Raw genomic sequence first — 57,671 nt, 5'->3', positions numbered from 1 at the left:
TCCCACGCGTTGGTGTTCTGTTTAGTGCACTTCACGATTAGACCGTTAGTGGAGTCGAAGTTGGTAGAGAAACCAAAATCTGTCTTATCCGATGTCCAGCCGACACTCTGGTTTTTAGTAAAGTCCTTGCTGGCTACAACGGTATAAGTCTCTTCGGATGTTGGGTCCGGCTTGTCGCCAATCAACTTGAGTAACCAAGCTTTGGGCTGCTGTGAATGCCAAGCGAGGGTGTGACCATAGACGCTGAGTCCCGCCTCGGTGGCAGCCTGGACATATTTCTTCACGGTTTCGAAATTCATGTTGCCATTGCCATCCACACAACTGGCCATTTTCATGGCGTTACCAGCAACAGTCTCGCTGAAGTTCTTATTGATTAGGTTTTTAAACGTGGAGTTGTTAAGATAGTCGTTGACGGTTGTGCCTGCTCCGAGTTTGAAATTGGGGTATTTTGAATAGTCGATGTAATCTTTAAGTGCCTGGTACTGATCCAAGTAACGATAATTGTCGTCGCCGGGTTTTCCTGTCTCAAATTTCTCTTGTGCCATAGTCGAAGCCGAAAGGCTGGCTACAAGCATACACATTAATAGTTTCTTCATTGTAATTTAAAGTTGATTAATTCATTAGTTATTTTCTTACGATGCTGCAAAATTACTAAAAGTTTTTTAATATCATGTGCAAAACAAAGAAAAAAAGAGGCGAAACATCATGTTTCGCCTCTTTACTATAGAGTGGAATAGGAGATTATTCTGCCCAATCCTCTTTTGACTTACGAATGTAGGTTTTGTAACGCAGCTGAGCCATCTTCTGTGCTTCAGCGAACAGCTCCTCGGCCTCGTTAGGATATGCCTTCTTAACTGACAGGTAACGAACCTCACCGAGCAGGAAGTCGTGGAAGTTCTCCCAGTTAGGCTCCTTAGAGTCGAGTGAGAATGGGTTCTTGCCTTCCTCAGCCAGAGCAGGGTTGTAGCGCCACAGGTGCCAGTAACCGCACTCAACAGCCTTCTTCTCCTCGGCCTGGCTCTTACCCATACCGCCCTTGGCCTTCAGACCGTGGTTGATACATGGAGCGTAAGCGATGATGATAGAAGGTCCGTGCCAAGCCTCAGCCTCGCGGATAGCCTTGAGGGTCTGTGCGTGGTCGGCGCCCATAGCAATCTGAGCTACGTATACATAACCGTAAGTGGTAGCAATCATACCCAGATCCTTCTTGCGGATGCGCTTACCCTGAGCAGCGAACTGAGCGATAGCACCAAGAGGAGTAGCCTTAGAAGCCTGACCACCGGTGTTAGAGTAAACCTCAGTATCGAGCACGAGGATATTAACGTCCTCACCAGAAGCAATCACATGGTCGAGACCGCCGTAACCGATGTCGTAAGAAGCACCGTCACCACCGATGATCCACTGTGAACGCTTAACCAGGTAGTGATCCAAAGTCTTCAACTCAGTGCAAACTGGGCAACCAGCGGCAGCACCAGCAGCGATCTGCTCGCGAAGCTTAGGAGCAATCTCCTTAGTCTTCTCAGCATCGTCCTTGTTGGCAATCCACTCCTGAGCCAGTTCCTTATACTCAGCGCTAGTCTTGTCGCTCTCGATCATCTCGCCGAGCAACTTAGCTACGCGCTCCTTCATCTTCTTGTTACCAAGTGCCATACCCAGACCGAACTCGCAGAAGTCCTCGAACAGAGAGTTGTTGAATACAGGACCCTGACCCTTCTCGTTCTTAGTATAAGGTGTAGAAGGAATAGAAGCTGAGTAGATTGAAGAACAACCAGTAGCGTTGGCAATCATCTGACGATCACCGAACAGCTGAGAAATCAGCTTAACGTATGGAGTCTCACCGCAACCAGAGCAAGCGCCTGAGAACTCGAACAGAGGCTGAGCGAACTGTGAGTTCTTAACATTGCTCTTGATGTCAACGAGGTTCTGCTTAGACTTAACGTTCTTAACCAGGTACTCCCAGTTCTTAGCCTCCTGAACCATATCGGCAGCATCAGGATTGAATGGAGCCATGGTAAGAGCCTTACCAGTCTTAGGATTGCCTGGGCAGATATCAGCACAGTTACCGCAACCCAGACAGTCGAGTACTGAAGTCTCGATACGGAAGTGCATGCCCTTCATAGCGGCAGGAGCCTTCATCTCGAGAGTGTCAGCAGCTGCTGCGAAGCCCTTGATCTCCTCGTCGTCGAGAACGAATGGACGGATAGCAGCGTGAGGACAGATGTAAGCACACTGGTTACACTGGATACAGTTATCCTTGTTCCATACAGGAACGAAAGCCTCTACACCGCGCTTCTCGTAAGCGGCTGTACCAACCTCCCAAGAACCGTCAACGGTGTTGTGCTTAACGAAGTCAGAAACCTTCAGCAGGTCGCCGGCCTGAGCGTTGATAGGACGAACCAGCTCCTTAACGAATGCAGGTGCATCGTCTACCTTCTCAGCATCGTCAGCCAGGTTAGCCCACTCAGGCTTAACGGTCAGCTGAACGTACTCACCACCACGATCGATAGCGGCATAGTTCTTATCAACAACGTCCTGACCCTTAGCGCCGTAAGACTTCAGGGCAGCAGCCTTCATCTTCTCAACAGCGAGCTCAACGGGGATAACGCCGGTGATACGGAAGAATGCACTCTGCAGGATAGTGTTGGTACGGTTACCCAGACCAATCTCCTGTGCAATCTTAGTAGCGTTGATAGTATAAACAGTAATGTTGTTCTGTGCGAAGAAACGCTTTACCTTGTTAGGCATGAACTTCTCGAGCTCGTCGGCATCGAAGATAGTGTTCAGCAGGAACTGACCGTTCTTCTGCAGACCACGTGTAACGTCGTACATGTGCAGGTAAGCCTGAACGTGGCAAGCTACGAAGTTAGGTGTAGTTACCAGGTAGGTAGAGCGGATAGGCGTATCACCGAAACGCAGGTGAGAGCAGGTGAAACCTCCTGACTTCTTTGAGTCATAAGAGAAGTAAGCCTGGCAGTACTTGTCGGTGTTGTCACCAATGATCTTAACTGAGTTCTTGTTAGCACCAACGGTACCATCAGCACCCAGACCGTAGAACTTAGCCTGGAACATGCCAGCGCCACCGAGAGCAATCTCCTCAACCTCAGGCAGAGAGGTGAAGGTAACATCGTCTACGATACCAACAGTGAAGTGGTTCTTTGGCTCGGGCATAGCGAGGTTGTTGAATACGCTGATGATCTGAGCCGGTGTGGTGTCGCGGCTACCAAGACCGTAGCGACCGCCAACGATAACAGGACGGTTCTCTACATCGAAGAATGCATCCTTAACGTCGAGGTACAGAGGCTCGCCGTTAGCGCCTGGCTCCTTAGTGCGGTCCAGAACGGCAATCTTCTTAACAGTCTTAGGAACAGCAGCCAACAGGTGCTTAACTGAGAATGGACGATACAGGTGAACTGAGATCATACCAACCTTCTGACCGTTAGCGTTCAGGTAGTCGATAGCCTCGCGAGCTGCGTCGGTAGCAGAACCCATGAGGATGATCATGCGGTCAGCATCCTCGGCTCCGTAGTATGAGAACAGGTGATACTCGCGGCCTGTGATCTTAGAGATCTCGCCGAGGTACTTTTCAACTACTTCGGGTACTGAATCGTAGTATGGGTTACAAGCCTCACGGTGTGTGAAGAATGTCTCAGGGTTCTCGGCAGTACCACGAGTGATAGGACGCTCAGGGCTCATAGCACGATCGCGGAAACGCTTTACGAACTCCTCCTTAACCAAAGGACGGATATCCTCCTGATCCATCAGCTCGATCTTGTGATACTCGTGAGAGGTACGGAAACCATCGAAGAAGTTAACGAATGGAACCATAGTCTCGAGAGTGGCAAGATGAGGAACTGCTGTAAGGTCCATCACCTCCTGTACAGAACCAGAGCAGAACATTGCGAAACCTGTCTGGCGGCATGCCATCACGTCCTGATGGTCACCAAAGATACAGAGTGAGTGAGAAGCCAGCGTACGGGCAGATACGTCGAATACGCAAGGAATCAGCTCACCGGCAATCTTATACATGTTAGGAATCATCAGGAGAAGACCCTGTGAAGCAGTGAAGGTGGTGGTAAGAGCACCAGCCTGCAGAGAACCGTGAACGGCACCGGCAGCACCAGCCTCAGACTGCATTTCCTGTACAGAGACGTTCTGGCCCCAGAGGTTCTTACGACCACGGGCAGCCCACTCGTCTACGTGCTCCGCCATAGGCGAAGACGGGGTGATGGGGTAGATAGCAGCTACCTCAGAGAACATGTAGCTCACATGAGCAGCAGCCTCATTACCATCACAAGTGATAAATTTCTTTTCTTTAGCCATTTTGTAACTGATAAGATAAAATGAATTACTAACTTTTTATTTGTTTAATTATAACTTAATAGACATTATTATTAATATAGGAAGCCTAACAACCATAGTGGTATCTGCTTGCCCTTTCCGATTTCCGAGTTGTAACGGACGTAATAGACGTCGGGTGAAATGCGCAGCTTTCCTTGGAATTTGGCATCCAGAATGCGGAACTTCAACTTCTCGTCGACCACGAAACTGCAATCGCGAGCGCCAGTGTTCACTTTATGGTCTTTCCACATTGAGTTAACGAAAAAGGTCTCCATTGCTTCCTGCTTGTCAACCTGTATGGGATAGATGGCATACATGAGGTTGGAGTTGTGAAGCATAATCTTCGCAGGCTTCTTAGGGAATTCCTGACCAATGGGGTATATGATGTTCAGCAAGCGCGCGTCGGCAAGATATTTAATATAGTTCATCACCGTGGCGCGACTTGTTTCAACATCCTGAGCCAACTTGCTGATGTTGGGCGCCTTGCTGGCACCATCTTCAGCAATCTGGTAGAATAGTTTCTTAATCTTCGTCAGATACTTCAGCTCAATCTGTTTAATGAGCAGGATATCTACCTCGGTCATCATGTTCATGGTCTTCAGAAGATTCTCGCTATAGTTGCGATGCTCTTGAAAGAAGGGGTAGAAACCATGATGAATATAATCCTGGAAATAGCGGTTGGGGGAAACTTTGGGTAGAATCTGACGTGCAATCTGCTCGTGATTGTGAATAATCTCGTCGAGCGTATAGGGCTGGAAATTGTTGTGAGTAAACAGGTTGATGAACTCGCGGAAACTGAAACCACGCAGGTTGTATGATTTCACGATACCGTTAAGTTCAGGATTCTCATCCTTCAGACGCATCACGCTACTACCGGTAAAGACAATCTTCAGGTTGGGGTAGTTGTCATAGCATTTGCGGAGTTCAGAACTCCAGTTTGGCTGCTTGAATACCTGGTCGATAAGTAGTACACGGCCACCACGCTTGTAGAAGCTGTCTGCAAACTCAGCAATGCCATGTCCTTGAAAATAAAAGTTGTTCATGTTGATATAGAGACACTGTTTGTCTTCTATATCGAAATGTTCTTTAGCATATTGCAGTAAGAAGGTTGTCTTTCCAACACCACGTGTTCCTTTAATACCAATCATGCGGTCACTCCAGTCGATCTCATCCATAAGGGTGCGACGAACGGGTGCATTCGTATGCTCTATGAGGTATCTGTAAGTCCTGAAAAATGCTTCCATCCCTAGCGATTTGTTTTAAAACAGCTGCAAAGGTAATACATTTCTTGCAATTTGCAAAGTCTAAATAGCAAAATCTTACTAAAATGTATATTTTTTCTTTTTTTATATCATAATTAACCGAATAATCTTGCCTGTAACTCAAATTTTTAGGTAACTTTGTGCCCGATTTATGAAGTTACATGTTTTTAATCCGGAACACGATCTCGCTCTGGCTGCTAATCTTAGCAACTTCACTGCGCCTCATGCCGGGCGTAAACTGAGAGCTGATTTAGGTTGTCTGCCTGCACTCTGGGCAGACGAAGATGATGTTGTGCTTGTAGAGAATATTGAACAGGCCAAAAAGACATATGCTCGTCTGAGGGCTAGAGTTGGCGGGAAGCAATGTCATTTCGTAGATAAGAACCTGCTTTCTAAACTCGATATCCGTGAGGTTGAACCTTGGGGATGGGATCTGGCACTCCGCAGCTCCCTGTTGCGTTATGGGGTGAATGCGGTTCCGTCGGAAGAGAATATAGAAACTATCAGGGAGTTGTCGCATCGCCGACATGCGATGTCGCTTCTTCTGAAACTGCAGACGATACCAGGAACTATAGGCACTTCGTATCTGGCTGAGTCTGTTGAAGATGTTCTTTCATATATGAAAGACTATCCGCGTATGGTTGTGAAAGCCCCTTGGAGCAGTAGTGGTCGTGGCGTGCGGTTTGTTGGTGCCTCGCTGAATGACTATCAGGAACGTTGGATCAGTAACGTGATAGATAAACAGGGATGCGTTATGGTAGAACCCCATTATAATAAGGTAAGAGACTTTGGAATGGAGTTTGAGAGCGATGGAATGGGCAATATCAAATATTTGGGTCTGTCGCTTTTCCAGACTAAGAACGGCGCTTATACAGGGAATATTATAGCTGACGAATCGGAAAAGAGAGACATCTTAAGCCGTTATATATCAATTGATTTGATAGGTTCTGTTAAACTGGAAATAGAGAACGCGCTAAGTGAGATGTATAAAGGCCGGTATAAGGGGCCTTTTGGGGTTGATATGATGCTTGTGGCAACCGATGAAAAGGATGGTTTTCTGCTTCACCCGTGTGTAGAGATTAACCTCCGTCGTACGATGGGACATGTAGCGCTTTCCGTCCCTCTGTTTGCTGATGGATATGCTCGTGTGATGCAGATCGTATTGGCAGACAAGTACCGGATAAGGGTTCGGAAAGCATAAGACTATCTTCATTAAGACAAAACAACTTGTTTTGTTCTCAAAGAAACTATCTTAACAGATGTAAGAGATAGTCTAAACGAGTACAAAACAAGTTGTTTTGTTATGACGAGGGTTATATTAATACTCTAATAGACGTACTTCAGAGTTCAAGCCACTTGGCATTGGCTCCCATGAGTCATAGGTTGTACGTTTGTAATTGATGTCTACGACGTTTATTTCCTCCATTTTGCGCCACTTAATGCCTCGGCGGTCATAGTCGGCAATACGGTTTGCTGGCAGATTTGTTACCTCTATCCGTACTTCGTTGTTGCCAACTTTCAGTGTGTTCTTACAGTCGAGGATGAATGGTACAGACCATGCACAACCGATGAAATGGCCATTGATGTAGACGCGAGCCGATTCACGGACATCACCCAGATCTATCTTCCAGTGTTTATTAGCCTCTGCTTTCGTGAGTTTGAAACGGGTTGTATAAACACCCGTTCCCATGGTCACCTTCACGCTGTCATCATCGAGAGTCTCCCAGGTCTGAGGCTTTGTGAGGGAAAAGGTCTTCTTCACCTTAGGTGCTTCTTCGGTAAAGGTTAGCGTCCATGGACCTTTTATAACCATACTGTCAGTGATACTTCCTGCGGTTGCCTTATTGTTTTTGTCATTCAAGGGCATTGCCTCGTTGTACGTTTGCAGAATCATCGATTCTCCGCTTTTGAGAGAGATATCAATGCTGTCGCCTGAGATACGCGCATGTGTTATTTCTCCATTAAGCGGGTTAAACCACGCGGCGTCTTTAAAGCTAATGGCCAACGGTAAACAGTCGTGGATGTCGTTGGGCGATAGGTTGGCTATGAAATAATGATAGCCGGTGTCGTTCTTTCTGCGGATGGCTTTCAGACCACAATCAGCCTTAATGGCTTCAGGTTTTGCCGCTTTCATCAGGTCGGCTGTTTGTGTACCATATATAATATGCGCACCCTGAGCCTTCAGTTCCTCAATGTGTGCTTTGACGTTTCCAGGCATATTGCCGCTACCAGGAATGATAAGAGCCTTATAGCGGGTTCCTGTTGCTGTTTCTAACATCCCATCCTTATAGTTTGTTGTCAGGATATATCTTTCCGAGATGTAATCGCAGTCAAAACCGGCATGGTCTATGTCAAGGATACTCTGAATGAACTCTGGAGCCAATTTGCCCATGGCGTGAATAGAGAACTGCATGAGCAGTTTCTGAGGATTCTTCTGCCACATGTCGCGAACGGGCAGATAGACTAAGAAATCGTTATCCGGTTGTCCCATCTGTAAGAAACTCTGGCAACGCTCCACATACTGCATGAAGTAGGGCGCATCGCGCCAGATGCTGTTGGTTGGCGACATATCGATGCTGGCATAGAACTTCCACCCTGGCCACGGATCGTCTTTAGGGGAATAGCAGGTTCCATGAAAGAACATGTGGTTGACGCCGGCACAGAACATCAGATCGATATCGGGTTTCAGTTGTGATAGCGATGTACGGAAATGTTCTGTCAGCCATGTAAATGTTTCGCTCGACGTATAGGGCTTGCCACAGATATGGGCGGCTGATGGCGCATATTTCAGCATGGAGAAGTCGGAGTCGTTCTTACGTGTCTTGCCAGAATCCTTTCGTAGTCCCTTGATGCCGAACTCGGACAGACCGAAGCCTTCTATCTCGGGAATATCCACAGCAGCATAACAGTCTATGAGATTAGCCGGGGAGCCGTGAGCCTGATTACGAGTGATGGCTCCATGCTTGTGTGCCCAAGTCGTCCATTGCTGTGTGAAGTTCTCCAACAAAAGATCGCCAAGCGTCTCGCGATAGTCGGACAGGATCTTCGTGTCACCATTCAGTAATTGGCGTAGGTAATGCTCCAACTTATAGCCTCTGCGCTTCTCAAACTCTTCAAAGAGCGTGGGCGTCCAAGTGGCTGCTTCCACTTCGTATGAATCGTTGAAGAAAGTATGAGGATAGGGTGTATGAGTGTGTTCAAAGGCACCTTCAATATGTTGCAGATAGTTACTTACCGCCTTTTTATCGAAGTGGTCAACTACTAGTCCCATTCCACCAGGAGCGGCACGTTTCACATTCATCACGCCATAGCGGCAGTAGAGGGCTATAACCTGCCAATGGGCGCTCTTCATATCCTTGAGTTTCTGCTTAAGGATTTTCTTCTGTGTTTTGTTTGTGGAAGAATTGATTTTGGTTTTTAACAGATCTGCCGGTTTCCAGGTGAGTTTGCCGTTTCTTACGTATTCAGTTACGTCGTAAGGCTCTCCTTGCCAATAGGCCATTGCTCTGTTGAGCCTGCAATACTTGGCCTCTTTCTCTAGTACGGATAAATCAAGTCCGTCGACGGCATCACCTACAAAGGTGGTATCAATGAAAACGGCCTTGCAGGCACTCTCTTCCAATGGAACCCACGGACCGCCAAAAGGCCATCCTGTACCTGTTGCCATATCAACCTCGATGCCCAGCTCCTTTCCGTTTTTCTGCACTTCGCGTAGCATCTCCATCCAACGATCAGAGAGGTAGGGGATATTATTGGCGTCGTTGCCTTGTACACCATAGATAGGAGTGATCTCCAGTGCGCCAATGCCATGATTGGCATATTCCTGCATGGTCCACTTCAGGTTCTCCTTGTCAACGGCAGAACCGAGCCACCACCAACGGGCACCAGCTTTGGCTTCGGGCCTTACTTCAGGCCACTGCTGACCAAGTGCTGTCAGAGTGATTGTTGCTAAAACTGCAGTGAAGATTGTTTTCTTTATCATTTGTTTATAGTATTTTTGTCTTAGTAGTTTGAAAAAAGAGAGAATGGGTATTGGGTCCATTCTCTCTTTATCGCATCGTGTGATAGTTTTACTCAATAACAATAAGAGCGTCATCTTCCATCACACTCTCACCAATCTTCACACAAACAGCCGTTACCTTACCGTCTTTCTCAGCGGTCAGGTTGTTTGCCATCTTCATGGCCTCAAGTACAACGACTGTATCACCAGCCTTTACCTCATCGCCTTCAGCAACTAAGATGTCTGTGATGACACCGGGCAGAGGAGCCTTAACGGCATTGGCCTTGTTGACAGCTGCTTTGTTTGCAACGGGAGCGTCGTTGTTGGCGGCAGGAGTAGCGGCCTTGATAACAGGCTTTTTCTTCTCAGGTTCAGGCTGCTTCTCGAGTTCTACCTTATATTCCTCGCCGTTGACGGTTAAGGTGGCAATGTTATCAGTAATATCTCCGACAACTACCTCATATTTATTACCGTTGATAGTATACTTATATTCTTTCATTATCGATTGGTTTTATTAGGGACGTTGTGTGAATGTCTGTGCATAACCGTTCCACTGTGTAGAATGGGCATTAATGGTAATAATGCCTGGCTCTGCATCGTGGACGTTGTTGCCTAAGTGCTCATGGAGCGCAAGGGCAATTGCTGCATATACTTCGTTATTCTTCATATACAAATCAATTACATTGGAATATTACCATGCTTCTTGGCGGGCAGGGCAACACGCTTGGTGGCAAGCTGAGCCAGACCGCGGCAAATGCGGAAACGAGTGTTGCGTGGTTCAATCACATCATCGATGTAGCCATACTTGGCTGCCTGATAAGGATTAGCGAAGAGCTCGTTGTACTCGTCCTCCTTCTCAGCGATGAAGGCCTTAACATCCTCACCAGCTTCCTTCTTTGCCTTAGCTTCCTTAGCATAGAGCACAGCAGCGGCACCAGAAGCACCCATTACTGCAATCTCAGCTGAAGGCCATGCATAGTTAAGGTCGGTGTGGAGTTGCTTAGAACCCATTACGATGTGTGAACCGCCGTATGACTTACGCAGAGTAACGGTAATCTTGGGCACTGTTGCCTCACCGTAAGCATAGAGCAACTGGGCTCCGTGCAGAATAACTGCATTGTACTCCTGACCTGTACCAGGCAAGAAACCGGGAACGTCAACGAGTGATACGATAGGAATATTGAAGGCGTCGCAGAAACGAACGAAACGGGCACCCTTACGAGAAGCGTTTACGTCGAGCACACCAGCATAGCAGTTTGGCTGGTTGGCAACGATACCTACACTCTGGCCGTTGAAGCGGGCAAAACCGACAATGATATTCTTTGCAAACTTTGGCTGAACCTCGAAGAATTCACCATCGTCAACTACGGCACCGATAACCTTATACATGTCGTATGCCTCGTTGGGGTTCTCTGGAATAATTTCATTCAGAGAATCCTCCATACGGTTGATGGGATCTTCTGTTGCCTTGAAAGGAGCTGTCTCCATATTGTTTGAAGGAATATAGCTCAACAGGGTTTTAATCATCTGCAAACCTTCCTCCTCAGTTGCTGCGGTGAAATGGGTTACACCAGACTTGGTTGCGTGAACGCTGGCACCACCCAGATGTTCCTGATCAATATCCTCACCGGTAACAGTCTTAACAACCTTCGGACCAGTAAGGAACATATATGAAGTACCTTCCATCATCAAGGTGAAGTCGGTGAGTGCTGGGCTGTAAACAGAACCACCGGCGCAGGGACCGAAAATTCCAGAAATCTGCGGAATAACACCTGAGGCAAGAATGTTGCGCTCGAAAATCTCGGCAAAACCTGCCAGTGAGTTGATACCCTCCTGAATACGAGCACCACCAGAGTCGTTAATGCCGATAACGGGAGCTCCCATCTTCATGGCCATATCCATAACTTTGCAGATCTTCTGACTCATGGTCTCTGAAAGAGAGCCTGCATGAACAGTAAAGTCTTGTGCGAATACGAATACCAGACGGCCATCGATAGTACCACTACCTGCTACAACACCATCGCCGAGGAACTGCTTTTTCTCCATACCGAAGTTATGGCAGCGGTGCTCTTTGAACATGTCATACTCCTCGAACGAACCCTCGTCGAGGAGCATTTCAATACGCTCACGGGCTGTATACTTACCACGGTCGTGCTGTTTCTGAATAGCTTTTTCACCACCACCGAGACGTGCCTGTTCGCGCTTCTCGATGAGTTGCTTGATTTTTTCTAATTGTTTGCTCATTGTTTTATTTAAGTGTTTGAGAATGTTCGTTATTTCTGTTTATTCAGGGTGTTCACATAGTTCTGTGAGAATTCCACATGTTGACTTCGGGTGCAGGAAAGCAATGTTCAGTCCTTCGGCACCTTTGCGTGGTTTCTCGTCAATCAGACGTACGCCTTTCTCGGATACTTCTGCAAGACCCTTGGCGACACCGTCTTCTACGCAGAAGGCTACATGGTGTACGCCCTTATTACCCTTATCGAGCCACTTCTGGATTGTACTCTCGGGTGATGTGGGCTCCAGCAGTTCCAACTTAACTTCGCCGCAGCGAAGGAAAGCGGTCTTTACTTTCTGGTCTTCAACGACCTCTGTTGCATAACACTCTAAGCCCAGCACGTCAGTGAAATACGGCAGGCTCTCCTCGATGCTCTGGACGGCAATGCCCAGGTGCTCAATGTGGGAAATCTTCATATCTTTTAATGTTAGAGAATTGATAATTTTATCAAATTACGTGCAAAGGTACAAAAGATATATGACATTCCCTTCTTTATTTTGCTTTTTTTAATTAAAAAAAGAGATTGCTACTAAATCCTGGTGATAATCTCTCATTTTAATACTTTATTAGAATTCAACTGTAAGTCTTCCGTTAATTTGTCTACCTGTCAGATAGTTAGGTACCGCCCACTGGCGATTTGTAACGTCGGTTACCCAATAATAACTGTTAACATTGGATATACCGAATAGATTCAGGCAGTCTATGCCTATCCATAAATTTCTGATACCATATTCATCTTTAACAGCTCTGTAACTCATTCCAATGTCTGCTCGCTTGTAGGCTGGTGCACGGAACTGCTGTTGCTCCAAACCTCTATGTGGGGCTCCAAAAGGAAGACCATCGGCAAATGCCATACGAAGTGTCATTCTCCATCGCTCAGTACCGGGGAAATAGTCGGTGAAATGGAGGTTTACTGACCATCTTTGATCTGTTGGCATAGGAATCCAATTGTTACCAAACTTCTGTCGGGTACTCATCAGTGAGAAAGTTAACCATGAGTCTGTGCCTGGTACGAATTCACCATATATTTTTAAGTCTATTCCTGCAGCATATCCCTTGCAGATATTATTGCCATAATATGTAATCTTAAGATTCTGAATGTTATATGGTATCAGGTTCGATAATGCTTTATAATATGCCTCAGCGGATAACTTAAACTTTCGATTGAGCATTTTAAATCTATAGTCCACTCCTCCAATGAATTGAATGGATTTCTGACTCTTGATTTTTTCGTTTAAAATTGCTGTGGTTATACCGTTTTGCATCAGTGTATCTCGGATCTCCTTGTAGAAGGGCGCTTGATAGTATATGCCAGTAGCTAAACGGAATGTCACATCTTGATTAAAGGCTGGTATTATCGCTAACGAGGCTCTTGGCGATATGATGGTTTCTTTATTGAACGACCAATTGGCTAATCTGATACCATAGTTAAATGTATAATATGTGTCGCCCTTTGAGAATCGGTAGGTGTCTTGTATGTAGGCTTCCGTTCGATAGTTCTTCACATTATTCTTCGCTGAAAGTGTATAGATCATGTCAAGCCTTTCTGAGGAGTGGGGGATGGAATATCCGGTGGAATCGCGCATTTCGTACTCCTTTGACTGCTCTTTGATGTGCTCCTGTTTATAGGTGATACCTGCTTCGATATCATGATGCCCAGCACGATGATTTCCTGTCAGTTTTATATTGATGACATCTGCGGTAAGATAGTTGCGTGCATGTTCCATGTACGTTCCAACCCCCAGATTCTCTTGAGTCAGCGTATTGTCGAGCCAATACTGTCCCATGATGTCATATTGCTCACTTTCTTTTGTGTGGAATGCTGACATAAGGATTTTAAGTTTGGTGTAATCCCCAAAATGCCGGGTAATGCCAATTGTACCGAAAAGAGTGCGGAACAAGTCTTTTTCTTGTCCGTCGAAGTATACCTTAAAGGCCTTGACATCGGCCAAGGTGCCAAAACTGGTTTCTCTGTCTTCTGGAATGAAGTTATAATGATTCTCAGAGACATATCCCATCACGTCGATATTCCATCTCTTATTCGGATTGTATGTTATATATGTCTGATAATCAAGAAAATTAGGCTTGTATTCTCCAGTAGTTTCTAGAGACCCTAACAGATAACGGTTAGTCTTGTATCTGATACCATGACTCATCGAGAATTTTCCGTTCCCATACCCCAGGTAGCCACTTGCGTCAAGAAGCGATGCTGTTGCAGAAGCCTTAAAGCCTTTAGGCTGACAATAAGTAATATCCAGAGTCGATGACATCTTGTCGCCATATTTTGCCTCAAATCCGCCAGTAGAGAAACCAATCTTTTCTACCATATCAGGATTAATGACAGAGAGTCCTTCTTGTTGACCGCTGCTGATGAGTAATGGGCGATATACCTCTACGCCATTGATATAGACAGAGTTTTCATCAAACGAGCCACCTCTTACATTATATTGCGATGACAGCTCGTTATGGGTTGATACGCCTGCTTGCTGCTGTATCATTTCTTCTACAGCATTGCCGGTTGTTGCAGGCCCTTGTCGAACGTCTTTTATGTTAAGCTGTTGTGTCTGTGATGTCTGTCTTCGCTTTTCAGTGATAACGATTTCCTGCAGAGCCTCCATCGGTCGCATCACAATCTGTACATTAATCTTGCCTTTGGGGTGGCGGAATATACGTTTTCTAGCGCTATAGCCAACCATCGTGAATCTGACTTCAACAGAATCGGCCGAATGTAAATCGAGAGAAAATTCGCCTTTTAAGTTGGTCATTGTCATTTTACCTTGTGCTAAGCATGATACAGTTACCAATTCCAAGGCGTGTTCCTCTTCATCAACAACCTTGCCTTTGAGTGTGAAACCATCGGCATGGGCCATGATGCTCATCATCAGGCATATGAGTATAATTGCGAGTCTGACATTTCTTCTTACCATACTCTTTAATAACGTAAAAAGTCATATTTTATTTGGACGTATCATAGTTTTTTCGTACCTTTGACCCCAAAAGAAATAATATCAACCAATATACGAATAGAATTTTATGATAGATTACATTTCGCAACATGTGTGGCAATTATGGGTGGTGATAGCCGTCGTTTGCCTTATTCTTGAATTAATGGCTGGCGATTTCTTCATTATTTGCTTTGCTATTGGTGCAGTCTTCGCAGCTATAGTATCTGCCTTTGATGGTGGAATCTGGCTCCAGTTATCCGCCTTTGCCGTCTTCACTCTCATCAGTCTTTTCTGGGTTCGTCCCTTTGCTCAACGCTATCTGCATAAAGGTGAGGATAGTCGTGTCAGTAATGCCGATGCTTTGTTGGGGCGTCAAGGTAAAGTTGTAGAAACCGTCAAAGCGGGAGGTTATGGCCGAGTGCAAATTGATGGTGATATATGGAAAGCTGTAACCCTTGGTGAGGTCGATATTCCCGAAGGCTCCAACGTCACCGTTATCGATCGCGCATCAACTATCATTACTGTAGAAATATTATAAACCCAAAACATTAATACGAATTATGGATATTATGACATCTATTCTGATAGCCGTCATCATTCTGGTGGTTATCTTTGCCAAAATGGCACTCGTGATTATTCCGCAGTCAGAGACAAAGATTATTGAACGTTTGGGACGTTACTATGCTACGCTTCAGCCTGGTATCAATATCATTATTCCGTTTATCGACCGCGCTAAATCTATCGTTGTTCTGAGTCACGGACGATATATGTACTCTACAACTATTGATTTGCGTGAGCAAGTGTACGACTTCCCCAAACAGAATGTGATCACAAAGGATAATGTGCAGACGGAAATTAATGCATTGCTGTATTTCCAGATTGTAGACCCTTTCAAGGCTACATACGAGATTAACAATCTGCCCAATGCCATTGAGAAACTTACGCAGACCACTCTACGTAATATTATCGGTGAACTGGAACTTGACGAGACATTGACATCGCGCGATACTATTAATAAGAAACTCTCTGCCGTGCTCGACGATGCTACGGATAAGTGGGGTGTTAAGGTGAACCGTGTAGAATTGCAGGATATCACGCCTCCTGATTCTGTGCTTACAGCCATGGAGAAGCAGATGCAGGCAGAACGTAACAAACGTGCGCAGATTCTTACTTCCGAAGGACAGAAGGCTGCAGAGATTCTGGCCTCAGAAGGTGAGAAGACGGCGGTTATTAACAAGGCTCAGGCTGCTAAGGAACAGGCGATTCTTGAGGCTGAAGGTGAAGCTCAGGCTCGTATCCGTAAAGCGGAGGCTGAAGCAAAAGCCATTGAACTGATTACCCAGGCTGTTGGTAAGAGTACCAATCCCGCCAACTATCTGCTGGCTCAGAAATATATTCAGATGATGCAGGAACTGGCTGAAGGTGACAAGACCAAAACCGTATATCTGCCCTATGAGGCAACCAACCTTCTTGGATCGATAGGAGGTATAAAAGACTTATTCAAAGCAGAATAACACAAAAAATGAAAAAATCGCAGCAATTTGCTGCGATTTTCATTTTTAATGTGTATCTTTGCAGCCGAAAAGATTAGACTATATGGTACACAATATTTTCAAGGGCTTGGGCATTGCGCTCATCACCCCTTTCAAGGAAGATGGCTCGGTAGACTATGAATCGCTGATGCGCCTGGTGGAGTATCAGCTTAACAATGGAGCAGATTTTCTCTGTATTCTCGCTACAACGGGTGAAACACCTACACTTACTGCAGAGGAAAAATCCAAGATTAAGAACATGATTGTTGATAGGGTACAAGGTAAAGTGCCTATTCTGATGGGGTGTGGTGGTAATAATACCGCAGCTGTAGTAGAGGAGTTGAAGACTGGTGATTTCAAGGGTATTGACGGCGTACTCAGCGTATGTCCTTACTATAACAAGCCCTCTCAGGAAGGTCTCTACCAACACTTCAAAGCCATCGCAGCCGCCACCTCTCTGCCTGTAGTATTATATAATGTTCCCGGGCGCACGGGCGTGAATCTGCAGGCTGCAACAACGGTTCGATTAGCTCGTGATTGCAAGAATATTGTTGCAATTAAAGAAGCAAGTGGTAATCTCGAACAAGTGAATGAAATCATAAAGAACAAGCCTAACGACTTTGATGTTATCAGTGGCGATGATGCTCTCACTTTCCCAATGGTAAGTTGTGGCGCAGTAGGTGTTATTTCTGTTATCGGCAATGCTCTGCCTAAGGAGTTCTCAAGAATGATTCGTTTGCAGATGCGTGGTGAATACGATCCTGCCCGTACTATACATCATCGTTTTACAGATCTTTTTTCTTTGCTCTTCGTTGATGGAAACCCTGCGGGCGTTAAAGCGATGCTGTCTGAGATGGGATTTATCCAGAACGTGCTCCGTTTGCCGCTTGTACCTATGCGTATTAACAATATGCATCGTATGTCTGAAATCTTGAAAGAGCTTAAAATCTGATGGACTCAAAGGTTATTCATGAGATTACCCCTTTGATGGGTAAGGATGTGCTTTATATAGCAGACCGTCGCAAGAAAGAGTTTACCTATCCGATACATAACCATGAGGTTTATGAACTTAACTTCGTGGAGCATGCTAAAGGTGTGCGTCGTATTGTTGGTGATTCTAACGAGATTATCGGCGATTATGATCTGGTGCTTATCACCAGTCCGGATCTTGAACATGTATGGGAACAAGGCGACTGCCAGAGTGATGATATTCGTGAGATAACTATCCAGTTTGATATCGATTTCAGTGATAGCGGCATTTTTGCACGTAATCCCTTCAACTCTATGAAGAAGATGATGCTTGAGGCCCAGAAAGGACTTAGTTTCCCCTTGGATGCCATCATGCGCGTTTATCAGCAACTTGATACACTCAGTTCTGTGAAAGATGGTTTTTATGCCTTTATGCAGTTTCTTACCATTCTCTACGAACTGTCCAAGTGTGATGGGGCCCGCACGCTTGCTTCAAGCAGTTTTGCCAAGGTTGAGGTATCGAGCGATAGCCGTAGGGTGCAGAAAGTCAAGAGTTATATCGACCAACATTATAAAGAGGAGATCCGCCTTACTAAGGTGGCTGATATTGCAGGCATGAGTCCTTCGGCCTTCAGTAGATTCTTCAAACTCCACACGGGGCGAAATCTGAGTGAGTATATTATTGATCAGAGATTAGGGTATGCCAGCCGTATGTTGGTTGACAGTACACATTCCATCGCCGAAATAGGTTTCGGTTGTGGCTTTAACAATCTGAGTAATTTTAATCGTATATTCAAAAAACGTAAGGGTTGTAGCCCTTCAGAATTCCGCGAAAACTACCATAAGACACGGATTATCGTGTAAAAACGAACTTTTTTCGAAAAAAGACTCCAAAAATTTGGCTGTTCCAAAAAAAGTGTGTACCTTTGCACCCGCAAATCGGAAATGGTTCCGTAGCTCAACTGAATAGAGCATCTGACTACGGATCAGAAGGTTGTGGGTTTGAATCCCGCCGGAATCACAAAAACGGTTGCAAAAATAAGGAACAATGGGGTTCCGTAGCTCAACTGAATAGAGCATCTGACTACGGATCAGAAGGTTGTGGGTTTGAATCCCGCCGGAATCACAAAAACAATGAAAATCCCACTTGAATGATTACATTCAGTGGGATTTTTTCTTTTCTCTTTTTTCTTTGTCTATTCAAAATAATATTGTATCTTTGCACCAAAAGATAAGATATATGGAAGATTCTGTATTAAATAGGTATTTAGATGAGATAGGTAAGGAAGTGCTGCTTTCTGACCAGGAAGAGAAAGAACTATCAGACCGTATACAGAGTGGTGACTCTAGGGCGCTGTCGAAGCTTGTGGAAGCCAATCTGAGGTTTGTTGTTACTATTGCCCGTCAATATAAGGGCAAAGGGGTATCGATGGAAGATCTCGTGAGCGAAGGAAATATCGGTCTGATGAAGGCCGCAAGCAAGTTTGATGCTTCGCGAGGCATTCGTTTTGTGAACTTTGCCGTTGTTTATGTTCGCCAGGCCATCGAAAAAGCCATAGACCAGCAAGGAGGCCTTTATCAGGTACCTAAGGATGTGAAAGACGAGTTTGCCCGTCAGCAGAGTATGCCTTTGTCGGTTGATGCTCCTTTGGGGCATCGTGCTAATATGAATCTGTTATCAGTATTGGTAAATAAAGATGCACCGCTTGCCGACGAGCGTGTACATTCAGAGGCCATCGAGGAAGCTGTAGAGTTCGCCTTAGGTACGCTTGATAAGCGTGAGTCGCAGGTCATCAATTCCTATTATGGCATTAACCAGGAACATGAAACAATGGCCGAGATAGCTGAAGATATGGAACTGAAGCGTGAACGTATTCGCCAGATACGTGACAAAGCTGTTCGCAAACTTCGTAAAGCATATAAGAACCGTCTTCGCGAATTACACAGATAAAAAAAGCTCCTCACATCGAGGAGCTTTTTTATTGATATAACGGAGAGAAGTCTCTCATTACTTAATCAGATCCACTGAACGCTTCAGGAACTTATCAAGGGCCTCGCCCTTAAGCATACCATTCTGAAGCAGTGCCAGGTCGATGAGCTGATGAACAATGCTGTTATCTTTTGCATAGTCGGCAATCACAGCTTGCTTCTTGTCCTTCTGCTCCTGTACGGCTTTCTCAGCTTCAGCCTTCTGGTCCTTATCCTCCTGAGTCAGTTCGTCGTACTTCTTCTTGTCTTGAGCGGCTCGTATGGCAGCCAGACGAGCCTCCTGACCCTTCAGTTCTGCTACGATAGGCTTCAGGGCCTCTGCTGTAGCGGCCTCGCTGTCCTCGAGCACCTTCTTTACCAGCGGATGGTCGGCGTTGAGCACGATGTTGAATGAGTCAGGCATCTGGCCATAGAAGTTCATACCAGCCTGGAAGCGACTCATCTCCTTCATACGACGCATATATTCGTTCTGAGTGATGATGACGGGGCGAGCCTCTTCACCAAGAGCGTCTACCTGTACCATGAACTCTGCCTTGTCAATCTTTGGCATCTGTGTGCGGAACACAGCTGACAAATTGTCACTCTGTTCGTCGGTGAGTTCACTCTTCTTCTGGTCATCTTTCACAATCAGACGATCAATGATATCACTATCCACACGAGTGAAGCGGCTCTTCTCAAACTTCTGCTCCAGTGTCTGGATGGTTGGAACATCCAACTGACCGTCGAGCAGCAGCACAGAATATCCCTTATCCTGAGCAGCCTTGATGTATGAGTACTGCTCGTCCTTGTCGGTAGCATAGAGATATACAAGCTGGTCGTCCTTATCCTTTTGGTTGGCTTCAATCAGTGTCTTGTATTCATCGAATGTAAAGAACTTACCTTCAGTATCTTTCATCAGAGCAAAGTCCTTGGCACGGTCGTAGAAGCCTTCCTCAGACAGGATACCATAGTTGATGAACAGTTTCAGGTCGTCCCACTTCTCCTCGTACTGCTTGCGGTCTTCCTTGAAAATAGAATTCAGGCGGTCGGCCACCTTCTTGGTGATGTAGGTAGAAATTTTCTTCACCTCACGGTCGCTCTGCAGATAGCTACGGCTTACGTTCAGGGGAATGTCTGGAGAGTCGATGACACCGTGCAACAGAGTCAGGAACTCGGGTACGATGCCCTCTACCTGGTCAGTTACGAACACCTGGTTGCAGTAGAGCTGGATTTTATTCTTCTGCAGGTCGATATTCGACTTGATACGGGGGAAATAAAGAATACCAGTCAGGTTGAAAGGATAGTCAACGTTCAGGTGAATCCAGAACATCGGCTCGTCGCTCATGGGGTAGAGTGTGCGGTAGAAGTTCTTGTAGTCCTCGTCTTTCAGTGTTGAAGGAGTCTTTGTCCACAGTGGCTCTACGTTATTGATAATGTTGTCCTCATCCTTGTCAACCATCTTCTTCTCTTCGCTGCTCCATTCCTGCTTTTTGCCGAAGGCCACGGGAACGGCCATGAACTTGCAGTACTTGTTGAGAAGTCCTTCCAGCTTACCCTTATCGAGGAATTCCTTGCAGTCGTCGTCGATATAGAGGATGATGTCTGAACCACGATCCTCGCGCTCTGCATCGTCAATCTCATAGGCAGGGCTACCGTCGCAGCTCCATTTTACGGCCTTTGAACCGTCTTTCCAAGACTTCGTAATGATTTCCACCTTCTTAGAAACCATGAATGAAGAGTAGAATCCCAGTCCGAAGTGACCGATAATGCTGTTTGCGTTATCCTTATATTTCTCCAGGAAGTCGCTTACGCCTGAGAAGGCAATCTGATTGATATACTTCTCAATCTCTTCCTCAGTCATACCGATACCGTGGTCGCTGATGGTGATTGTTCCCTTGTCGGCGTCGAAGTTCACGCGTACGGTCAAATCACCCAGTTCGCCCTTGAAATCGCCTTGGGCAGCGAGTGTCTTCATCTTCTGCGTTGCGTCGACGGCATTGGAAACCATCTCACGCAGGAAAATCTCATGGTCACTATAGAGAAACTTTTTGATGACGGGGAAAATATTCTCGGTTGTAACCCCGATGTTACCTTTTTGCATAATATCTATATAAATTTATAATCTGCCAAGGTTTCTGCAAATATCGTGCCAAAAAAATCCCTCCGGAGGATTTCCGGAGGGATTACTAATTATAGAGTAGGAGAGTGATTACTTCTTCTTCTCACCCTTCTCCATCTGAGCCTTCAGCTGAGCCAGAGCGTCGATGTCGCCGAGGGTTGTGCTGGCAGCTACATTCTCAATCTTTGGAGCGTCGTTCTTTGGAGCGCGAGCCTTCTTGGCTGCAGCCTTCTTCTCCTCACGAGCGGGATCCTCGAAGGTGCGGCTGTGAGACAAGATGATACGCTTGCTGTCCTTGTTGAACTCAATAACCTTGAAGGGCAGAGTCTCACCGAGAACGGCCTGTGAACCATCCTCCTTAACGAGGTGCTTAGGAGTAGCGAAGCCCTCAACGTTCTCCTCGAGAGATACAACGGCGCCTTTCTCGAGCATCTCGCTGATCTTACCCTCGTGGATAGAACCAACGGTGTACTTATCCTCGAATACATCCCAAGGATTGTCCTCAAGCTGCTTGTGTCCGAGAGACAGACGACGGTTCTCCTTGTCGATATCCAGAACGATTACATCGATCTGAGCACCTACCTGAGTGAACTCTGAAGGATGCTTAACCTTCTTGGTCCATGACAGGTCGCTGATGTGAATCAGGCCGTCAACACCCTCTTCGAGCTCAACAAATACACCAAAGTTGGTGAAGTTGCGAACCTTTGCAGTGTGCTTGCTGCCAACAGGATATTTGGTCTCGATAGCCTCCCAGGGATCCTCGCGGAGCTGCTTGATACCAAGTGACATCTTGCGCTCGTCACGGTCGAGAGTCAGGATTACAGCCTCTACCTCTTCGCCAACCTTCAGGAACTCCTGAGCTGAACGGAGGTGCTGGCTCCATGACATCTCTGATACGTGAATCAGACCCTCAACACCAGGCTGAATCTCAACGAATGCACCGTAGTCGGCGATAACAACAACCTTACCCTTTACGTGGTCACCAACCTTGAGGTCAGCATCCAGAGCATCCCAGGGATGTGGGGTGAGCTGCTTCAGACCGAGGGCGATGCGACGCTTCTCGTCGTCGAAGTCGAGGATTACAACATTGATCTTCTGGTCGAGCTCAACTACCTTGTGAGGATCGTCTACGCGGCCCCAAGACAGGTCTGTGATGTGGATGAGTCCGTCAACACCACCGAGGTCAACGAATACACCGTAAGAAGTGATGTTCTTAACGGTACCCTCAAGAATCTGACCCTTCTCAAGACGGCCGATGATCTCCTTCTTCTGAGCCTCGAGCTCCTGCTCGATGAGAGCCTTGTGAGATACAACAACGTTGCGGAACTCCTGGTTAATCTTAACAACCTTGAACTCCATAGTCTTGCCTACGAACTGATCGTAGTCGCGTATGGGGTGAACGTCGATCTGAGAGCCGGGCAGGAAGGCCTCGATGCCGAATACGTCGACAATCATACCGCCCTTAGTGCGACACTTGATGTAACCCTGAATGATTGCATCAGCCTCGAGAGCTGCGTTAACCTCATCCCAAGACTTGCTCAGGCGAGCCTTCTTGTGAGAAAGAAGGAGCTGGCCCTTCTTGTCCTCTGCGCTCTCAACGTAAACCTCTACCTTGTCGCCAACCTTCAGGTCGGGATTGTAGCGGAACTCTGAAGCGGGGATGATACCGTCGCTCTTGTAGCCGATGTTGACAACAACTTCCTTCTTGTCAACGCTGATCACGGTACCTTCTACTACCTGGTGATCGGCTACCTTGTTAAGGGTTTCGTCATACGCTTTGTCAAGCTCTTCCTTGCTGACACCAGCGGTCGTGCCATTTTCAAACTCGTCCCAATTGAAATCGTCGAGTGGCTTAACGTTCTTTGTTAATTCTGACATAATATAAAATTCTTGTGCCCCTCGTTTGTTTGTCGGGGCGGGGTCTGAACAGACGTTTACCAGACCATCTTTAAAGGGTTAATATTCGATAGGAGCAAGCGCCTGTTCCGGCTCCTATTTCCCCCTACGGGGGAGAAAGCGGCTGCAAAGGTAGTCATTTTCCGTGAAAAGTAAGTGGTAAGGGTGGAGAAGTAAGGGATGATTTATGAATTATTAACAAAAAAGAGAGCCGACCCTTTCGAGTCAGCCCTCCATTCCTATCATATTAATAACTATTTAGTTATACTTCATTAAGGTCATTATACAATGTTATACAATGCCCTGAGCCATCATGGCATTGGCAACCTTCATGAAGCCGGCAACATTAGCACCCTTCACGTAGTTGATGTAACCGTCAGCCTGAGTACCGTACTTCACGCAGTTCTCGTGAATGTCGGCCATGATGCGCTTCAGGTAGTCGTCAACCTCCTTAGAAGTCCAGCTCAGACGCTCTGAGTTCTGTGACATCTCAAGACCTGATACTGATACACCACCAGCGTTAGAAGCCTTACCAGGAGCATACAACAGCTTGTTATCCTGGAAAATCTTGATTGCCTCAGGCAGTGAAGGCATGTTAGCACCCTCAGCAACAGCGATTACACCGTTGTCTACGAGAGCCTGAGCCTGCTCACCGTTGATCTCGTTCTGAGTAGCGCAAGGCAGAGCGATATCGGCCTTCTCGTGCCAAGGACGCTCACCAGCGTGATATACTGCGTTAGGATACTCCTCTGCATATTCCTTAATACGTCCGCGCTCAACGTTCTTCAGCTCCTTAACATAAGCCAGCTTGTCGAAGTCGATTCCGTCTGGATCGTAGATGTAACCGTCTGAGTCAGAGAGAGTCATGGGGATAGCACCGAGCTGCAGGCACTTCTCAGCAGCATACTGAGCAACGTTACCTGAACCAGAAATCAGCACCTTCTTACCCTTCAGCTCGATACCACGTGTAGCCAGCATTGAAGTCAGGAAGTAAACTGTACCGTAACCAGTAGCCTCAGGACGAATCAGTGAACCACCGAATGAGAGACCCTTACCGGTCAGTACACCCTGGAACTGGTGTGTGAGCTTCTTGTACTGTCCGAACAGGTAACCAACCTCACGGCCACCTACACCGATATCACCAGCGGGAACGTCCTCATCAGGACCGATTACGCGATAAAGCTCATTCATGAATGCCTGGCAGAAACGCATTACCTCAGCGTCGCTCTTGCCACGAGGAGAGAAGTCAGATCCACCCTTAGCACCACCCATAGGCAGGGTTGTCAGAGAGTTCTTGAAGGTCTGCTCGAAAGCCAGGAACTTCAGGATACCCAGGTTTACACTCTTGTGATAGCGGAGACCACCTTTGTACGGGCCGATAGCATTGTTGTGCTGGATACGGTAACCCATGTTTGTCTGTACGTTACCCTTGTCGTCAGTCCAGGTAATACGGAACTCACAAACGCGATCGGGGATGCAAAGGCGCTCAATGAGGTTGGCCTTCTCAAACTCGGGGTGCTTGTTGTACTCTTCCTCAATTGTGGGAAGTACCTGAGAAACTGCCTGGATGTACTCCGGCTCATTAGGGAATCTCTTTTTCAGATCCTCAACAACTTGTGCTGCATTCATAATCTAATTGTTTTTTTAAGTGTTATAATGATTAAATATTCATTTTTATAGTCTCTACTGCTTTTACAGAGCATTCTGTCTTTACAGTTTTCAAATTCGACTGCAAAATTACATCAAAAATCTGAATTACCAAACATTTTATCAATTATTTATTAGAAAATCTGTCTTTTTGTCACATAATTGATATATGTCAAGCCAAAAAGTAATTTATATACATTTATTATGTGTTCGATAACAAGTTGCGGTCTGTTTCTGATTGCCCGTCATCCGCATGTTTCCCGTTTCTGCATATATATTTAATATAGGTGATATGTTTGCTCCAAGCAAAGGTTGACTTTTATCCGCAGAAACCCAGACTTCCCTCCGAGCAAAGTCGGTCAATCTGCTGCAGTTGTTGCAGTGTTGCAGTTGTTTGAGAGCTTAGCGCACCTCCTAAAAAAGGTCTATATATTATATATTATATATATATAAATATATAGAATTTACTTTTCACTTTTCTCACTCCATGATTCGAACTGCAACACTGCAACAACTGCAGCAAAATACATGTTTCTAAGGTCATAAAAGTTTTGGGGAGCAAAATCGTAACCATCGAACTGACTGCTTTCATTGTGTTCTGTGTGCAGACAGTACTCTGCCGTTGGTGGCTTGGCTATTTCCGTTTTGGTCCGTTAGAATGGCTTTGGCGTATGCTGACATACGGTCGTTATTTCCCATTGAAGAAATAACAGTGTCAGATTTCCTCTATAATAGAGGTTCCCGTTGGACCAGACGTCCATTGCCATGATTCATAGAATCTCAGTTTGCCGTTTTCGGTTCTTGGTACAGAATGGCATGAGCCGGTCTTCAATTCCCCACTGGTGTTGATGTGCTGGTAAGTGAACTGAAGTTCGTTGTCTGTATCAATCTTACCAACCAGAAACCCTTTAATGATGTCTCCACCCGAATATTCGGCCCAAACGGTTTTGTCTTTCTGATGATAACAGAACACGGTCTGGATTGAAACTTCACCAGAGTCAGAATTGTTTATAGCCACAAAATGCCGCCCATCGAGAGAGAATTCAACTTCTGTAGAACTAAACAGGGTCAGTCCTCGGTTGTAGGCGGTAGCAAGATTCTCGTCCCAGTTGTCGCGTCTTGACGGACAGGCTCTGGTCATACCACCGAAGACCACGAAATCAGTGTGTTTCACGCGATTGAACAGGCGATCACCGAACATGATTTTCTTCATACTTGGCAGTAGACCGAACTGCTCAAGTTTATCTGTCGTGTTGCCAGCCGTGCAAAGTATCAGCCCTTTCTCCAACACCTTCATGGTTTTAGGGCCATAGGCAAAACCATAGGTAAATACCCTGTCGAACCAGCCAATGAGTTTTGCTGGTGCTTCAGTCCAGAATACGGGGTAAATGAATATAATGGCATCGGCAGCATTGATCTTCGCTTGTTCAGCAAGCACATCTGCCTCTAAACAGGGCTCGGTCGAGTAATTAGAGTCTCTGAGGTATTCTTTCTCCGACATGTCTGTCTTGAAGTCCATCTGATAGAGATCGGAAAGAACATATTCATTCCCAGAATCTACAATGCCCTTGATGAAGGCGTCGCGCACATGACTGGTGAAAGACTCTTCTGACGGATGGCAATATACGATAAATGCTTTCATCTTCTGTAATGATTTGGTTGATAATAAAAATAATCCCCAGCCTTATTCTGGCTGGGGATTATGAAGCGTATAATGAGCCAGTTCTTACTTTCCAAAGGCTGATATTCGAGCCTGAATCTTTGCCACGTAAGCGTCGATGGTGGCCACGGCTACAATGTTGACAACGTCGCGAACCGATGCACCGAAGTCGATGAAGTGGATAGGCTTGTTCAGACCCATCTGGATCGGGCCGATAATCTCAGCGTCGCTTCCCAGCATCTGCAGCATCTTGTATGAAGAGCGGGCAGAGGTGAGGTTGGGGAATACGAGCGTGTTGACCTTCTTACCCTTGAGACGTGTGAAAGGATACTGTTCGTCGCGCAACTCATTATCGAGAGCGCAGTCGAGCTGCATTTCACCGTCGATAGGCAATTCGGGGAAGAGGGCCTGCATCTGTTCAACGGCACTCTTCACCTTCTTGGCGCCGGAACTGGTGGAAGAGCCGAAATTAGAGTGGCTCATCATACCGATGACAGGTTTCTCGTTGAAGAAGCGAACTGCCGTAGCAGCGAGCTTGGCAATATCGACCAACGTATCTGTATCGGGATTTTCATTGACCAATGTATCGGCGAGATAGAAGGTTCCCTTAGGTGAGTTGACGATGTGCATTGTGCCGAAATGCTTGAACTCAGGACGGATACCAATCACCTCATTAACAACCTTGATGGTATTTGAATACTTTGTATAAAGACCTGTGATAAATGCATCGGCCTCGCCAGTCTCAACCATCATCATACCAAAGTAGTTGCGCTCGAACATCTTGTCGTTGGCCTCCTGGAAGGTATAGCCCTCGCGCTGGCGTTTCTCAGTAAGGATGCGGGCATAACGCTCACGGCGCTCTCGTTCGTTGGGATGACGCAAGTTGACAATCTCGATGCCGTCAAGATTCAAGTCAAGCGATGCAGCAAGTTTGGTGATGACCTCGTCGTTACCAAGCAACACGGGCTGACAGATACCTTCGGCCTTAGCCTGAACAGCGGCTTTCAGCATGGTGGGGTGAACGGCCTCGGCAAATACCACGCGCTGTGGATGGGCAGCAGCAGTAGAATAGAGCTTCTGGGTAAGTTTTGTCTCTTGTCCGAGCAGCACACTGAGTGAATCCTTATAAGCATCCCAGTCCTCGATGGTCTTGCGAGCTACACCACTCTCGATAGCGGCCTTGGCCACAGCAGAAGACACCTCTGTGATGAGTCGTGGGTCAACGGGTTTCGGAATGAAGTAATCGCGGCCAAAGGTGAGGTTGTTCACTTTATACACATCGTTTACTACGTCGGGTACAGGCTGCTTAGCCAGGTCGGCAATGGCGTGAACGGCAGCAAGTTTCATCTCTTCGTTGATGGCTGAAGCGTGAACGTCGAGCGCACCGCGGAAAATATAGGGGAAACCGATGACGTTGTTAATCTGGTTAGGATAGTCGGTACGACCTGTTGACATAAGAACGTCGGGGCGAGCGTCCATCGCGTCCTCGTAAGAGATCTCGGGAACAGGGTTGGCAAGAGCGAAGATGACAGGGTCCTTAGCCATCGACTTAACCATATCCTTTGAAAGTACATTACCCTTTGAGAGTCCAACGAACACATCTGCGTCCTTTACGGCCTCGGCAAGTGTATGGATGTCGGTGCGGTTGGTCGCAAAGAACTTTTTCTGTTCATTAAGGTCTGTACGCTCAGTAGAGATGACACCCTTAGAGTCGAGCATCACGATATTCTCTTTCTGGGCACCGATGGCCATATAGAGCTTTGTACAGGAAATGGCAGCTGCACCAGCGCCATTGACTACGATCTTTACCTTTTTGATATCCTTACCAATAACCTCCATTGCATTCTTCAAACCTGCAGCAGAGATGATGGCTGTACCATGCTGGTCGTCGTGCATCACAGGAATGTCGAGGGTCTTCTTGAGGCGCTCTTCGATGTAGAAGCATTCAGGAGCCTTGATATCCTCGAGGTTGATACCACCGAAAGTGGGGGCTATGCGCTCAACAGCCTCGCAGAACTTCTCCGGGTCTTTCTCTGCAACCTCGATATCGAACACGTCGATACCGCCATAGATCTTAAAGAGCAGACCTTTACCCTCCATAACGGGCTTACCGCTCATGGCACCGATATCACCAAGGCCAAGTACGGCTGTGCCGTTAGAGATAACGGCAACGAGGTTACCCTTATCGGTATACTTATACGCTGCATCAGGATTTTCCTGAATCTCAAGACAGGGATAAGCGACACCGGGAGAGTAGGCGAGACTTAAGTCGGTTTGTGTACGATAGGCCTTGGTTGGCTTAACTTCAATTTTTCCTGGACGTCCGCTCTCGTGATACTCAAGAGCGGCTTCTTTCGAGATCTTTACCATAGTGTGTATTGTAATTTAAATCTTGTTTATTCTGAAAATCGCCCGCAAAAATACAAAAAACAATTCAAAATCATTTTGTTTTTTGGATTTTTTTGTATCTTTGCAACTGAAATTGTATGAATATGCAGGAAACAAAAGATATTTCTCCTTATAAACAAGGACTTAGAGACGTTATCATTGATGCGGCTATTAAATCATTTGCGGAAAAAGGTATTCGTTCCGTGAAGATGGATGACGTAGCTGCAGAGTTGAGTATATCAAAACGCACACTCTATGAGATTTTTGACCGTAAGGAAGATCTGTTGTTTGAAGGAGTGAAGCTCTTCTATCAGAATCGTACTGCCGTGATGGAAGTAAAGGCACAGCACTGCAAGAATGTAATAGAGATTATCTTAGAGGCGTACAGAATGAAGGTGGAGGAGGTCCGTCAAACGAATCCGCAGTTCTATGCCGACTTAGTGAAATATCCGAAGGTGGCTCAGTTTTTGAACGAGCAGAATCTGCAGATGCGTGTCAAGATGCAGAAGTTCATACAACGTGGTATCAATGAAGGTTTTTTCCGCGACGACGTGAACTATGAGATCGTAGGGCGTCTTTTTGATGCGATAGGGAAATATGTGGTTGACAATCAACTCTATCGTCAGTATACCATTGAGGAATTATTCCATAATCTGGTTTTTGTATCACTCAGGGGAATGTGTACGGAAAAAGGTGTAAAAGCACTTGCTAAGATGCTATAATAGAAGAATCCCAGTCTTTTGCGACTGGGATTCTTTCTATATTATTGATGCTGATCTCTGAGAAGGTCGTTGACTGTCTTCACAGGATTGAATGTACCGAGCGGCACTTCAACGAAAATGGTGCTCCAATCGCTCATAGCTCCGTTCCACAATCCCGGTAACTCTAAAGCTTTCAGTTCTTTACCGGCTTTTGATTTAGAAGAGATGAAACCTGTTGTCTTGTCTACAAACTCCGGCAGGTTGAAGGCATTTCCTTTGTAATCCTTTACAGCACAAACCAGATCAACGGGGTTGAAGTGTGTACCCTGAGTAAACATCTTCATATAGGCCTCGTTGTTAGTATCGATTTGTGAACTCTCAAGGATCTGAAGCGATACGGTGCCATCCTGATTATATGTAAGGAACGGACCGCCACCTGGCTCACCGACATTCTTTACGACACCACACACACGCATGGGACGGTTCAACTTAGAACGCAGATAGCTGGCATCAATCTTCTTATCCTTAGCATCAGTACAGAGTTTCTCGCTGACAAATTTCGCAATCTCCTTCATTTGGGCATCGTCTGCTCCAGCGTCGAGCAGACGGAGATATTCAAATGCCTGTTTCTGAAGCGATACCAACACACCCGCGATAACTTGTTTCCACTCTACAGTCTCAGGCTTCAGACGATCGGGCACTACGTTGTCGATGTTTTTGATGAAGATAATATCTGCGTCAATTTCATTGAGATTCTCGATGAGTGCTCCATGACCTCCTGGGCGGAAGAGTAGTGAACCATCGTCGTTGCGGAAAGGGGTGTTGTCTGGATTAGCCGCAACGGTATCGGTTGAAGGCTTCTGTTCGGAGAAAGTGATATCGTATTTGATGCCAAATTTCTTAGCGAACATATCGGCTTTTTCTGCGACCTTAGCCTTGAAAAGTTCCATGTGTTCGTGAGAAACAGTGAAGTGAACATGTGCCTCACCATTGGATGCGGCATAGAGAGCTCCTTCTACGAGATGTTCCTCCATCGGGGTACGAGGACCTTCACTATATTTATGGAAAAGCAACAGTCCCTTTGGGAGCTGTCCGTAGTTCAGACCTTCTGCCTTTAACATATTAGCGGCTACAGCTTTATAATTACCATCTGCCATAAGCGCCTTGATTCCCTTGCCTTCATTCTTCTGGCACACGGCATCGAGTGCATCATAGAAGGCGAACTTCTCGATATTGTCGAAATATTTTTTCTCAAAGTCTGTGGCTGGTGTGTCATAGTCGGCATCGACAAATGCGAACATGTTCTTAAACATACGACTGGCAGCACCAGAGGCCGGAACGAATTTTACGATACGATTACCTTCGGCTTTGTAAGCGTTCCATACGGCTTCAAAGCTCTTGCGCTCATCGGCATTGGGGGCAATAATACCGTGGCCAATACCTGCTGCAGCTTCAAGACGCAGAAAAGGAAAGCCTGTTTTGAATTCATTCAACTGATTTTCGATTTGCTCAGGGGTAATGCCCTTCTGTGCAATCTGCTTTATATCCTGTTGTGATAACATATTTGTAGTATATTAGTTAAAAATATGCCGCAAAGTTATAAAAAAATAGTGAATAGATAATAGTGAATAGTGGAAAATTTGTATCTTTGTAGCGAAAAAAGCAGAATAGATGGCAGAATTGTTTGCATTCACATACGAAGAGAAGAAAAAAATGGCAGCTCAGACAGCTCAGATCCTAGAAGAGGAAATCGGACTGAAGGGTGATGCTATACAGGCAGTTTATCTCATTCCCGAAATAGAGGAAGGCTGTATAACGATGGAGCAGGTTGAAGAGCAATACGGCAATCAGGTGTTGCGCATCCTCCAGGGGCTTAATCGCATTCAACAGCTTTATCAGAAGAATCCTGTGATTGAGAGTGAGAACTTCCGCAATCTGCTACTTTCGTTTGCTGAAGATATGCGCGTGATTCTGATTATGATCGCTAATCGCGTGAATCTGATGCGTCAGATACGCGACACAAAGAATGTCGAAGCCAAGATGGAAGTGTCGCAGGAAGCAGCTTATTTGTATGCACCTTTGGCACACAAGCTGGGCCTATATAAACTGAAAAGCGAGCTCGAGGATCTTTCGCTGAAATATATGGAGCATGACGCATACTATATGATCAGAGAGAAACTCAGCGAGACAAAGAAATCGCGTGATGCTTACATAGCTGCTTTTATCAAGCCGGTAGAGGAGAAAGTGAAGGCTGCAGGTATCAACTGCCATATTAAAGGACGCACTAAAAGCATTCACTCCATATGGGAGAAGATGAAGAAGCAGAAGTGTGGTTTTGAAGGTATATATGATTTGTTTGCCATCCGCATCATTATAGATTGTCCGGAGGAGAAAGAAAAAATGCAGTGCTGGCAGGCATATTCAATTGTAACAGATATGTATCAGCCCAATCCCAAACGGTTGCGCGATTGGCTCTCTGTACCTAAATCGAATGGTTACGAGAGCCTGCATATTACGGTACTTGGGCCAGAGCAGAAATGGGTAGAGGTTCAGATCCGTACTGAGCGTATGGATGAAATCGCAGAACGCGGTGTGGCTGCCCATTGGCGATATAAGGGTGTAAAGGGTGAAACAGGACTGGATGAATGGTTGACGGGAATCCGCAATATGCTGGAACACTCTGACGGCCTCGACGCCATGGATCAGTTTAAGATGGATCTTTACGAAGACGAGGTCTTTGTGTTTACGCCTCGTGGCGATCTGTATAAATTTCCCGTCGGGGCTACTGTACTCGACTTTGCATATCATATCCACTCCAAAATTGGCAATCAGTGTACGGGTGGACGAATCAACGGTCGTGTCGTCTCGATACGACAGATTCTGAAAAGTGGTGATCAGGTTGAAATCCTGACCTCTTCGAATCAGAAACCTCGTCAGGAGTGGTTAAGTATTGTGAAAACCTCGCGCGCTAAATCTAAGATTCGTCTGGCGCTAAAGGAAACTCAGCAGCGCGATGGCCTTTTTGCAAAAGAAATGCTTGAGCGAAAGTTCAAGAACCGCAAGATAGAGCAGGAAGATTCGGTGATGTTCCATGTCATCAAAAAACTCGGATTCAAGGAGGTCAGTGATTTTTATAAGCAGATTGCCGATGGCGTATTAGATGTAAATAGTGTTATAGATAAATATATAGAGGTACGTGATGGTGAGAAAACCATTACGGGCGATAATGTGGCTCGTTCTGCATCGGAGTTCGAACTTGAGCAGTCGAAGTTCTCGCCAGTAAACACAGGCCTTTCTGATGATACGCTTGTGATTGACCGTAATTTAAAGGGGCTTGACTATCAGTTAGCCCGTTGCTGCCATCCAATCTATGGCGACCCAATTTTCGGTTTTGTCACGATCAATGGTGGTATCAAGATTCATCGTCAGGATTGTCCTAATGCACCAGAGCTCCGTCGGCGTTACGGCTATCGTGTAGTGAAAGCCAAATGGAGTGGTAAGGGGTCATCTCAGTACTCTATTACCTTGCGCGTGATTGGCAATGATGACATCGGTATAGTAAATAATCTGACAAGCATTATCTCGAAAGATGAACGACTCGTGCTACGAGCTATCAATATAGACTCGCACGACGGACTGTTCAGTGGTAATCTTGTGGTGATGCTCGAAGATACCTCCCGATTAGAAACCCTGATAAAGAAACTACGAACGGTAAAAGGGGTAAAACAGGTAGAACGATTGTAAAAAGAAAAAAATATAAAAAGAAAAATATGATGAGATATCTAAAAACCAATATATATGGAACGCCTAACAACAATCTTAGGAGTAATACTCCTATTGGCTCTGACGACAGGATGTCGCAGAAGTCAGGCTGATCGCTATGCGCGATATATGGAGGATGTGTCAGACACTACCTTTGAGTACATCATGCCGAAGGCCGATTCATTGGATGCCAATGGAGAAGCTATAGCCAAAGCAAAGAAAGGAGGAAGCTGGGCCGATGATGACGGTCTGGTTGCTATACCCGACATTCCACAAGAACGTCCTGTAAATATGAGTGCCAGCGATTATGAGGCTATGAGGGAATATGCGGGAAAGGGAGAATAAGACATGTGTTATTCCCGATAGAGCCAGGATAATAGGGCATTGACCCATCGGATGGAGAAACGGAACCACCGATAAGTACTTTGCTCTTTTCCGCCAAAACGAAGAATGAATTCACGGAAAGGATTTTTCGAAAAAGGAAGTCCTACATCCATAAAACACATGTGTGCATAGCCCTTTTGATAAGCGTCCTTCATGACATCCCATACAATGATGATGTCAGGATGAAGGTGACGGTAGGTCTTTCTGCGGAATGCCGTATACCAAAGATATGCATTTCCCATACTGTAAACACATGCTGCACACGCGATAACTTTATTATGATACTTGGTGATAAACAGTTGTCCGTGTTGCCCTTCCATCAATTTACGAAAGAATATGTTGTCGGGAATGTATCGTTTTGGTTTCAAAAAATTGTGTTCTCTCAGCAGCTTGGAAAAGGCCTTAAAATCTTCTTCTGTCGTTACGATCTCTGTTTTTACACCTTTGTTGTGCGAGGTGTCAATGCGTTTTTGCATTTTTGCAGAGATGCGTTCCTCGGGGGCATGGCTATGAAGCGAGTTGTGTACACTAGACCAGTTGACGGGAAAGAAACCTTGTTGTCGGAGTTGTTTATAGCCAAACATTTTCTGGCTCATGTTGCTCATTTCCATAAAGAGAGTGCGGTGACTCATTCTTGCCTTCATTTTTGCAAGCATCTCGTCGAACAACTCTTCTTTTCTATAACTGTCATTGTAATAGATACCTTCTCCAAGTACACGAAAATGTATAAAGAATAAAGGTGGAAACAGAAATGTGCGAAGGCGGATAATACCCAGCATATGACAAACTATACGTCCTTCTTCGTCTGTGGTGATAGCCATAACTGGTCTTTGCCGCGGTGTCTGTTCTGCAATTTCAAACAACTCACGACTGTGGAAGAAGTTTTCTTCATCCACTACTGGCAGTTTGCTGCTCTTCGTGTATAGTATAGTTTTAAGTCCTTTCACGCTGCAAAGATAGTAAAAAAATAGAAAATCTAGTTGCTTCTCACTTTTTTTTATTAAATTTGCAACCAAATTAAAGCTTTAGATATGACAGAATTCAAAGAATTAGTACAAAAGCGTCGAAGCCATCGTAAGTTTACGCAAGAAGAGATAGACCCTGAAGATCTGAAGTTAATACTTCGGGCGGCCCTTATGTCACCTACGTCTAAAAGTCAGCGAGCCTGGCAGTTCGTGGTTGTTGACGATAAACTAGACTTAGAGAAATTGGCCGATGCTAAGAATATGGGATCGCAGTTTCTGAAAGATGCCCCGGTAGCTATTGTGGTTCTAGGTGATCCTATGCAGAACGATTGCTGGGTAGAAGACGGTTCTATTGCAACAATTTCTATGCAATATCAGGCTGAAGAACTGGGACTGGGTTCGTGCTGGATTCAGATGAGAGGTCGTGGGCTCGATGATGGTACAACAGCTGATACTGTAATTCGTGGTATACTTGACATTCCTGACAATATGAATTGTCTTTGTATACTTGCTGTGGGACATTTTGCGGATGAACGTAAGCCGCAATCAGAAGATAAGCTGAAATGGGAGAATGTTCATCTGAACAAATGGTGATTTTGTAGCGTATATGATTAATTACGATTTAAATAAGATTCGGGCGATTATCTTCGATATCGATGGTGTGCTTAGTAGTGAAACAATCACCTTGTCATCAGAAGGTGAGCCCTTACGAACGGTAAACATCAAAGACGGTTATGCCATCCAGTTGGCAGTGAAGCACGGATTGAAGATTGCTATTCTTACTGGTGCTAATGTGTCAAGTATCCGTCGTCGTTATGAAGGACTTGGGGTAGAAGATATCTATACAGGTTGTGCGGTAAAAATTGAAACATACGACAAGTTTCTTAATAAATACGGCATTTCTGACGATGAGGTGATGTATATGGGTGATGATATTCCTGATTTGGAAATTATGCGCCGTGTGGGATGTCCTGTTTGCCCTAAAGACGCTTGCAACGAAATTAAATCCATCAGTCTGTATGTCAGTGATCTTATTGGCGGACATGGTTGTGGACGTGATGTGATCGAACAGGTCTTAAGAGCCCAAGGCAAATGGGTGATGGACAAGAAGGCTTTTGGTTGGTAAGTACGTAATATGAATAATAAATCATATAAGATAATATTGGCCAGTAACTCGCCTCGGCGCAAAGAGCTTCTTGCTGGCTTAGGACTACCATTCGAGGTACGTGTACTTAATGGCATTGATGAGTCTTTTCCTTCTTCATTGCCTGTATCGGATGTTGCACTTTATATTGCAGGGAAAAAAGCCGATGCTTATCGTGTTAATATGTCTTCAGACGAGTTGATTATCACGGCAGACACTATTGTCATTGTGGGGGATGAGATACTTGGGAAACCTCATGATGAAGCAGATGCTGTCCGTATGCTGCGCGAGATAAGCGGTCGGACACATCAGGTTACTACGGGCGTATGCCTGGTAGCCGAAGGGTGGGAGAGACGCTTCAGCGTGACTACCGACGTGACTTTCAAAACGCTCTCCGACGAAGAGATACATTATTATATTGATCATTACCATCCTTACGATAAGGCTGGTGCCTATGGTATTCAGGAGTGGATAGGATACACTGGCGTTACAGGACTTAATGGCAGTTACTATAATGTGATGGGGCTTCCCGTGCAACGAATCTACGAAGCACTTCACGAAATCAATGTTCTTTAGACTCTTTTTACCAACCGTACTGCTCCCAATGAATCACATCGTTCCATTGGAACTTCTGAATAGACTTGTTCCAATTGGGGGATGTGTGAGTATAACGGAGACCAGGGAAGAACATACTGATGCAGCCACAATCATCCTCTGTTGAAATAAAAGCATCCATGTTATTAATGAGCTGTGAACTGATGCTCATCCATTTAGCAGAGTAACGGCAATAAGGTACAGCCTTCTGATATGCCGCAAACCATGTGTTAAAATCAGAAGTTGATGCGTTTGCCTTTAAAACGGCATTCATATCATAAGAATGATTATAGCCGGAATAAATACCGTAATATGTCTGGTTTTCAAGATTCAGATTCCCTGTAGAACTTACCTTGTCAGCTATCGTTCCGAGAATCCGTGATGTTGAAGACGCCAGATTTTCAAGTTCACTGGTCTTAACGGCCGATAAGGGCACACTAAAGCCATTTAAGTCGCCGGGGATACGGTTATAATATCTTGACTGCTGTGTCTGGTATACCTCTATGTAATAATTATAATAGTGGTCTATCATCTGGCGATGGAAATTGTCGTTCTCTATAAACATATCGGGAACCAATAAATCGTATGTGGCACCCATATCAGGAATCTCGGCTGGCGAGCCAATAACATATTCTGTTATATTTCTTAGTTCGTAGGCAATTTCAATAGCCCCGAAATTACAACAGTCTCCAAAGATGAATTTCAGTTTGTCGTTGCCCATGGCTGAAGAAATGGCACCGGCCATCTCAGGAATGTTCATCCAATATCTGCCTGGGCTTGTCGACGAACCGTCACCAGTAGAACCTCCGTATGCTCTGCTGGACATAACGGTATTCTCTGAGATAAGCCAACCAGAAGCGTGTCCCCATAATACAAGTCCATATGATTGGGCTGGATAAACGGTCTTCGTTTGTTTTAAGGCATGCAGCAAGACTTTAGGATCAGCGGCAATACCTTTTGACATATATAATGTATCAACCAGTTCTCCATTATAGATACGAGCCAGATATGGTGTTTTGTTTGAACCTGCGCGATCAACATATATTACCAAGTTCTGATCGTTTCTCAAAGACTTTGATCCTGCCTTCATCTCTTCGAGGTCTTCCTCGGCAAAAGAAGCCAGGTTGTTTTCAGCGGCCATATATACCAATACGGTTCTGCTTGCCAGAGTGTCTGGCTCGGGATCATCATTATGATGACACGAGCACAATGTGAATAGAAGTGATATAGCAATTAAAAACTTCTTCATAAATCTTAATTTTCGGCAAAGATACAAAATAATTGAGAATACGAACCCCTAAATTCACAATTTTTATTATCTTTGCACCTCAAATAAGATTAAACAAATGAAACGATTATATTTTCTGCTGGCTTTTCTGATTGCCATGTTGGCCGCAGGCGATGGATTTGCTCAGCGTTCAAGACATTATAAAGGCCGTCAGCGTCATCGTACGCATAGAGTTGCAAAGAAAAAGCATTATAGTCGCAGCAAAAGGCGTACGGTAAGAGTTGTTCCACAGGAGCCTGATCCCAGACTGCTCGATCCAGACTATGATCCCAATATCCTTTGTGAGGATACATGCGGTCATGTACACGGAATCGACCTGTCGCATTATCAGGGACAAGTATTCTGGGAAACAGTCGGCGAAAACACAAAGATGGCATATGTATATCTGAAGGCTACTGAAGGCGGTGATCGAATCGATGACCGTTATGAACGAAACATTCAACTGGCTCATCGCTATGGTCTGAAAGTTGGTTCTTATCACTTTTTCCGTCCGAAAACGCCATTAGCACAACAACTGGCTAACTTCAGAATGCAGTGTCGTCCAGCTGAGCAGGATTTGATACCTATGATTGATATCGAGACTACGGGCGGACTGCCTACTGATGTTTTCTGCGATTCACTTATCACGTTTCTAGGTATGGTTGAGAAAGAGTATCGCCAAGCTCCGTTACTATATACCTTCCGAAATTTCTATAATCGCCATCTGATCGGAAAGATTAATGATTACAAGCTGATGATCGCGATGTATACGCCAGAAGAACCCGTATTAGACGATGAACGAGATATTACAATGTGGCAGTATACAAGTAAGGGACGTATTGTGGGTATTAATGGCTTTGTTGACAAGAGTCGTTTTATAGGTAATCACGGATTGAGAGACATCCGTTTCCAGCATATACAAATAGTGGAAAACAATACGAATCACCGCGATTATTCCTCGATGTGAGACAATGAGTGTACGAACGAAGCGAAGAAGTTGGTCAGGCTTTCTGATGGATAATAGCGGAAATAACGGGCGGAACGCTTTACATGACTGAACATTGCCGTTGTATTGCTGTTATGTACAAAGATACTGTCACTGTCTTGTGAAAAATACCAGTCTTGTGAACGTGTATTGGTGAAATCGATGAGTTCTTGCGCAATCTCTTCTATATGTTTGTTTTGCTTGTCTTCAAGAAAGAATACGTCGTCTTTCTTAAATCCGAATAACAACACCAGGAACTCTCCTTCAAGCTGACACATCTGCGAGAGTTTAAGTTTCGAAATCCATTTGCGAAACACGTCTTTATCTACATGGTCTCCCTCGTTTTGCAAGAACCTCCCTAGTTCAACCAACTGACTTACGGGCATTCCTTCATTCAATATATGACGTACAATGCGAAGTATGAGGAGCAGAAGTTTTCTTGAGATAGTGTCCGAGTGCTCGTCGTCGAGGATGTTCTGCAACTGACGGTTCAATAACGGATTCGTCAGATGGTCGGCTCTCAAAAACTCATCTCCTTCATCGTCATTTATCATTCTTTCGGCATCCTGCTTCAGTTTTAACCATTCTCTCCACTGATAGTCTGTCTGTTTTAAGAAGAACTGATTCTTGCATCGCTGTAATCCCTCATAGACGTAAGGCACTACTTGATGCATGATAGTCAGCTGCATTAGTCGCTCCCATTTGTAAACCGACATCGGCTCTATATGTTCAGTGGTATTGAATGCACCACTTCTTATTAACCTGAAGAAATTGCGTTGAATAATGTTCATGAGTATCTACGTGGAAAACGGAATAAAATACATAGTAATGCCACAATACCAAGCGCATAGGGATAATACAGGTAGGGGAGAATGGCTATCGGATTCAATGATGTGAGTCCTGCGGCTATCAGCATCTGAGCACCATATGGTATCAATCCTTGAACCATACAAGAAAAGGTATCGAGTATAGAGGCACATTTTTTATTATCAACACCATATCGATCACCAATCTGTTTGGCTATGCCTCCTACGGTAAGAATGGCAATGGTGTTATTAGCAGTACATAGATCTACTAATGACACCAGTGTTGCAATACTCAGTTCGGCACCTCGCTTGCTGTTTACACGACGCGTAAGCAGACGGATGATGAAGTCGATACCTCCTTGCTGACGTATGAGTTCAAGCATACCGCCAGCCATCATGGTAACAATGATCAATTCTCCCATAGAAAGAATGCCATCACCCATAGCGCCAAACCATCCATAGATATCAAACGATCCTGTTATGAGTCCGATAATCCCCGTCAACAGGATACCCAAAGTGAGTACAGCCATCACATTCATGCCAAATATAGCGGTAATGAGTACAACCAGATAGGGTATGACTTTCAGCCATTCTACAGACGGGATATGCTGCGGAGCATGGATTGACTGCCCCATGAAGATATAGATAACCAGAATGATCAATGCTGCAGGCGTTACAATAAAAGCATTGACGCGAAATTTATCACTGAGTCGGCAACCTTGTGTCTGTGTGGCCATAATGGTGGTATCGGAGATAAACGACAGATTATCTCCAAAGAAAGAACCGCCAACAATGATTGCCGTCATTAACGCCACATCAGTGCCCGTTTCTGAGGCTATTCCTGCTGCAATAGGAGTCAGTGCTGCAATGGTTCCTACACTTGTTCCAATAGAGAGGGATATAAAACAAGCAGCCAGAAATAATCCTGCATAGATCATCTGTGGAGGTAACAGCGAGAGAGTAAGATTAACCGTAGCATCAATACTGCCCATCATCTTGGCAGAATGAGCAAATGCACCAGCCAACACAAAAATCCAGATCATGAGCATCATCTGTTCTGTGGCTGCTCCTCGGCTATAGGTGTTGATACGTTTGATTAAGGGCTTTCCGCTACTGATGATGATCGCATAGATACTCGACACCATAAATGCTACAGTGATGGGAATCTTGTAGAAGTCACCAGCAATGATGCTGGTGACTAAATAGAATGCGATGAACACCATGAGTGGTGATAATGCAATAAGCCCTTTTTTCATTTTACAACGTTACGCCGTTTTTGAAAATTGATATCTCACGGTAGCCGTTTTCCTCGTTACGAGCTTTCTCGCCATTGGCCACAGCTATGACTTTGTCTATAAACTCAGGTACAAGTTCTTTCATTGAACGTCCTTCAAGTAACTGCCCTGCTGAAAAATCTATCCAGTTTTTCTTGCGGTTAGCCAAATCAGAATTGGTTGCAATCTTCATCGTAGGCACGAAGGTTCCGAATGGCGTACCGCGACCTGTTGTGAATAATACCAGGTGACAACCGCAAGAGGCGAGGGCAGTAGAGGCCACAAGATCATTGCCTGGAGCAGAGAGCAGGTTTAGTCCGTCATGCTCCAGACGGTCGCCATACTCCATCACGCCGCTAACGGGTGCTTTGCCACATTTCTGTGTACAGCCAAGTGCTTTATCTTCAAGGGTAGAAATCCCCCCGGCTTTGTTGCCAGGACTCGGATTCTCGCCTACAGGCTCCCCATGCGAGAGGAAGTAGTCCTTGAAATTGTTGATCATCGAAACTGTCTGGTTAAACAGCTCTTCAGTGCGGCAGCGGTTCATAAGAATGGTCTCTGCGCCAAACATCTCAGGAACCTCTGTCAATACAGATGTTCCTCCTTGAGCAACAAGCCAGTCACTGAACTCACCGACTAACGGATTGGCAGTAATACCCGAGAAACCGTCAGAACCGCCACATTTTAAACCTACACGTAGTTTTGATACGGGCACTGTCTCACGCTTATCCTTTTTCGCTATATCGTATAGACTGCGTAGGATTTCCATACCAGCCTCCATTTCGTCTTCAACCTTTTGTGTGACGAGCAATTTGATGCGGTCTTTGTCATAATCACCCAACATCTTCATAAATTCATCGGGCTGATTGTTCTCACATCCGAGACTCAGTACCAGCACACCACCGGCATTGGGGTGTAGACAGATATCGCGCAGCACCTTACGTGTATTTTCATGATCTTCCGAGAGTTGCGAACAGCCATAGTTATGATGCCAGGCATAGATAGCATCTATACCCTGTTCGTTGGTTTCTTTCTTTAATTCCTTTACCAGTCGTTCGGCAATGCCATTCACACAACCGACAGTGGGGACAATCCAAATCTCATTGCGAATACCCACATCGCCATTCTTACGTACATAGCCATTAAAGAAACGATTCTCATTCTTAATATTAAGCTGTTCGTTTACAGGATTATACGAATACTCAAGCGTTCCAGATAAATTGGTCTTCAGATTATTCTCATTCACCCAGTCACCTGCTTTCAAATCCTGTATAGCATGACCTATAGGATAGCCATATTTAATAATGTCCGCACCTTTTAGAGTATCCTTAATGAGCACTTTATGTCCTGCTGGTGTGTCTTGATTAATGACGATTTTTTGGCCGTCGACCTCAATAATGTCGCCTTTCTTCTTTGCCTGCAGACATACGACAACACTATCTGCAGGATTAATTTTTAAAAATGTAGTTTGTTCCATTCTTTGTTTTCTGTATTTGTTTTAGTCTTAAATGGCCTTACGGCGGTAGAAGTCTACGTTCTCTTTTGTCAGGATTTCAATAGGCATGTAATTCACGGGATTTACTTCACGCTTCATCACGATAGCGTTGAATAATGCGTCTACACTCGAATAGCCCTGCTGATAAGCGTGCTGAGCAATGAGGAATGAAATGCTGCCTTGGCGCACACATTCTTCGTTTTTGGGCACCATATCATAGCCCATAATCTGCACATTTCGTCGGTTGGTTCTCTGAAGGAACTCGCCAACCAAGTGTGCTTTTGAGTTGAATGTAATGCAGTGGTGAACTTGTGAGTGTGCTCTGAAGAATTTTTCAAGAATGCCGTCGTAGTCTTTTTTCTCCTCGTCCAAGGGCAGATCTACCTCTGTAATCTTGACCTCAGGGAAGTGGTCTACCATATAATGACGAAAACCCGTCTCACGGTTAGCTTGCTGTTTTGAGCCCACCTTACCGTCGCGTGTCTGTTTCATCAATGCGATCTCTTTCTCTTTATTAGCAATCAGCATCAGCATCTTTGCTGCAAAGTATCCGCTGGCAAAAGAGTCTTGGCCGAAAAACGAAAGAGGCTTCAGATCAGGCATATAGGAATCGAGTAACACATAAGGAATCTGTCTCTCAATCAGTTTTTCAGTGAAACGTGATGTCTGCTCAAGTGTAGAAGGCACAATGATTACACCATCTATCTTGGCAGAAAACAGTTCACGAACCATCTTTGTGAAGCCTGTAGCATTGAAACGTTCGTAATAGATGAACTTCAGCGTGATGCCGAAGTCACGACGGAAGTCTGTACAGGCCAGCGCACCTTCTTCAATCTCGTCCCAATAAGCGTCTTGCTCGTGCTTGGGGAGTACCAAATAGAAATTGTAAGTCTTATTGTAAGCGAGGGCAGAGGCATACATGTTTGGACGATAGTCTAGCTCCTCCAACGCTTTATTCACCTTTTCCAGCGCTGTTTTACTTACATTTGGACGGTTGTGTAAAACTCTGTCTACCGTACCTGTGGACACGCCTGCATGTGCAGCAATATCCTTAATAGTAATGTTCTCCTTAGCCATTTTATTCCTATTTTTCGGCAAAGGTACAAATAAATTCTGAAAAAGCCAACAACTTTATCAAATAATATAACCGAAATCGTTTCCGTAAGTTTTTTGCCTTAAATCCTCTTAAATATTTGGTCAGCTCGAAAAATATGTCTAACTTTGTCGTCGCAAACGAAAAAAATATGTTTAATCTATAGTTAAAACAAGGAAAATGGCTAAAATCGTAACATTGGGCGAGATTATGCTTCGCCTATCTCCGCAAGGAAACGACCGTTTTATTCAGAGTGAATCATTCCGCATTATTCCAGGCGGAGGAGAGGCTAACGTAGCAATATCAGTAGCCAACTATGGCCACGAGGCTTATTTCGTTAGTAAGCTCCCTAAGCACGAAATAGGACAGATTGCTGTTAACGCATTGCGGCGTTATGGTGTAAACACCGAGTTCGTGGCTCGTGGTGGCAACCGTATAGGTCTTTACTATGCTGAAACCGGTGCTTCTATGCGTCCCTCAAAAGTTATATACGACCGTGCTCATTCTTCAATTGCCGAAGCTGATCCTTCTGATTTCGACTTCGACAAGATTATGGAAGGTGCAGCTTGGTTCCATTGGAGTGGTATTACTCCTGCCATCAGCGATAAAGCTGCCGAATTGACAAAGTTAGCCTGCGAAGCCGCCAAGCGTCATGGTGTAACTGTTTCTGTAGACCTGAATTTCCGCAAGAAACTCTGGACTTCAGAGAAGGCTATCTCAATTATGCGTCCTTTGATGAAGTATGTTGATGTGTGCATCGGTAATGAGGAGGATGCAGAACTCTGTCTCGGTTTCAAACCCGATGCTGACGTTGAGGGAGGCAAGACCGATGCTGCTGGCTATGAGGGTATCTTCAAACAAATGATGTCTGAGTTTGGCTTTAAGTATGTTGTTTCTACGCTCCGTGAGAGCTATAGTGCTACATTCAACGGTTGGAAGGCTTTAATCTATGACGGAAAGGAGTTCTATCAGTCAAAACGATATGAGATCAACCCGATTATCGACCGTGTAGGCGGCGGCGACTCATTCTCCGGCGGTTTAATTCATGGTCTGCTCACAAAGAAAACACAGGGTGAGGCTTTAGAGTTTGCCGTTGCTGCTTCTGCTCTGAAGCATACTATTAATGGTGACTTTAACTTGGTTTCAGTCGACGAGGTCGAGAGTCTTGCAGGTGGTAATGCAAGCGGTCGCGTACAGCGCTAAATCGAAACGGTCAATAATATAAGTGAGATATGGCAAAATTTGATAAGATAGCAGTAATGAAGAAGATTGGTGATACCGGAATGGTACCCGTCTTCTATAACAAGGATCTTGAGACCTGTAAGAATGTTGTAAAGGCTTGCTACGAGGGTGGTGTTCGCGCCTTTGAGTTTACCAACCGCGGTGATTTTGCTCAGGAGATTTTTGGTGAACTCGTAAAGTGGGCCGACAAGGAATGCCCTGAGTTGGCTCTTGGTATTGGCTCTATCGTAGATGCTCCCACAGCAGCAATGTATATTCAATTGGGCGCTTGCTTCGTGGTCGGTCCGTTGTTGAATCCCGACATCGCTCCTGTATGTAACCGTCGTTTGGTACCATACTGCCCTGGCTGTATGACCGTTAGCGAGATTGGTAAGGCTCAGGAGTTGGGCTGCGACCTCACGAAGGTATTCCCTGGTGATGTGGTTGGTCCAAACATGGTAAAGGGTCTTAAGGCTCCTATGCCTTGGTCGAAGATCATGGTTACTGGTGGTGTTGCTCCTGAGGAGGAGAACCTCACTAAGTGGTTCAAGGCAGGTGTTTACTGCGTTGGTATGGGCTCAAAGCTCTTCCCAAGCGATAAGGTAAAGGCCGGCGACTGGCAGTACGTTACCGACAAGTGTCGCGAGGCACTCGGTTACATCGCCAAGGCGCGTGCTTAATACAATATTATCCCTCTCGCTCCTGTCATAGTTTGTGGGCGAGGGGGATTCTTTTTAACTGACATGAAAGTCTGGCTATTCATACTATCAATCATTTGCTTTTCAGCCTGTTCACGACCAGAAAAATCTACTGTTGACAAGCTGAATGATTCATCTTATGCTTTTCATTATCGCGACATCGATTCTGCCGAATATTATGCCCGTCGTGCAGTTGAATTAGCCGAAGGTTACGATGCGGGTAGGGCCGAAGCCCTTTGCAATCTAGCCTTTGTACGTATCGTACGCATGCAGTACGACGATGCCAGTCAACTGCTCAATGAAGCCATCGAGACTACCGATAATCAGGTACAGCAGTTTATTGCTTATGTCCAGCAGATGCGTCTTTGTCAGCGCCGCTCACGTAACCGTGAGTTCCATGAATATCGCGAACTGGCCGACCGAGCCATGCGTCGAATCAACGAAGAGCGCAGCACTCTTTCGAATCGCGACCTCCGTAGCCTGCTCTATGCCGAAAGCGAATATGCCATTGTCAATTCTACCTATTATTATTATGTAGGTCTAGAGCGCCAGTCTATCGAAGCACTTTACACAATAGATCCTAACGAAGTACAGCGCGATACAGCTCAGCTGCTAAACTATCTCTATAATATCGGTGCGGGCGGCATCATTACCGAGGGGACTCAACAAGAGATCAACCAACAGGAGTTCGACCATCTGATGCGTTGCTTCCTGATGGCTCGTCGTGCCAACTATCCATATTTTGCGGCAAATGCCCTCGAAGCGCTTTCTGAACACTTGATGGAACCTGAATATCGCAAGCGCTTGTTGGCCGACAACATGCCTGCTCTGCGGTTTCTGAACCCTGATGGTGTCGATGATGAAATGCTAGCTGGCTATCTGGCAGAGAATGCCCTTTATATCTTCCGTGATTATGGTGATGTCTATCAGATATCAGGTGCCTATCGTACTTTGGCTTCCTGTTTCCGACAAATAGGCGACTATGAGTCGGCTCTTTATAATCTGGAACAGGCTTTGTCTGATTCTGCCATCTATCAAGCGCCCGACCTAGTGGCTTCAATCCGTGAACAGCTCAGCGTGGCTTATGCCGCTATCGATGATAAAGAGCAGAGCGACTATAATCGAAATCTGTATCTTGACCTTCAGGAGACAACCCGACAGGATCGACAATTGGAGGCGCGCGCCAGCCAGTATGAACGTAATATAAGCCGGCTCAACATCATGCTCATTGCCGTCGTGGCTGCCATCGTGCTGCTACTTTTCTCGTTGTGGCTCTTCAACTATCTGAACAAGAAACAGAAAAAGACGGAGGATAATGACGACCGGTTTGACGAGATGTCGGAACAATTGGCAGCTATGCGACTACGTGTGGAAAATTCCGAGCGTCACAATCTGGAGCAGCGTGCGAAGGTGTCGCTTGTCAATAGTATCACACCTTTCATCGACCGCATTCTCCATGAAGTGAAAGGAACATCTGAGGGCGACTCCACTTATATCCGCGAGCTCACCGAACAGATCAATTCCTATAACGATGTGCTGACCTACTGGATTCAACTGCGACAGGGGGAACTCAGTCTGCATATCGAGAGTTTTGCTTTGCAGGAACTCTTCGACCTGTTGGCCAAAGGTCGCACTTCATTCCAGATGAAAGGGATTAATCTCAATGTTGAATCGACCAATGCAGTGGTCAAGGCCGACAAGGTTTTGACACTCTTTATGCTCAATACACTGGCCGATAATGCCCGTAAGTTTACGGAAGCAGGTGGCGAAGTGCATGTGTCAGCCTCTACGCAGGCCAACTATGTTGAAATAGCTGTAGAAGATACCGGACATGGAATGACCGACGAACAGCTACAACATATTTTCGATCATAAGATTGTCGAGGAACATGGTTTCGGACTGCTTAACTGTAAAGGAATCATAGAGAAGTATCGAAAGATATCGCAGATATTCTCCATTTGCCAGATAACTGCTACAAGCACATTAGGAAAAGGCTCGCGTTTGGCGTTCCGTCTTCCACTGGGTGTGATGCGTAGTCTGGTAATATTGTTTACACTATGTGGTTCTCTGTTAGTAGCTGCACAGCAGCCTGTTTCAAAGAGCCAGGCCCCGTTAGCAAAAGCCAGTGCCTTTGCTGACTCTGCCTATTTTAGCAATATTGAAGGAAAATACCAGCGCACGTTACAGTTTGCCGATTCATGTCGCTATTATCTGAATAAGCATTATCATAGTCTGCAGCCCCGCGGCCGCTACCTCATGCGTCCCATGGGCAATCCGTCGCTATTGGCTCCAGAAATCAAGTGGTTCCACGATGGGGTGGAAACAAACTACCACATCATTCTCGATATTCGTAACGAAAGTGCTGTGGCTGCTTTAGCTCTCCATGAATGGCAGCTCTATAGTTACAATAACCGTATCTATACCCAACTGTTCAAGGAAATGTCGGCCGACGAGACCTTGGGCGATTATTGTCGTACCATGCAACAAACGCAGACCAACCAGACGATATCCGTTATCCTTCTGGTGCTTCTGCTCCTGTCCATCGTACCTGCCTACTATCTGCTCTATTATCGCCACCGTCTTTACGACCGTTTTGTTAAAGAGCAGCAGCGTCAAAACGACCTTGAAATGCTAAACGACGAATATCGGCGTGCAGAGCTGGAGGATAACAACTTACATGTATCGAACGCCGTACTCGATAATTGTCTCTCAACTCTCAAACATGAGACGATGTATTATCCTTCCCGTATCAGTCAGTTACTTGATGCGGGTGATACTGACTCGCTCGCCGAAGTCACCAGTTTCTATCGCGAACTCTATGGCGTGCTTTCATTGCAAGCCATCCGACAGGTTGAGCGCGGCCATCTTCACTTGAAACCGATTGTGATGGGCGAGGTGAGCATTCTTGGAGATGAAAACCTCATACGCTATCTTTTCGAGATTCTGCGTAAGCAGTCGGGGGAGAAAACACTTCAGAAGACTTGCGTGCAGAAAGATTCCCAATATGTTGAGATCAGTGTAGCGATGCCTTTGCTCCGTCTTACAGAATCTCAGGTTGCCGATCTTTTCACGCCTTCCCGTGAACATATCCCATATCTGCTCTGTCGCCAGATTGTACGCGATCATGGCGAAGCCACTAATCGTCGTGGTTGTGGTATTCGTGCTGAAATTAGAGACAACATAACATTCATGATTATAACATTACCAAGTATATGGAGAACTTCAAAGTTATCATCGTAGAGGATGTCCCCCTTGAACTGAAGGGCACCCTCGGCATCATCCGCACTGATATTCCTGAGGCGGAAGTTATTGGAACAGCCGACGCTGAGCCTGCCTACTGGCGGCTGCTTAAACAGCAGAAACCAGACCTCGTGTTGCTCGACCTTGGGCTTGGCGGTTCTACTACTGTTGGCGTAGAGATATGTCGCCACACTAAAGAGCTCCATCCCGATGTTAAGGTGCTTATTTTTACTGGTGAGATCCTTAATGAGAAACTCTGGGTTGATGTACTCGACGCAGGTGCCGACGGAATAATTCTCAAGACCGGCGAGTTGCTGACACGTCGTGATGTGTCTGCCGTGATGGACGGCAAACAACTGGTATTCAATGAGCCAATCCTTGAGAAGATTGTAGAGCGCTTTAAGGCTGCCGTGAGTGGACTGCTTGTGAAGCAAGAGGCACTGGTTAATTATGAAATTGACGAGTATGATGAACGTTTCCTTCGCCATCTGGCCCTCGGCTATACCAAGGAGCAGATTACCAATCTGCGTGGCATGCCATTTGGCGTGAAGAGTCTTGAGAAACGTCAGAACGAACTTATCCAGAAACTCTTCCCTGAAGGTACGGGCGGTATTAATGCTACGCGTCTCGTAGTTCGAGCCCTCGAACTACGTATTCTCGATATCGATAACCTCGAACCCGATGAAGAATAAACTCTTCGCCAGAATAGGAATGGGGGTGGTGGCTTCCCAACTCGCCCTCATTATCCTCTCATGGCTGCTCTCTGCTATGAGACAGGAGGGCGTGCGCTCCTTGCTCTCAAGTGAGGGTATCCGCTGGTTCATCGGTGGTTTCAATAATATAGTAGCCAGCCCGTTGCTCGTGTGTCTGTTGCTATTGCTCGTAGCTGTCGGCACAATTGAAAAGAGTGGGGTGCCTGTGTTGTTCGCTAAGAACCATCCACTTACTTATCGTGACCGGATAGCCTTACGTGTGTCGTTCGCATTTCTAATTATATATATAGTTATCATCTGCTTGCTCACCCTTACGCCTCACGCCATCCTGCTATCTGCCACGGGACAGTTGTTTCCGTCGGCTTTCAGTCGCAGTTTTGTGCCGCTGTTGGCTTTCGGAATCTGTCTGTTTTCTGTCAGTTTCGGTGTCATGTCGGGACGTTTAAAAACATTGGCAGATATCTTTGAATCGCTCACCTTCGGTCTGTCTAAAGGGGCACCGCTGATTGTCCTCTACATCCTTATAGTCCAGTTTTTGGCATCCGTTGGTTTTGTGTTTATGTCATAGAGACTATCTGGACGAAGCATGGATGACGTCTGCAGCGCAGATTAACACAGATTAATAAAGTTTTTCTGAGGAAACCTGCGTATTCTCTAGCTTTTTTAGTACTTTTGCAGTCGGAAATTGAAAATAGTAAAACTACAACTGAATATGAAACAAACGATTTTAGTAACTGGCGGTACAGGCTTCATCGGAAGTCATACAACCGTAGAACTGCAGGAAGCAGGCTATGAAGTGGTGATTATCGACAACCTCTCGAATTCAAATGCCAACGTAGTCGACGGCATTGAGAAGATTACAGGCAAGCGTCCGGCTTTCGAGCAGGTGGACTGCTGCGACATGGAAGCTCTTGAAGGCGTATTCAAGAAGTATCCGAAGATCGAGGGTATCATCCATTTTGCTGCTTCAAAGGCTGTAGGCGAGAGTGTGGAGAAGCCGCTGCTGTACTATCGTAACAATCTGACCAGTCTGATTAACTTGCTGGAGCTGATGCCTAAGTACGATGTGAAGGGCATCATCTTCTCTTCAAGTTGCACTGTCTATGGTCAGCCTTCTCAGGAGAATCTGCCTGTAACAGAGAATGCCCCCATTCAGAAGGCGCTTTCACCTTATGGTAATACAAAGCAGATCAACGAGGAGATTATTCAGGACTATATTCACTCTGGTGCTCCCATCAAGAGCATCATCTTGAGATACTTCAATCCCATCGGTGCTCATCCAACGGCACTGATCGGTGAGCTGCCTAATGGTGTGCCCATGAATCTGATTCCGTTTGTTACTCAGACAGCAATGGGTATCCGTAAGCAGTTGAAGATTTTCGGTCACGATTATAATACACCTGATAAGACTTGTATCCGCGATTACATCTATGTGGTGGATCTGGCTAAAGCTCACGTGAAGGCTATGGAGCGCGTGCTCGATCAGCCAGACACCGACGCTGTCGAGATATTCAATATCGGTACCGGTAAGGGATTGTCGACACTCGAGGTGGTTGAGGGTTTCGAGAAGGCTACTGGTGTGAAGGTGAACTGGGAGTATGCACCACGCCGCGAAGGTGATATCGAGCAGGTGTGGGGTAACGTTGACAAAGCAAACAAGGTGCTTGGCTGGAAAGCCGACACACCAACGGATGAAGTACTGAAAAGTGCTTGGAAGTGGCAAGAGAAACTTCGCAAAGACGGTATACAGTAAATTAACAGATAATCCCGCTCACTTGAGCGGGATTATTGTTTTAAATGTATCTGGGTCGTTGAATGTATCAAGACTGACAGGTTCGCGGAACAAGCCGAAGAGTGAGGAGCCGGAGCCAGACATAGAGGCGTAGGTGGCTCCCATGTCATAGAGTCGATCCTTGATAGCACCAATCTCAGGATGAAGGGCGAATACGCTCTGTTCGAAGTCGTTTGTCAATCGTCCACGCCATGTTTCAACAGGTTGCATCACGATGTCGCGACAATTCTCTGCAGGAAAGTGTGGTTTAATGAGCGAGAAAGCTTCCTTGGTCGGTACGGGTATCGCAGGACGTACCACAGCCAGATACCAACCTGCCAATGAGAGATTAATGTCCTGCATCTTCTCACCGATACCTTCAGCATAGCAAGGACGATTGATAATAAAGAAGGCGCAGTCGGCTCCCAGACGTGCGGCATAGTCAATCATCTGCTGTTCAGAGAGTCCAAGACAAAACATCTTATTAAGTAAGGTAATCATAAAACCACAGTCGCTGGAACCACCACCCATACCAGCTTGTGTAGGAATACCCTTGAAAAGGTGGGTATGAATACGGGGCAGGGAAGGGAAGTCCTGTTTCAGCAGATTATATGCACGTACCACAAGATTCTTCTGTTCATCACCGTCGATATGGATATTAGTCACTTTTAAGTCACAGTCGACGGGAGAAGGAAACGCTTCGTCCATCGTATATACCTCGAGAGCATCCATGATAGGTACGGGGTAGAATACGGTCTGCAGATTGTGATAACCATCGGGACGACGCTCAACGACGTTGAGTCCGAGATTAATCTTACAGATAGGTTTTGTAATCATTGTTTCTTCGTATTTTTAGCTTGTGAAGTTTTGCTCTTACTTTGCGGGGTTTTGCTCTTAGCTTGTGAGTTCTTACTCTTAGCCTGCGAGTTCTTACCGTTGCCACGTGAATGCCAGCGCCCATGGCGGCGGGTGTTGGAACGTTTCTTCTCACGCTTTACATATTCAGGACCTTCGCCAATACCTTCTGGAAGAGGGGTTTTCTCGACCTCCTTACCAAGGAAATGCTCTATCTGCTGGAAACGCAGCATGTCGGCCTCGTTAACGAACGTGATGGCTACGCCGTCGCGATCAGCACGAGCCGTACGACCAATACGGTGCACATAATCTTCTGCATCGTGAGGTACATCGTAGTTGATGACAGTGCGGATATCGTCAATATCTATACCACGAGCTACAATGTCGGTGGCTACAAGTACATCGGTCATACCTGCCTTGAAACGGAACATTACTTCGTCGCGTTCCTGCTGGGTGAGATCGCTGTGCATCTGGTCGCAGTTGATATGCATCTTTTTCAGACTGCGTGTAATGTCCTTAACACGTTCTTTCTTGCCAGAGAAGATGATGACACGCTTCAGGTCGCCCTGTTTGAAGATATGATTGATGATCTTCAGTTTCTGCGGGTCGTAACATACGTAGGCACTCTGCTGAATCTTCTCTGCGGGCTTGCTGACTGCAATCTTCACTTCCACAGGATCGTGAAGCAGATTGACTGCCAATTCACGGATCTTGGGTGGCATGGTGGCTGAGAACATGATGCGCTGACAACTGTCAGGCAACTCTTTCACGATCTTCATAATGTCGTCGATGAAACCCATATCAAGCATGCGATCGGCTTCGTCGAGCACAAAGAACGAACAGTGTGAGAGGTCAAGATTACCAACCTTCAGATGGCTGAGCAGTCGGCCTGGTGTGGCAATGAGCACATCGGCACCAAGGCGCATGCCACGCAGCTCTTGTTCGTAGCGACCGCCATCGTTACCTCCATAGACAGCCACCGACGATACGTCGTCGAGATAATAGCCAAAGCCCTGCATGGCCTGATCAATCTGCTGGGCCAACTCGCGTGTAGGCGACATGATAATGCAGTTAATGGCATCTTTTGGGAATTCATCATCGTCGAGCTGTGAAAGTATGGGCAACAGATAGGCTGCGGTCTTTCCTGTTCCTGTCTGCGCCACGCCAAGTACATCGCGACCATCGAGAATCTGAGGAATGCAACGCTCCTGAATAGGGGTCATCTCCTCGAAACGCATGTCATAGAGCGCATCGAGAATATTATCGTTGAGATATGTTTCTTCAAATTTCATTATTTCTTTTTTATTTCTAGTTGGGTGCCTGACGATAACAGAAGTATGCAATAACCGCATAAAGGATATTTGGAATCCAGGCGGCCAGCAACGCAGGTGTATCGGCATTGATGGCAAAGGTGGCACTCACCGTCTGCAACAGGATGTAGGAGAACGACAAAGCCAGACCGATACCCAGATAGAGTCCCATGCCGCCCTTTCGTTTACGGCTGGAAAGACTAACGCCGATGATAGTCAGGATGAACGAGGCGAACGAAGTGGCTATTCGCTTGTGATACTCCACTTCATAGGGTACCACGTTGCCAGAGCCTCTTTCCTCTTGTTTGGAGATATATCGTAACAATTCGGGAGAGGTAAGCGTCTCTTGCTGTCCTTTAGAGTAAACCAGATCCATCGGTTCCATCTGTATGAGTGTATCGATGACTTCGCCCGACTGGATCTCTTCACGCAACCCTTTCAACGTACGTATCTTATAGTTCTGAGCTTTCCAGTGATAGCGTGTGTCACTGATAGAATCGTAACGGATGACGGATGCCGTCATGTGGCTGACGAGCTTCTTGTTCTCGAACTTATCGAGCGAAAAGCCATAACCGGTCTTCACGCGGTCGTCGTATTGCTGCAGGTAGGCTATTGTTCCAGGAGCGACCATCAGCTGAACGTTGGTCGCTGACAGGTTCTTGCTCTTATTCTTATATTTCACCTCAAAATCCTGACGCACCACGTTGCCATGAGGAATAACGTAAGAGCCAAGGTAGAAGTTCACTAAAGCTATCAAAGCCGCCGAAACCATATATGGGCGTAACAACCGTTTAAAGCTGACACCAGCCGCAAGCATGGCGATGACCTCAGAGTTGCCAGCCAACTTAGAGGTGAAGAAGATGACGGCAATGAAGACAAACAGCGGTGAGAACAGATTAGCGAAATAAGGAACAAAGTTGGCATAGTAGTCAAATACGATGGCTTTCAGCGGGGCACCATAAGTAGAAAACTTTGCCAGATTCTCATTGACATCGAAGACAATGGAAATCGAGATGATCAAGATGATAGAATAGATGTAGGTACCTATGAACTTGCCAATGATATAACGGTCAAGACGCTTGAGATAGCGCTTGGGATTAAGGTAGCGCAGAGGAGATACCAACTTACCGATTGGACCGCGTACTTTGCTCCAAAGGGCTTCTAGTTTTCTACCGCAGGTCTTCAACCGTTCTGCTATGTTCTTCAGTTTTTCTTTCATCTTCTACGTCCTAATTGATCAATGACTGAACGTTTCCATTGCACGAAGTCACCTGCAACGATATGCTGTCGGGCATCGGTGACAAGTCGCAGATAGAAAGCCAGATTATGAATAGAGGCAATCTGCATGGCCAGCAGTTCCTGAGCCTTGAAGAGATGATGCAGATAGGCCTTCGAGTGGATGCGGTCGATATCACAGCCGTCAGGATCGATAGGTGAAAAGTCGTCTTCCCACTTCTTGTTGCGCATGTTCATTGTTCCCTCATAAGTAAAGAGCATAGCGTTGCGACCATTACGGGTAGGCATTACACAGTCGAACATGTCAACGCCGCGCTCGATGGCTTCAAGAATGTTCTGAGGCGTACCGACACCCATCAGGTATCGGGGACGGTCCTTTGGCAGAATCTCGTTCACGACCTCAATCATCTCATACATCACCTCTGTGGGCTCGCCAACGGCCAGTCCGCCAATAGATGCGCCACCGCCATCATTGAGTTGCCCCAGCACATCGACCACATGTTTTGCAGCATCTCTGCGGAGATCTTTATAGGTACAGCCTTGCACAATGGGGAACAGAGTCTGTTTGTAGCCATACAACGGTTCTGTCTCATTGAATCGCTTCACACATCGCTCCAGCCATCGCTGGGTAAGGCGCAGACTGTTCTCGGCATACTTATAGTCGCTCTGGCCCGGGGGGCATTCGTCGAACGCCATCATAATGTCGGCACCAATCACACGCTCGGTGTCCATCACATTCTCGGGCGTGAAAATATGCTTCGAGCCATCGATATGACTACGGAACTCGCAACCTTCCTCACGAAGCTTACGAATACCTGTCAGAGAGAAAACCTGGAAACCACCCGAGTCTGTCAGTATTGGCCGGTCCCATGTGTTGAACTTATGCAGACCGCCAGCCTTGCGAAGAATATCCAGGCCTGGTCGCAGGTAGAGATGATAAGTGTTACCCAGAATAATCTGGGCCTTCACTTGTTCACGCAGTTCTGCAAAATGCACGCCTTTCACACTGCCCACCGTTCCTACAGGCATGAAGATAGGGGTCTGAATCTGTCCGTGATCGGTGGTAATCAGTCCTGCACGGGCATCGCTGGCCTGGTCTGTATGTTGTACTTCAAACGTCATTTCTGATCCTTTTCTTTTTCTTCTGGAATGGTGAAGTCGAGCGGATTCTTAACAACTTCTTTTGTAAGAGCAAAATCCCATACATCCTGTACGTTCTCAACGTAGTGGAAGGTCACACCTTTCAGATACATATCGGGAATCTCAAGGATATCCTTCTCGTTTTCACGACACATCACGATATCGGTAATACCTGCACGCTTGGCAGCCAGAATCTTCTCCTTGATACCACCAACGGGCAGAACTTTTCCTCGAAGCGTAATCTCGCCCGTCATCGCCGTATTCTTGCGTACCTTACGCTGGGTGAGGGCAGAGGCGATACTGGTGGCAATGGTAATACCGGCACTAGGACCATCCTTAGGTGTCGCACCCTCGGGCACATGGATATGGATGTTCCAGTTGTCGAAGATTCGGTAGTCGATGTCAAGGGTTGAAGCATGTGCCTTCACATACTCAAGAGCCAGAATGGCCGACTCCTTCATCACATCACCCAGGTTACCTGTCAGCGTAAGCTTAGAGCCCTTTCCCTTTGAAAGTGATGTCTCGATAAAGAGAATCTCTCCACCGACACTAGTCCAAGCCAGACCTGTGACGACACCAGCATAGTCGTTGCCCTGGTAGATGTCGCGATAGAATGGCGGTTTGCCCAACAGATCCTCAATCTCCGCAGGGGTAATCTTCTTATAGTTGGTGCTTTCTTCAATCTGGCGCTTGAAAGCAATCTTTCTGAGGGCTTTGTTCACCTGTTTCTCCAACTGACGTACACCGCTCTCACGGGTATAACGTTCAATAATCATCTCGATGGCAGCCTTGTTGAATGTCGGTTTCAGCTCCTTGACGTTCAGACCGGTATTCTCAAGTTCACGAGGTATCAGGTGACGCTTCGCAATCTCAATCTTTTCTTCTGTGATATAACCACTTACCTCGATAATCTCCATACGGTCGAGTAGGGGACGTGGAATGGTACTCAGGTTGTTAGCCGTAGCGATGAACAATACCTGTGAGAGGTCGAAATCCACATCGAGATAGTTATCATGGAAGGCATTATTCTGCTCAGGGTCAAGCACCTCAAGCAGAGCCGATGCGGGATCGCCATTATGAGTCATCTGTGTCACCTTGTCGATTTCGTCAAGGATAAACACAGGATTAGACGAACCAGCCTTTTGGATAGACTTGATAATACGACCCGGCATAGCGCCTATATACGTACGACGGTGACCACGGATCTCTGCCTCGTCGTGCAGGCCGCCTAACGACATACGAACGTACTTGCGCTTCATAGCTGCCGCAATAGACTTGCCCAGAGAGGTCTTACCAACTCCTGGAGGGCCATAGAGACAAATGATAGGACTCTTCTGGTCGCCACGCAGAGCTAACACAGCCATGTGCTCGAGTATACGCTCCTTGACTTTCTCCATGCCATAGTGGTCGTGGTCGAGAATCTTCTGTGCACGCTTCAGGTCGAGATCGTCTGTTGTATATTCATTCCAAGGAAGAGCAACCAGTGTCTGAAGATAAGTAAGCTGTACATTGTATTCCGGACTCTGTGGATTCAGGTTGTCCAGTTTATCAGCTTCTTTACGGAAGATCTTATCAATCTCGTAAGGCCATTTCTTTGTCTCGGCTTTTCGGAGAAGTTCCTGTTTCTCTATCGTCTCGCCATTGCCCATCTCTGCCTGCATGTTCTTAATCTGCTGCTGCAGGAAGTAGTTACGCTGCTGCTCGTCGATATCCTCACGCGTCTTATTGCGGATGTCGGCTTTCAGATTCTGCAGGTTAATCTCGCGATTCAGAATCTTCATCACGCCAAACAATCGCTCTTTGACAGTGTCGGTTGTCAGAAGCAACATCTTCTCTTTCAGCGAGAAAGGCATGTTTGAACATACGAAGTTAAGTGCCATGATATCGTTCGAGATATTCTTGATGGCGAACGTTGCCTCGTCAGGAATATCCTCGCTGATATTGATAAACTGGTCTACCAGGTCACGCAGGTCATCCATGGCCGTCTTGAACTCACGGTCACGTTTCTCGGGTTC

At 46.0% G+C, this 57,671-nt stretch carries 46 protein-coding genes and 2 tRNA genes (2 of these 48 only partly in view); 22 read left to right on the top strand and 26 right to left on the bottom strand.

The annotated features are described in order from the left end of the window. The 3 genes from BMX82_RS01190 to BMX82_RS01180 form a co-directional block, all read right to left on the bottom strand. A protein-coding gene (locus BMX82_RS01190; protein WP_091765352.1) for an endo-1,4-beta-xylanase crosses the window boundary here: on the bottom strand, positions 1-596 show its 5' end (the start). The gene continues 1,303 nt to the left of window position 1, outside the view; only the first 596 of its 1,899 coding nucleotides appear in the window; the start codon lies at positions 594-596; its stop codon lies beyond the left edge, outside the window. A gap of 145 nt (positions 597-741) precedes the next feature. Then, positions 742-4,320 (bottom strand): pyruvate:ferredoxin (flavodoxin) oxidoreductase, encoded by a 3,579-nt coding sequence (gene nifJ / locus BMX82_RS01185; RefSeq protein WP_036912332.1) that lies wholly within the window; start codon positions 4,318-4,320, stop codon positions 742-744. A 71-nt stretch (positions 4,321-4,391) separates the two neighbouring features. After that, positions 4,392-5,582, bottom strand: a complete 1,191-nt coding sequence (locus tag BMX82_RS01180) for an ATP-binding protein (RefSeq protein WP_036912330.1) — start codon at positions 5,580-5,582, stop codon at positions 4,392-4,394. A 169-nt stretch (positions 5,583-5,751) separates the two neighbouring features. On the opposite strand from BMX82_RS01180, the gene BMX82_RS01175 reads away from it, so the two are divergent. Next, a complete protein-coding gene (locus BMX82_RS01175; protein ID WP_091765349.1) occupies positions 5,752-6,801 on the top strand; it encodes a hypothetical protein in 1,050 nt (349 codons plus the stop codon). Between the two features lie 117 nt (positions 6,802-6,918). On the opposite strand, the gene BMX82_RS01170 is transcribed toward BMX82_RS01175, so the two are convergent. The 6 genes from BMX82_RS01170 to BMX82_RS01150 all read right to left on the bottom strand — a co-directional run bounded on the left by BMX82_RS01170 (position 6,919) and on the right by BMX82_RS01150 (position 14,805). After that, complete coding sequence (locus tag BMX82_RS01170) at positions 6,919-9,582, bottom strand: glycosyl hydrolase (RefSeq protein ID WP_091765346.1); 2,664 nt, start codon at positions 9,580-9,582, stop codon at positions 6,919-6,921. Positions 9,583-9,670: 88 nt separating this feature from the next. After that, positions 9,671-10,099, bottom strand: coding sequence for an acetyl-CoA carboxylase biotin carboxyl carrier protein (locus BMX82_RS01165; protein WP_036912324.1), 429 nt, complete (start codon positions 10,097-10,099; stop codon positions 9,671-9,673). A 15-nt stretch (positions 10,100-10,114) separates the two neighbouring features. Beyond that, entirely contained in the window at positions 10,115-10,267 is a 153-nt protein-coding gene (locus tag BMX82_RS12920) for a hypothetical protein (RefSeq protein ID WP_177171982.1), read from the bottom strand. 11 nt (positions 10,268-10,278) lie between these two features. Continuing rightward, positions 10,279-11,844, bottom strand: a complete 1,566-nt coding sequence (locus BMX82_RS01160; protein ID WP_091765343.1) for an acyl-CoA carboxylase subunit beta — start codon at positions 11,842-11,844, stop codon at positions 10,279-10,281. A gap of 39 nt (positions 11,845-11,883) precedes the next feature. Beyond that, on the bottom strand, positions 11,884-12,294 hold the full coding sequence (mce, locus tag BMX82_RS01155) for a methylmalonyl-CoA epimerase (RefSeq protein WP_013064811.1): 411 nt from the start codon (positions 12,292-12,294) through the stop codon (positions 11,884-11,886). A 150-nt stretch (positions 12,295-12,444) separates the two neighbouring features. After that, the gene (locus tag BMX82_RS01150) at positions 12,445-14,805 is read right to left on the bottom strand and encodes a TonB-dependent receptor (RefSeq protein WP_091765341.1); all 2,361 of its coding nucleotides are present in this window, start codon (positions 14,803-14,805) and stop codon (positions 12,445-12,447) included. A gap of 106 nt (positions 14,806-14,911) precedes the next feature. Between BMX82_RS01150 and BMX82_RS01145 the strand changes: the two genes are divergently transcribed. The 7 genes from BMX82_RS01145 to BMX82_RS01115 all read left to right on the top strand — a co-directional run bounded on the left by BMX82_RS01145 (position 14,912) and on the right by BMX82_RS01115 (position 19,275). Next, a complete protein-coding gene (locus BMX82_RS01145) occupies positions 14,912-15,361 on the top strand; it encodes an NfeD family protein (RefSeq protein ID WP_036912316.1) in 450 nt (149 codons plus the stop codon). Between the two features lie 22 nt (positions 15,362-15,383). Next, a complete protein-coding gene (locus BMX82_RS01140; RefSeq protein WP_091765338.1) occupies positions 15,384-16,337 on the top strand; it encodes an SPFH domain-containing protein in 954 nt (317 codons plus the stop codon). A gap of 82 nt (positions 16,338-16,419) precedes the next feature. Beyond that, a complete protein-coding gene (dapA, locus tag BMX82_RS01135) occupies positions 16,420-17,307 on the top strand; it encodes a 4-hydroxy-tetrahydrodipicolinate synthase (RefSeq protein WP_036912314.1) in 888 nt (295 codons plus the stop codon). Further along, on the top strand, positions 17,307-18,188 hold the full coding sequence (locus BMX82_RS01130; RefSeq protein ID WP_036912313.1) for an AraC family transcriptional regulator: 882 nt from the start codon (positions 17,307-17,309) through the stop codon (positions 18,186-18,188). Before dapA ends, BMX82_RS01130 begins: the two co-directional genes overlap by 1 nt. 83 nt (positions 18,189-18,271) lie before the next feature. Beyond that, positions 18,272-18,345 (top strand) — tRNA-Arg (locus tag BMX82_RS01125). A 31-nt stretch (positions 18,346-18,376) separates the two neighbouring features. Beyond that, positions 18,377-18,450 (top strand) — tRNA-Arg (locus BMX82_RS01120). A gap of 114 nt (positions 18,451-18,564) precedes the next feature. Next, positions 18,565-19,275: a sigma-70 family RNA polymerase sigma factor gene (locus tag BMX82_RS01115; protein WP_091765335.1), complete on the top strand. Its 711-nt coding sequence runs from the start codon at positions 18,565-18,567 to the stop codon at positions 19,273-19,275. Between the two features lie 57 nt (positions 19,276-19,332). Here the strand turns inward: BMX82_RS01115 and htpG are convergent, their stop codons facing one another. The 3 genes from htpG to BMX82_RS01100 form a co-directional block, all read right to left on the bottom strand. After that, complete coding sequence (htpG, locus tag BMX82_RS01110; RefSeq protein ID WP_036912311.1) at positions 19,333-21,393, bottom strand: molecular chaperone HtpG; 2,061 nt, start codon at positions 21,391-21,393, stop codon at positions 19,333-19,335. Positions 21,394-21,501: 108 nt separating this feature from the next. Further along, positions 21,502-23,289 carry a 30S ribosomal protein S1 gene (gene rpsA, locus BMX82_RS01105; RefSeq protein WP_036912309.1) on the bottom strand — a complete coding sequence of 596 codons (1,788 nt, stop codon included), beginning with the start codon at positions 23,287-23,289 and terminating at the stop codon, positions 21,502-21,504. 309 nt (positions 23,290-23,598) lie between these two features. After that, positions 23,599-24,936: an NADP-specific glutamate dehydrogenase gene (locus tag BMX82_RS01100; protein WP_036912307.1), complete on the bottom strand. Its 1,338-nt coding sequence runs from the start codon at positions 24,934-24,936 to the stop codon at positions 23,599-23,601. A gap of 569 nt (positions 24,937-25,505) precedes the next feature. On the opposite strand from BMX82_RS01100, the gene BMX82_RS01095 reads away from it, so the two are divergent. Beyond that, complete coding sequence (locus tag BMX82_RS01095) at positions 25,506-25,664, top strand: DUF418 domain-containing protein (protein WP_218142009.1); 159 nt, start codon at positions 25,506-25,508, stop codon at positions 25,662-25,664. Between the two features lie 5 nt (positions 25,665-25,669). On the opposite strand, the gene BMX82_RS13090 is transcribed toward BMX82_RS01095, so the two are convergent. Further along, positions 25,670-26,596, bottom strand: a complete 927-nt coding sequence (locus BMX82_RS13090; protein WP_197051332.1) for an NAD(P)H-dependent oxidoreductase — start codon at positions 26,594-26,596, stop codon at positions 25,670-25,672. Between the two features lie 84 nt (positions 26,597-26,680). Further along, complete coding sequence (locus BMX82_RS01080; protein WP_091765330.1) at positions 26,681-28,984, bottom strand: NADP-dependent malic enzyme; 2,304 nt, start codon at positions 28,982-28,984, stop codon at positions 26,681-26,683. 122 nt (positions 28,985-29,106) lie between these two features. Between BMX82_RS01080 and BMX82_RS01075 the strand changes: the two genes are divergently transcribed. Next, positions 29,107-29,724, top strand: coding sequence for a TetR/AcrR family transcriptional regulator (locus tag BMX82_RS01075; protein WP_036913555.1), 618 nt, complete (start codon positions 29,107-29,109; stop codon positions 29,722-29,724). A 41-nt stretch (positions 29,725-29,765) separates the two neighbouring features. Here BMX82_RS01075 and BMX82_RS01070 read toward each other — a convergent pair whose 3' ends face one another. Further along, positions 29,766-31,265: a DUF4301 family protein gene (locus BMX82_RS01070; RefSeq protein WP_091765326.1), complete on the bottom strand. Its 1,500-nt coding sequence runs from the start codon at positions 31,263-31,265 to the stop codon at positions 29,766-29,768. A 109-nt stretch (positions 31,266-31,374) separates the two neighbouring features. On the opposite strand from BMX82_RS01070, the gene BMX82_RS01065 reads away from it, so the two are divergent. After that, positions 31,375-33,447, top strand: a complete 2,073-nt coding sequence (locus tag BMX82_RS01065) for a RelA/SpoT family protein (RefSeq protein ID WP_036912296.1) — start codon at positions 31,375-31,377, stop codon at positions 33,445-33,447. Positions 33,448-33,501: 54 nt separating this feature from the next. Beyond that, a complete protein-coding gene (locus BMX82_RS01060; protein ID WP_143058286.1) occupies positions 33,502-33,810 on the top strand; it encodes a hypothetical protein in 309 nt (102 codons plus the stop codon). A gap of 8 nt (positions 33,811-33,818) precedes the next feature. On the opposite strand, the gene BMX82_RS01055 is transcribed toward BMX82_RS01060, so the two are convergent. Then, a complete protein-coding gene (locus tag BMX82_RS01055; RefSeq protein WP_143058285.1) occupies positions 33,819-34,745 on the bottom strand; it encodes a GNAT family N-acetyltransferase in 927 nt (308 codons plus the stop codon). A 135-nt stretch (positions 34,746-34,880) separates the two neighbouring features. Between BMX82_RS01055 and BMX82_RS01050 the strand changes: the two genes are divergently transcribed. Genes BMX82_RS01050 through BMX82_RS01040 form a run of 3 tightly spaced genes read left to right on the top strand, consistent with a single transcriptional unit; the run spans position 34,881 to position 36,534 of the window. After that, the gene (locus BMX82_RS01050; RefSeq protein ID WP_091765320.1) at positions 34,881-35,408 is read left to right on the top strand and encodes a nitroreductase family protein; all 528 of its coding nucleotides are present in this window, start codon (positions 34,881-34,883) and stop codon (positions 35,406-35,408) included. A 13-nt stretch (positions 35,409-35,421) separates the two neighbouring features. Then, positions 35,422-35,940: a KdsC family phosphatase gene (locus tag BMX82_RS01045; protein ID WP_091765318.1), complete on the top strand. Its 519-nt coding sequence runs from the start codon at positions 35,422-35,424 to the stop codon at positions 35,938-35,940. A 9-nt stretch (positions 35,941-35,949) separates the two neighbouring features. Continuing rightward, positions 35,950-36,534 carry a Maf-like protein gene (locus BMX82_RS01040; protein ID WP_091765316.1) on the top strand — a complete coding sequence of 195 codons (585 nt, stop codon included), beginning with the start codon at positions 35,950-35,952 and terminating at the stop codon, positions 36,532-36,534. A gap of 7 nt (positions 36,535-36,541) precedes the next feature. Here BMX82_RS01040 and BMX82_RS01035 read toward each other — a convergent pair whose 3' ends face one another. After that, the gene (locus BMX82_RS01035; RefSeq protein WP_091765313.1) at positions 36,542-37,801 is read right to left on the bottom strand and encodes a clostripain-related cysteine peptidase; all 1,260 of its coding nucleotides are present in this window, start codon (positions 37,799-37,801) and stop codon (positions 36,542-36,544) included. 97 nt (positions 37,802-37,898) lie between these two features. Here BMX82_RS01035 and BMX82_RS01030 point away from each other — a divergent pair, with 97 nt between their 5' ends. Then, positions 37,899-38,786: a glycoside hydrolase family 25 protein gene (locus tag BMX82_RS01030; RefSeq protein WP_255396520.1), complete on the top strand. Its 888-nt coding sequence runs from the start codon at positions 37,899-37,901 to the stop codon at positions 38,784-38,786. Here the strand turns inward: BMX82_RS01030 and BMX82_RS01025 are convergent. Genes BMX82_RS01025 through BMX82_RS01010 form a run of 4 tightly spaced genes read right to left on the bottom strand, consistent with a single transcriptional unit; the run spans position 38,771 to position 43,456 of the window. Then, on the bottom strand, positions 38,771-39,595 hold the full coding sequence (locus BMX82_RS01025; protein WP_143058284.1) for a hypothetical protein: 825 nt from the start codon (positions 39,593-39,595) through the stop codon (positions 38,771-38,773). The genes BMX82_RS01030 and BMX82_RS01025 overlap by 16 nt on opposite strands. Beyond that, positions 39,592-40,866, bottom strand: coding sequence for a Na+/H+ antiporter NhaC family protein (locus tag BMX82_RS01020; RefSeq protein WP_091765311.1), 1,275 nt, complete (start codon positions 40,864-40,866; stop codon positions 39,592-39,594). Before BMX82_RS01020 ends, BMX82_RS01025 begins: the two co-directional genes overlap by 4 nt. Position 40,867: 1 nt before the next feature. Beyond that, positions 40,868-42,361 carry a UxaA family hydrolase gene (locus BMX82_RS01015; RefSeq protein ID WP_091765308.1) on the bottom strand — a complete coding sequence of 498 codons (1,494 nt, stop codon included), beginning with the start codon at positions 42,359-42,361 and terminating at the stop codon, positions 40,868-40,870. Positions 42,362-42,388: 27 nt separating this feature from the next. Then, positions 42,389-43,456: a LacI family DNA-binding transcriptional regulator gene (locus BMX82_RS01010; protein ID WP_091765306.1), complete on the bottom strand. Its 1,068-nt coding sequence runs from the start codon at positions 43,454-43,456 to the stop codon at positions 42,389-42,391. Positions 43,457-43,652: 196 nt separating this feature from the next. On the opposite strand from BMX82_RS01010, the gene BMX82_RS01005 reads away from it, so the two are divergent. The 6 genes from BMX82_RS01005 (at position 43,653) to galE (ending at position 51,097) form a co-directional block, all read left to right on the top strand. After that, positions 43,653-44,675 (top strand): sugar kinase, encoded by a 1,023-nt coding sequence (locus BMX82_RS01005; protein ID WP_036912265.1) that lies wholly within the window; start codon positions 43,653-43,655, stop codon positions 44,673-44,675. Between the two features lie 29 nt (positions 44,676-44,704). Continuing rightward, positions 44,705-45,373: a bifunctional 4-hydroxy-2-oxoglutarate aldolase/2-dehydro-3-deoxy-phosphogluconate aldolase gene (locus BMX82_RS01000; RefSeq protein WP_091765303.1), complete on the top strand. Its 669-nt coding sequence runs from the start codon at positions 44,705-44,707 to the stop codon at positions 45,371-45,373. Between the two features lie 63 nt (positions 45,374-45,436). Continuing rightward, the gene (locus BMX82_RS00995; RefSeq protein WP_091765301.1) at positions 45,437-48,631 is read left to right on the top strand and encodes an ATP-binding protein; all 3,195 of its coding nucleotides are present in this window, start codon (positions 45,437-45,439) and stop codon (positions 48,629-48,631) included. Continuing rightward, positions 48,604-49,323, top strand: coding sequence for a DUF5932 domain-containing protein (locus BMX82_RS00990; protein ID WP_036912258.1), 720 nt, complete (start codon positions 48,604-48,606; stop codon positions 49,321-49,323). Before BMX82_RS00995 ends, BMX82_RS00990 begins: the two co-directional genes overlap by 28 nt. Next, on the top strand, positions 49,313-49,912 hold the full coding sequence (locus BMX82_RS00985) for an AbgT family transporter (protein ID WP_091765298.1): 600 nt from the start codon (positions 49,313-49,315) through the stop codon (positions 49,910-49,912). The genes BMX82_RS00990 and BMX82_RS00985 overlap by 11 nt, the downstream gene beginning before the upstream one ends. A gap of 144 nt (positions 49,913-50,056) precedes the next feature. After that, complete coding sequence (galE, locus tag BMX82_RS00980) at positions 50,057-51,097, top strand: UDP-glucose 4-epimerase GalE (RefSeq protein ID WP_036913548.1); 1,041 nt, start codon at positions 50,057-50,059, stop codon at positions 51,095-51,097. An 18-nt stretch (positions 51,098-51,115) separates the two neighbouring features. On the opposite strand, the gene ispE is transcribed toward galE, so the two are convergent. The 5 genes in view from ispE to lon are tightly spaced (at most 16 nt apart) and all read right to left on the bottom strand, a layout consistent with a single transcriptional unit that may run on beyond the window. Beyond that, positions 51,116-51,952 (bottom strand): 4-(cytidine 5'-diphospho)-2-C-methyl-D-erythritol kinase, encoded by an 837-nt coding sequence (ispE, locus tag BMX82_RS00975; RefSeq protein ID WP_036912254.1) that lies wholly within the window; start codon positions 51,950-51,952, stop codon positions 51,116-51,118. Beyond that, positions 51,949-53,262, bottom strand: a complete 1,314-nt coding sequence (locus BMX82_RS00970; protein WP_036912251.1) for a DEAD/DEAH box helicase — start codon at positions 53,260-53,262, stop codon at positions 51,949-51,951. The genes ispE and BMX82_RS00970 overlap by 4 nt, the downstream gene beginning before the upstream one ends. A 16-nt stretch (positions 53,263-53,278) precedes the next feature. Next, a complete protein-coding gene (locus tag BMX82_RS00965) occupies positions 53,279-54,499 on the bottom strand; it encodes an LptF/LptG family permease (RefSeq protein WP_091765296.1) in 1,221 nt (406 codons plus the stop codon). Then, positions 54,496-55,638: a tRNA guanosine(34) transglycosylase Tgt gene (gene tgt, locus BMX82_RS00960; protein ID WP_091765293.1), complete on the bottom strand. Its 1,143-nt coding sequence runs from the start codon at positions 55,636-55,638 to the stop codon at positions 54,496-54,498. The genes BMX82_RS00965 and tgt overlap by 4 nt, the downstream gene beginning before the upstream one ends. After that, positions 55,635-57,671: the 3' portion of an endopeptidase La gene (lon, locus tag BMX82_RS00955; protein ID WP_091765291.1), read on the bottom strand. The gene runs 423 nt beyond the window's last position; only the last 2,037 of its 2,460 coding nucleotides appear in the window; its start codon lies beyond the right edge, outside the window — the gene reads right to left on this strand; it ends in the stop codon at positions 55,635-55,637. Before lon ends, tgt begins: the two co-directional genes overlap by 4 nt.

This window comes from Prevotella sp. khp7, assembly GCF_900109055.1.
GTDB lineage: Bacteria > Bacteroidota > Bacteroidia > Bacteroidales > Bacteroidaceae > Prevotella.
This window is presented reverse-complemented; position numbering and strand designations above follow the sequence as displayed.

Excerpts from the sequence above, each read along its gene's own strand:
- nifJ (WP_036912332.1), bottom strand. The coding sequence starts at position 4,320 with ATGGCTAAAGAAAAGAAATTTATCACTTGTGATGGTAATGAGGCTGCT.
- BMX82_RS01180 (WP_036912330.1), bottom strand. The coding sequence starts at position 5,582 with ATGGAAGCATTTTTCAGGACTTACAGATACCTCATAGAGCATACGAAT.
- BMX82_RS01175 (WP_091765349.1), top strand. The coding sequence starts at position 5,752 with ATGAAGTTACATGTTTTTAATCCGGAACACGATCTCGCTCTGGCTGCT.
- BMX82_RS01170 (WP_091765346.1), bottom strand. The coding sequence starts at position 9,582 with ATGATAAAGAAAACAATCTTCACTGCAGTTTTAGCAACAATCACTCTG.
- BMX82_RS01165 (WP_036912324.1), bottom strand. The coding sequence starts at position 10,099 with ATGAAAGAATATAAGTATACTATCAACGGTAATAAATATGAGGTAGTT.
- BMX82_RS12920 (WP_177171982.1), bottom strand. The coding sequence starts at position 10,267 with ATGAAGAATAACGAAGTATATGCAGCAATTGCCCTTGCGCTCCATGAG.
- BMX82_RS01160 (WP_091765343.1), bottom strand. The coding sequence starts at position 11,844 with ATGAGCAAACAATTAGAAAAAATCAAGCAACTCATCGAGAAGCGCGAA.
- mce (WP_013064811.1), bottom strand. The coding sequence starts at position 12,294 with ATGAAGATTTCCCACATTGAGCACCTGGGCATTGCCGTCCAGAGCATC.
- BMX82_RS01150 (WP_091765341.1), bottom strand. The coding sequence starts at position 14,805 with ATGGTAAGAAGAAATGTCAGACTCGCAATTATACTCATATGCCTGATG.
- BMX82_RS01145 (WP_036912316.1), top strand. The coding sequence starts at position 14,912 with ATGATAGATTACATTTCGCAACATGTGTGGCAATTATGGGTGGTGATA.
- BMX82_RS01140 (WP_091765338.1), top strand. The coding sequence starts at position 15,384 with ATGGATATTATGACATCTATTCTGATAGCCGTCATCATTCTGGTGGTT.
- dapA (WP_036912314.1), top strand. The coding sequence starts at position 16,420 with ATGGTACACAATATTTTCAAGGGCTTGGGCATTGCGCTCATCACCCCT.
- BMX82_RS01130 (WP_036912313.1), top strand. The coding sequence starts at position 17,307 with ATGGACTCAAAGGTTATTCATGAGATTACCCCTTTGATGGGTAAGGAT.
- BMX82_RS01115 (WP_091765335.1), top strand. The coding sequence starts at position 18,565 with ATGGAAGATTCTGTATTAAATAGGTATTTAGATGAGATAGGTAAGGAA.
- htpG (WP_036912311.1), bottom strand. The coding sequence starts at position 21,393 with ATGCAAAAAGGTAACATCGGGGTTACAACCGAGAATATTTTCCCCGTC.
- rpsA (WP_036912309.1), bottom strand. The coding sequence starts at position 23,289 with ATGTCAGAATTAACAAAGAACGTTAAGCCACTCGACGATTTCAATTGG.
- BMX82_RS01100 (WP_036912307.1), bottom strand. The coding sequence starts at position 24,936 with ATGAATGCAGCACAAGTTGTTGAGGATCTGAAAAAGAGATTCCCTAAT.
- BMX82_RS13090 (WP_197051332.1), bottom strand. The coding sequence starts at position 26,596 with ATGAAAGCATTTATCGTATATTGCCATCCGTCAGAAGAGTCTTTCACC.
- BMX82_RS01080 (WP_091765330.1), bottom strand. The coding sequence starts at position 28,984 with ATGGTAAAGATCTCGAAAGAAGCCGCTCTTGAGTATCACGAGAGCGGA.
- BMX82_RS01075 (WP_036913555.1), top strand. The coding sequence starts at position 29,107 with ATGCAGGAAACAAAAGATATTTCTCCTTATAAACAAGGACTTAGAGAC.
- BMX82_RS01070 (WP_091765326.1), bottom strand. The coding sequence starts at position 31,265 with ATGTTATCACAACAGGATATAAAGCAGATTGCACAGAAGGGCATTACC.
- BMX82_RS01065 (WP_036912296.1), top strand. The coding sequence starts at position 31,375 with ATGGCAGAATTGTTTGCATTCACATACGAAGAGAAGAAAAAAATGGCA.
- BMX82_RS01060 (WP_143058286.1), top strand. The coding sequence starts at position 33,502 with ATGGAACGCCTAACAACAATCTTAGGAGTAATACTCCTATTGGCTCTG.
- BMX82_RS01050 (WP_091765320.1), top strand. The coding sequence starts at position 34,881 with ATGACAGAATTCAAAGAATTAGTACAAAAGCGTCGAAGCCATCGTAAG.
- BMX82_RS01045 (WP_091765318.1), top strand. The coding sequence starts at position 35,422 with ATGATTAATTACGATTTAAATAAGATTCGGGCGATTATCTTCGATATC.
- BMX82_RS01040 (WP_091765316.1), top strand. The coding sequence starts at position 35,950 with ATGAATAATAAATCATATAAGATAATATTGGCCAGTAACTCGCCTCGG.
- BMX82_RS01035 (WP_091765313.1), bottom strand. The coding sequence starts at position 37,801 with ATGAAGAAGTTTTTAATTGCTATATCACTTCTATTCACATTGTGCTCG.
- BMX82_RS01030 (WP_255396520.1), top strand. The coding sequence starts at position 37,899 with ATGAAACGATTATATTTTCTGCTGGCTTTTCTGATTGCCATGTTGGCC.
- BMX82_RS01025 (WP_143058284.1), bottom strand. The coding sequence starts at position 39,595 with ATGAACATTATTCAACGCAATTTCTTCAGGTTAATAAGAAGTGGTGCA.
- BMX82_RS01020 (WP_091765311.1), bottom strand. The coding sequence starts at position 40,866 with ATGAAAAAAGGGCTTATTGCATTATCACCACTCATGGTGTTCATCGCA.
- BMX82_RS01015 (WP_091765308.1), bottom strand. The coding sequence starts at position 42,361 with ATGGAACAAACTACATTTTTAAAAATTAATCCTGCAGATAGTGTTGTC.
- BMX82_RS01010 (WP_091765306.1), bottom strand. The coding sequence starts at position 43,456 with ATGGCTAAGGAGAACATTACTATTAAGGATATTGCTGCACATGCAGGC.
- BMX82_RS01005 (WP_036912265.1), top strand. The coding sequence starts at position 43,653 with ATGGCTAAAATCGTAACATTGGGCGAGATTATGCTTCGCCTATCTCCG.
- BMX82_RS01000 (WP_091765303.1), top strand. The coding sequence starts at position 44,705 with ATGGCAAAATTTGATAAGATAGCAGTAATGAAGAAGATTGGTGATACC.
- BMX82_RS00995 (WP_091765301.1), top strand. The coding sequence starts at position 45,437 with ATGAAAGTCTGGCTATTCATACTATCAATCATTTGCTTTTCAGCCTGT.
- BMX82_RS00990 (WP_036912258.1), top strand. The coding sequence starts at position 48,604 with ATGGAGAACTTCAAAGTTATCATCGTAGAGGATGTCCCCCTTGAACTG.
- BMX82_RS00985 (WP_091765298.1), top strand. The coding sequence starts at position 49,313 with ATGAAGAATAAACTCTTCGCCAGAATAGGAATGGGGGTGGTGGCTTCC.
- galE (WP_036913548.1), top strand. The coding sequence starts at position 50,057 with ATGAAACAAACGATTTTAGTAACTGGCGGTACAGGCTTCATCGGAAGT.
- ispE (WP_036912254.1), bottom strand. The coding sequence starts at position 51,952 with ATGATTACAAAACCTATCTGTAAGATTAATCTCGGACTCAACGTCGTT.
- BMX82_RS00970 (WP_036912251.1), bottom strand. The coding sequence starts at position 53,262 with ATGAAATTTGAAGAAACATATCTCAACGATAATATTCTCGATGCGCTC.
- BMX82_RS00965 (WP_091765296.1), bottom strand. The coding sequence starts at position 54,499 with ATGAAAGAAAAACTGAAGAACATAGCAGAACGGTTGAAGACCTGCGGT.
- tgt (WP_091765293.1), bottom strand. The coding sequence starts at position 55,638 with ATGACGTTTGAAGTACAACATACAGACCAGGCCAGCGATGCCCGTGCA.